This window comes from Pseudomonas sp. D3-27, from assembly GCF_051132165.1.
In the GTDB taxonomy this organism is placed as follows: domain Bacteria; phylum Pseudomonadota; class Gammaproteobacteria; order Pseudomonadales; family Pseudomonadaceae; genus Aquipseudomonas.
On the sequence record NZ_CP071667.1, the window covers coordinates 2,105,864 to 2,161,932 of the forward strand.

Below are 56,069 nucleotides of genomic sequence, written 5' to 3' on the forward strand. Positions count from 1 at the left end.
CCGATCATGATTATTGCCGTCGTGGTCTCGGTATTGGTGATGCTGCTGGCCGCCGAGCCGCTGGCGAAATTCATCAACGACAACCCCACCGTGGTCATGTTGGCCCTGGGCTTCTTGATCATGATCGGCATGACGCTGATCGCGGAAGGCTTCGGTGCCCACGTGCCCAAGGGCTATATCTACGCGGCCATGGCCTTCTCGGCGGCTATCGAGGTGTTGAACATGATGTCCCGTCGCGCCAAGCAGAAGGTCTTGGTCGACGAAGCCTGATCCAAGGCAGACAAAAGCCGCCCGGGTTAACGCCCGGGCGGCTTTTTTCATGGTGACGCTCTAGGCCCTATACGAAACGTATCCGCACTCGCCCAGACTGCGTTGAACGAGGTTCGGAATGCTCATGTACTTCAGGACACTGCGCTTCCTCGCCCCGTTTCGCGTTGTCTGGCCTTCGCGATCACATTTCTGCAGGCCCTAGTGCGCGGTGGCGTGGCGCCTGGAAGATTTAGTGGTCTGCTGCATTTCTCGTCTTGGTGCGGGATGGTGGCGACGGGCGATTCGCAACACCCCCCACAACATGGCTGCCGCTACGCTCAACCAGCCGAAAACCAGCATCAGAATAGTCGTCATCAGGCTCATCTGTGCCTCCTTCTGCCCAGACCGGGCAATGCACTCTTACAATGGACAGTCTAGTCGCTCAAGTGTTACGGGCAGTCGATATCTTGCATGCGCAAAGAATCGGTTGGTTCTATCACGGTGTCGAAACTGTCGCTTATGGCTATACCCGGGCCGGCACGCGTCTTATCATCGTCGGCCCAAGCCCGGCCTTGATACCGGGGCTGTCTGAATAAGAGAGTCATCATGTTGCCAGTAATTTCATCTTTTCGATCACTGGTATTCGCGACGGCGTGTCTCGCCGCCCTGGCGGGATGCGCGGGAAGTGTGTCGCCGCAAGTAAAGCGACTGCCTGAACGGGTAGAACTCAACAGCGTGCCGTTCTTTCGTGGCGAAATGTTCCAGGGCGCGCCGCAATCCCTGGCGGCCCTATTGACGTTGCAAGGCACAGTGACTACCCCAGGGTTGTTGGAGAAGCCGCTGCACCTGCCCGGCGGCGAGGCCCGTTTACAGCAGAACCTGCAAACCCTGGCACGTGAACATGGGCTGGTGGTGTATCCCCTGGAGGCTGAGCTTGGCGCGTTGCTCGAACAGGTGGCTGCCGGTTATCCGGTGTTGCTGCGCTATACCGACGGCTCGGCGTTCTGGGCTGAGCCGCGCTACGCAATCCTCGTGGGTTATAACCGGCACAAGCGCACCGTACTGCTGCGTTCAGGGATGAATCGCCGCTCCTCGATGAGTTTCGGTGCGTTCGAATCGGCTTTCAAAGGCGCTGGCGGTTGGGCAGTCTTGGTCCAGCAACCGGGGCAGTTGCCGGCCAATGTCGATTCGAAGCGCTGGTTGAAGGCCGCCGATGAGTTGGCCGGAGCAGGGCAGGAACAGGCAGCCGCGCGCGCCACCAAGGCTTTGGGCACCGCCCGCTGAGCGCTGCCCCGTTCGTCACCTGGCGGGCACGACCCGGCGTGCCTCGGGTTCTTACCGTCAAGGCCTGGAGTTTCCAGGCCATGATCCAAGGAGGCAGCAATGGCACAATCGAAAACACCTTCGGGACCGCATTCTTCCGAACATTCGTCCGGTGACGATGACTTGGGATTCGATCCCGACTCTCCGGACCTCGACGATCCCCAAGTCGATCCGATAGGGCCGGCCAAGGCACCCCAGGATGAGGACGACGAGGAACCGCCTTCTTCCCGGCCTTATGATCCGCTGGGTGACTTGAAGCCCTGAATGCAAATAGCCCCGACGAGTCGGGGCTATTCATGTGTGATGTATCGCGCCTTATTTAGACGCTTCCACCACACCGCTCTGGCGACTCTTGAGGTTCTTAGCGGCTTTGTATTGCAAGGCCACAGCCGGGACGCTGGCGCTTTTTCCGGTCTCGACCCAGCTACGGATGCGGCTTGCGTCGGCGAAGTGGGTGTATTTGCCAAACGCATCGAGGATGACCAGTGCCATCGGACGATTGCCCATCTTGGTCACCAATACGAGGCAGTGACCCGCCTGATTGGTGAAGCCGGTCTTGGTCAGTTGAATATCCCAATTGGCCTTGTGCACCAGGTGATCGGTGTTGCGAAAGCCCAAGCTGTAGACCGGTTTGCGGAACGTTACAGTCTTTTCCTTGGTGGTGCTCAGCTCACTCAGCAAGGGGTATTTGCGCGCGGCGATCAGCAGCTTCGTCAGGTCCCGGGCCGTCGACACGTTGTGGATTGACAGGCCGGTGGGTTCGACGTAATGGGTGCTGGTCATGCCCAGGGCCTTGGCTTTGGCGTTCATCGCCGCGATGAACGCCGCATAACCGCCTGGGTAATGATGGGCAAGGCTGGCGGCGGCTCGATTCTCCGACGACATCAATGCGATCAGCAACGTATCCCGGCGGGACAGTTCGCTGTTGAGCTTGACCCTGGAAAACACGCCTTTCATTTCCGGTGTGTTCGCGATGGTCATGGAAATGTATTCATCCAGGTTCTGCTTGGCGTCCAGCACGATCAGGCCGGTCATCAACTTGGTTACCGATGCAATCGGCACCACGACATCCGGACTGCTGGAATACACCACTTTGTCGGTCTGCAAGTCCAACAGGATGGCGCTGCCGGATGCGACTTGCAGTTTGGAAGTGTCCCGTGGAGCAGCGATGGTTTCCTGGGCACTGACGTTGTGCGCGATGAAAGTCCCTGTAAAAACGAAAAACAGACTGATGATCGAAAGACGGATTTTCACGCGAGTAGACTCGATTGAGTTAAGGGTGCCGTTGAGCGGGGCGTGTTGAAAAAGCGCCGCATTTTATGAGTATGGGCGATGACAGCGCCATATGCCGCTGCCACCGGGACGCTTGAATAAATAAAGTTTAATGGACGGGGATTCTGGCGAATCGAATCTGAAAAAAATGTAATTCGAGCGTCACGGGTTGGATCGGATGTTGGCAGCTGAAAACATTGTGGGAGCGAGCTTGCTCGCGATAGGTAGGTTTCAGTCAACGGATATGCTGGCTGGTCCACCGCTATCACGAGCGAGCTCGCTCCCACAGGTTGCGTCGAGGCCTTTATCAGCTATGAAGCGTCTCGGCCGCGTACAGCGTGTTTTCCAACAGGCAGGCACGGGTCATCGGGCCGACGCCACCGGGAACCGGTGTGATCCAACCGGCGCGGGGCAGGGCGGTCTCGTAGGTCACATCGCCTACCAGTTTGCCGTCGTCCTGGCGGTTGATGCCCACGTCGATCACGATGGCGCCTTCCTTGATCCATTCGCCTTTGACCAGGCCAGGCTTGCCGGCGGCAACCACCACCAGATCGGCACGGCCGACGTGGCCGGCCAGGTCCTTGGTGAAGCGGTGGGTCACGGTGACGGTGCAGCCAGCCAACAGTAATTCCATCGCCATTGGGCGACCGACGATGTTGGAGGCGCCCACGACCACGGCATCGAGCCCGTAAAGATCCACCCCGGTGCTTTCCAGCAAGGTCATGATGCCCTTGGGCGTGCAGGGGCGCAGCAATGGAATGCGTTGGGCGAGGCGGCCGACGTTATAAGGGTGGAAACCGTCGACGTCTTTGTCCGGACGGATACGTTCCAAAAGCTTGGAGGCGTCCAGGTGTTCAGGCAGCGGCAACTGGAGCAGAACACCGTCGATGTTCGGATCGTCGTTCAGGCGGTCGATCAGATCGGCCAGCGCTTGCTGAGTGGTTTCGGAAGGCAGGTCGTAGGCCTGGGAAAGGAAGCCGACCTCTTCACAGTCTTTACGCTTGTGCGAGACATAAACCTGAGAGGCAGGATCGCTGCCGACCAGGATCACCGCAAGGCCGGGCGTGCGCAGGCCTTGCTGGCGGCGCTCGGTGACTCGTTGGGCGATCTGCTGGCGCAGGCTGGCGGCGATCGATTTGCCGTCGATAAGTTGTGCAGTCATTGCGCGTGGTTAACCATCGAGAGGGGAAAAAAAGAGAGCGCATTCTCGCATGCCGAGGCGTGAGGGCAAAGGCGCTTGGTCTGTAAATTCCCCTAACCCCTTTAATTAAATGAATTTTTTTTAAAAAAGAGTTGACGACCTATCGGGCCGTCTATAACATTCGTCGCACTTGTCGGGCACAGCCTAGCACTGGTTAAGAAGGTGGAGCGGAGTTGGATGTTTCAACTCGGTAAAACTGAAAGCACTTAGTTTGTAATCGTCCAAGAATACAGATTAAAAAGGCGCCCGTAGCTCAGCTGGATAGAGCATCCGCCTTCTAAGCGGATGGTCGCAGGTTCGAGTCCTGCCGGGTGCGCCATTAGGCAGCTTTGGCACAAGTAAGGCAACAAGGCAATATGGTGGGCGTAGCTCAGTTGGTAGAGCACGGGATTGTGACTCCCGTTGTCGTGGGTTCGATCCCCATCGTCCACCCCATATTCTAGAAAGGCGCCAGATTTAACAGTCTGGCGCCTTTGCTTTAAAAGCTTGATACGCGGATGTGGTGGAATTGGTAGACACACTGGATTTAGGTTCCAGCGCCGCAAGGTGTGAGAGTTCGAGTCTCTCCGTCCGCACCATACAAGTCGCTATTTAATTAGCAGAGAACGGCGCAGAACCTGAAAAGGGCTGCGCCGTTTTTGTTTTATTCGCGGACTCATGTCCGGTTTTTTTCATGCGGGCACAGGGCGATTCGTCGCGATTGTGTTTCGTGATGATGCTTGGCATGTCCGTCGGTCTTTTCGTGGAGGCCTTACGCCAAGTGCTCGAGGGCGGCGCTTCTATATATAGAAGCGCCGTGCAGAGCCCTGGCGAGGATCGACTTTATTTGCAAACCGGGCGGGGCATGACTGATTGCTCCGCTTCTAAACCCGGCGCCTGTTTCCCGCGCGTTTTCAGTAGGGTGACTTCTTGAGTTTGACCTACTAGAATGCATGCCCTTGATTCTGGGGTCGGAAACGCCCGGCCAACGTCTGTGCAACGAGGAATATCCATGCAAGTTTCTGTTGAAAATACTTCTGCTCTTGAGCGCCGCATGAGCATCACCGTGCCAGCTGAGCGTATCGAGACTCAGGTCAACAAGCGTCTGCAGCAGACTGCCCAAAAGGCCAAAATCCCAGGTTTCCGCCCAGGCAAAGTGCCAATGAGCGTGATCCGTCAGCGTTACGAAGCTGATGCGCGCCAGGAAGCCGTGGGCGACGTGATCCAGTCTTCTTTCTACGAAGCAGTGGTCGAGCAGAAGCTGAACCCGGCTGGCGCTCCTTCCGTCGAGCCTAAAGTGCTGGAAAAAGGCAAGGACCTCGAGTTCGTCGCCACGTTCGAAGTGTTCCCTGAGTTCACCGTTGCCGGTTTCGAATCCATTGCCGTTGAGCGCCTGAGCGCCGACGTTTCGGACGCCGACCTGGACAAGATGCTGGATATCCTGCGCAAGCAGAACACCCGCTTCGAAGCGACCGACCGTGCCGCCCAGAACGAAGACCAGCTGAACATCGATTTCGTCGGCAAGGTCGACGGCGAAGTATTCGCTGGCGGTTCCGCCAAGGCTACCCAGCTGGTGCTGGGCTCGGGTCGCATGATCCCAGGCTTCGAAGACGGCCTGGTTGGCGCCAAGGCCGGTGAAGAGCGCGTCCTGAACGTGACCTTCCCCGAGGACTACCAGAACCTGGACCTGGCTGGCAAAGCCGCCGAGTTCACCGTGACCGTCAACAGTGTTTCCGAGCCGAAGCTGCCTGAGCTGAACGAAGAATTCTTCGCTCAGTTCGGCATCAAGGAAACCGGCCTGGAAGGTTTCCGCGCCGAAGTTCGCAAGAACATGGAGCGTGAGCTGCGCCAGGCCATCAAGTCCAAGGTCAAGAACCAGGTCATGGACGGTCTGCTGGCTTCCAACCCGATCGAAGTGCCAAAGGCCCTGCTGGACAACGAAGTGAACCGTCTGCGCGTACAGGCCGTTCAACAGTTCGGCGGCAACATCAAGCCAGACCAACTGCCGGCCGAGCTGTTCGAAGAGCAGGCCAAGCGCCGCGTGGTACTGGGCCTGATCGTCGCCGAAGTGGTCAAGCAATTCGAACTCAAGCCTGACGAAGCCCGCGTGCGCGAGCTGATCCAGGAAATGGCCTCGGCCTACCAAGAGCCTGAGCAAGTGGTGTCCTGGTACTACAAGAACGAGCAGCAGCTGAACGAAGTCCGTTCGGTTGTGCTGGAAGAACAAGTTGTGGATACTGTTCTGCAGAAAGCTAGCGTGACCGACAAAGCGGTCTCTTACGAAGAAGCGGTCAAGCCGGTGGAAGCTCCACAAGCCGATTGATGGTTCTGCGGTAAGAAATACACACCATAAGCCAGCCTTCGCGCTGGCTTATGCGTATTCAAGACATAACTATTTGGGAGTGACTGCGAGACATGTCCCGCAATTCTTTTTATCAGCAGAGCTCTGACATCCAGGCCGCAGGCGGCCTGGTCCCTATGGTTATCGAGCAGTCCGCCCGTGGCGAACGTGCCTATGACATCTATTCGCGCCTGCTCAAGGAGCGCGTCATCTTCCTGATCGGCCCCGTCGAAGACTACATGGCCAACCTGGTTGCGGCGCAGTTGCTGTTCCTTGAGGCGGAAAACCCGGACAAGGATATCCATCTGTACATCAACTCTCCCGGCGGTTCGGTGACTGCGGGCATGTCGATCTACGACACCATGCAGTTCATCAAGCCTGACGTGTCCACCATCTGCATCGGCCAAGCCTGCAGCATGGGTGCGTTCCTGCTCGCCGGCGGCGCAGCGGGCAAGCGCCATTGCCTGCCTAACTCGCGCATGATGATCCACCAGCCATTGGGCGGCTTCCAGGGCCAGGCGTCGGACATCGATATCCATGCCAAGGAAATTCTGCATATTCGCTCGCGCCTGAATTCGTTGCTGGCCCATCACACCGGCCAAAGCCTCGAAACCATTGAGCGTGACACCGAGCGTGACAACTTCATGAGCGCTGAGCGTGCGGCCGAATACGGTCTGATCGACTCTGTGATCAACAAGCGTCAAATGCCTGCCTAAGCCGCTCAAAATGCAGGTGGTTGGGATGACCGGCCGCCTGCGGGCTTGAAAAAGCCCGCAATTGCCTTCATCTTGTGTTGCAAGCCTATCGGATTTGGATCGATCGAATGACTGACACCCGCAACGGCGAGGACAACGGCAAACTGCTTTATTGCTCCTTCTGTGGCAAAAGCCAGCATGAAGTACGCAAATTGATTGCCGGTCCCTCGGTCTTCATTTGCGACGAGTGCGTCGACCTGTGCAATGACATCATCCGCGAGGAGGTGCAGGAAGCCCAGGCCGAAAGCAGCGCGCATAAGTTGCCTTCGCCTAAAGAAATCAGCGGCATCCTTGACCAGTATGTTATCGGTCAGGAGCGCGCGAAAAAGGTACTGGCCGTAGCGGTGTACAACCACTACAAGCGCCTGAACCAGCGTGACAAAAAGAATGACGAGGTCGAACTCGGCAAGAGCAACATCCTGCTGATCGGCCCTACGGGCTCGGGTAAGACCCTGCTTGCAGAAACTCTGGCCCGCTTGCTGAACGTTCCGTTCACCATCGCCGACGCAACCACCCTCACCGAGGCGGGTTATGTGGGTGAGGACGTCGAGAACATCATTCAGAAGTTGTTGCAGAAGTGCGACTACGACGTGGAAAAGGCCCAGATGGGCATTGTCTACATCGATGAAATCGACAAGATTTCCCGCAAGTCAGATAACCCGTCCATTACCCGGGATGTTTCCGGCGAGGGCGTGCAACAGGCCTTGCTCAAGTTGATCGAAGGCACGGTCGCTTCCGTACCGCCCCAGGGTGGTCGCAAGCATCCGCAGCAGGAGTTCCTGCAGGTCGACACCCGTAACATCCTGTTCATCTGCGGTGGTGCGTTCTCTGGCCTCGAAAAGGTCATCCAGAACCGTTCGACCCGTGGTGGCATCGGTTTCAACGCCGAAGTCCGCAGCAAGGAAGAGGGCAAGAAGGTCGGTGAATCCCTGCGTGAAGTCGAGCCTGACGATCTGGTCAAGTTCGGCCTGATCCCTGAATTCGTCGGTCGTCTGCCTGTCCTGGCGACCCTGGACGAGTTGGATGAAGCAGCATTGATGCAGATTCTGACCGAGCCGAAAAACGCCCTGACCAAGCAATACGCCAAGCTGTTCGAAATGGAAGGCGTAGACCTTGAGTTCCGTTCGGACGCGCTGAAGTCGGTTGCCAAACGAGCCCTGGAACGCAAGACCGGTGCCCGTGGGTTGCGCTCGATTCTTGAAGGTGTGCTGCTCGATACGATGTATGAAATCCCCTCGCAATCCGAGGTGAGCAAAGTCGTGATCGACGAAAGTGTCATCGAAGGCAAGTCCAAGCCACTGTATATCTACGAAAACAGTGAGCCGACTGCCAAGGCTGCGCCGGACGCGTGAGTGTCCCGCAGTTGAAATAAAAGAAGGGGCCTTCGGGCCCCTTTGCTATTAGCGCGCTTTAGACGTGTTAGCGCTTGTTTTTTTTGAAGGCTGCCCCCATCTTGGTTTCAAGCTTACTTCCATCTGTTTACGGCCTTATGGCCGCCGTAGAGGCGAAATCATGAAGACAACCATCGAATTGCCTCTCCTGCCATTGCGCGATGTCGTGGTATATCCGCACATGGTTATCCCGCTGTTCGTGGGGCGCGAGAAGTCCATCGAAGCCCTCGAGGCCGCGATGACGGGTGATAAGCAGATTCTTCTGATCGCTCAGAGAAATCCTGCCGACGATGATCCCGGCGAAGACGCACTTTATCGCGTAGGTACGATTGCAACGGTCCTGCAGTTGCTCAAGCTTCCCGATGGCACGGTAAAAGTGCTGGTTGAAGGCGAGCAGCGAGGGGCGGTCGAGCGTTTCAGCGAGGTGGATGGTCACTGCCGTGCCGAAGTCTCGCTCATCGATGAAGTCGATGCACCAGAGCGTGAGTCCGAAGTGTTTGTCCGCAGCCTGCTGTCGCAGTTCGAACAGTACGTTCAGCTGGGCAAGAAGGTGCCTGCCGAGGTGCTGTCGTCGCTTAACAGCATCGACGAGCCAGGACGCCTGGTCGACACGATGGCGGCTCACATGGCCCTCAAGATCGAGCAGAAGCAGGAAATCCTCGAGATCATCGATCTCTCAGCCCGTGTCGAGCATGTATTGGCATTGCTCGATGGCGAGATCGACCTGCTGCAGGTTGAGAAGCGCATTCGTGGTCGCGTCAAGAAACAGATGGAGCGCAGCCAGCGCGAGTACTACCTGAACGAGCAGATGAAGGCCATTCAGAAAGAGCTCGGCGATGGTGACGAAGGTCACAACGAAATCGAAGAGCTGAAGAAGCGCATCGATGCCGCCGGCCTGCCGAAGGATGCCCTTGCCAAGGCCCAGGCCGAACTGAACAAGCTCAAGCAGATGTCGCCGATGTCGGCGGAAGCCACCGTGGTGCGCTCCTACATTGATTGGCTGGTCCAGGTGCCATGGAAAGCCCAGAGCAAGGTACGTCTGGACCTGGCGCGTGCCGAGGATATCCTCGATGCCGACCACTACGGTCTGGAAGAGGTCAAGGAACGCATCCTCGAATACCTCGCTGTGCAAAAGCGTGTGAAGAAAATTCGTGGTCCGGTGTTGTGCCTGGTCGGTCCTCCAGGGGTGGGTAAAACCTCTCTGGCAGAGTCGATTGCCCACGCCACTAACCGTAAGTTCGTACGCATGGCCCTTGGCGGCGTGCGCGACGAGGCGGAAATCCGTGGTCATCGCCGTACCTACATCGGTTCGATGCCAGGAAGATTGATTCAAAAAATGACAAAGGTCGGCGTGCGCAACCCACTGTTCCTCTTGGACGAAATCGACAAGATGGGCAGCGACATGCGCGGCGATCCAGCTTCTGCGTTGCTGGAGGTCCTCGATCCCGAGCAGAATCACAACTTCAACGATCACTACCTTGAAGTCGACTACGACTTGTCGGATGTGATGTTCCTCTGCACCTCCAACTCCATGAACATCCCGCCAGCGTTGCTGGACCGGATGGAGGTGATCCGTCTGCCGGGCTACACCGAGGACGAGAAGATCAACATCGCCGTCAAATACCTTTCGCCCAAGCAGATCCAGGCCAACGGCCTGAAGAAGGGCGAGCTGGAATTCGACGAGGAAGCAATCCGCGACATCATCCGCTACTACACTCGCGAAGCGGGTGTGCGGGGCCTTGAGCGGCAGATTGCCAAGGTTTGCCGCAAGGCCGTGAAGGAACACGCCCTGGAAAAACGCTTCGCGGTCAAGGTCACTTCGGACCTGCTGGAGCACTTCCTGGGCGTGCGTAAATTCCGCTACGGCCTTGCCGAACAGCAGGACCAGATTGGCCAGGTGACCGGCCTTGCGTGGACGCAGGTGGGTGGCGAATTGCTGACGATCGAAGCCGCCGTGGTGCCCGGAAAAGGCCAGTTGATCAAGACCGGTTCCCTGGGCGATGTGATGGTGGAATCGATCACGGCTGCGCTGACGGTTGTCCGCAGCCGTGCGCGGAGCCTGGGTATCCCGCTGGATTTCCATGAGAAACGCGACACCCACATCCACATGCCGGAGGGGGCAACGCCCAAGGACGGACCGAGTGCCGGCGTGGGTATGTGCACCGCCTTGGTTTCCGCGCTGACCGGCATTCCGGTGCGTGCCGATGTTGCGATGACGGGTGAAATCACCCTGCGCGGTCAGGTCCTGGCAATTGGCGGCTTGAAGGAAAAACTGCTGGCGGCTCACCGGGGTGGGATCAAGATTGTGATCATTCCCGAAGAGAACGTGCGCGATCTGAAGGAAATTCCTGACAACATTAAGCAGGATCTTCAGATCAAACCGGTTAAATGGATTGACGAAGTCCTGCAAATTGCGCTGCAATACGCGCCGGAGCCCTTGCCGGATGTGGCTCCGGAGATTGTCGCGAAGGAAGAAAAGCGAGAGTCTGACTCTAAGGAAAGAATTAGCACGCATTAATACGCATTTGCCTGGGGGGCTTCCTTGACAGTTTTTTAGAGCCCTTGTTATAAAGCGGCTCTTAAGTGTCTGCAGGCCATTCAGCACTCGTTTTTGCTTTCACCAAAAAAACTTAGAATCATCTCAAATAGATATAAGGGGACTTAGAGTGAACAAGTCGGAACTGATTGATGCTATCGCTGCATCCGCTGATATCCCGAAAGCTGCTGCTGGCCGTGCGCTGGACGCTGTAATCGAATCCGTCACTGGCGCTCTCAAGGCCGGCGACTCCGTTGTTCTGGTTGGTTTCGGTACCTTCTCCGTGACTGATCGTCCAGCTCGCACCGGTCGCAACCCGCAGACCGGCAAGACCCTGGAGATCCCGGCTGCCAAAAAGCCTGGCTTCAAGGCTGGTAAAGCGCTGAAAGAAGCCGTTAACTAAGGTTTCACTGAGTTTATCCGGGTCGGGGTCATGCCTGGCTTGGCAGCGGAGCGGTAATGCGTCCGGTAACATCCGGGCTGTCACGCCGAGGCTCGCGGGTTCGAGCCCGGTCCGCTCCGCCAGTTACGAGAAGGCGCATCCTCGGATGCGCCTTTCTTCTATCCGGATTCTACCCACGCTCCACGGTTGCCTAAATTTGAAGTTCAACCGTTTCTGGGGGACGCATGCTGCAGAATATCAGGGACAATTCACAAGGCTGGATTGCCAAGACCATCATCGGGATCATCGTCGCATTGATGGCGTTGACCGGTTTCGAAGCCATTTTTCAGGCCACCTCGAACACTAATGAAGCGGCCAAGGTCAACGGCGAGGAGATCAGCCAGAACGAGCTGAGCCAAGCGGTCGACATGCAACGCCGTCAGCTGATGCAACAGTTGGGCAAGGATTTCGATGCTTCCTTGCTGGACGAAAAGATGTTGCGCGACTCGGCTCTCAAGGGCCTGATCGATCGCAAGTTGTTGCTACAAGGCGCCCATGATGCGGATTTCGCTTTTTCCGAAGCCGCGCTGGATCAAGTGATCCTGCAAACGCCTGAGTTCCAGGTCGATGGCAAGTTCAGCCCTGAGCGCTTCGACCAGGTCATACGCCAGTTGGGTTACGGTCGCCTGCAGTTCCGCCAGATGCTGGTGCAGGAAATGCTGATCGGCCAGCTGCGCGCAGGCCTGGCTGGCAGCGGATTTGTCACCGATGCCCAGGTGCTGGCGTTTGCCCGTCTGGAAAAGCAGACCCGTGACTTCGCTACCCTTACCATCAAGGCAGATCCATCGACCGTGAAGCTGACCGATGACGAGGTCAAGGCCTACTATGATCAGCACGCCAAGGAATTCATGACACCCGACCAGGTGGTCATTGACTACGTTGAGCTGAAGAAAGCCTCTTTCTTCGACCAGGTCAGCGTCAAGGATGAGGACCTGCAAGCGGCGTATCAGAAAGAAATCGCCAACTTGTCCGAACAGCGTCGCGCGGCGCACATCCTTATTGAAATCAACGATAAGGTCACCGAAGCCCAGGCCAAGGCGAAGATCGAGGAAGTCCAGGCGCGCCTGGCCAAAGGCGAGTCGTTTGAAGCCTTGGCGAAGGAATATTCCCAGGATCCAGGCTCGGCGAACAATGGCGGCGATCTGGGCTTTGCGGGGCCAGGGGTCTACGATCCGGAGTTCGAAAAGGTGCTGTACGCCCTGAACAAGGACCAGGTTTCGGCACCGGTGCGAACCGACTTTGGCCTGCATCTGATCAAGCTGCTGGGTGTTGAAGCCCCTGAGGTGCCGACCTTTGCGAGCCTGAAGGACAAGCTGACTCGCGAACTGAAGGCTCAGCAGGTCGAGCAGCGTTTCGTCGAGGCGACCAAGCAATTGGAAGACGCTTCGTTCGAAGCCTCGGACTTGGCGCAGCCTGCCCAGGACCTCAAGCTGACCGTGCACACCTCGGCACCGTTTGGTCGCGAAGGCGGTGAAGGAATTGCGGCCAACCGCGCCGTGATCACTGCTGCGTTCAGCCCGGAAGTGCTGGAAGAGGGTGCCAACAGCACGGCCATCGAGCTGGACCCGGAAACGGTCGTGGTGCTGCGTGCCAAGGAACACCGCAAGCCTGCGCAAATGCCGCTGGAAAGCGTGGCCGGTCCGATACGCGCTCAATTGTCCAAGGAACATGCCAGCGCAGGTGCCAAGACCCAGGCCGATGAGCTGATCGCCAGCCTGCGCGATGGCAAGGTTGCCCTGGACAAGCCGGTCAATGGCCAGGCGTGGAAAGCTGTAGAAGCGGCGACTCGCAGCCAGGAAGGCATCGATCCTGCCGTGCTGCAGGCGCTGTTCCGCATGTCCAAGCCGCAGACGAAGGACAAGCCGACGTTCGCCAGCGTGACCCTGCCTGACGGCAGCGTGACGGTCTTGCGCCTGAACGGCGTCAACGAAGGTGCGGCACCGATCGAGGAAGAAAAGGCCGAGTACCGTCGCTACCTGGCGTCCCGTGTCGGCCAGCAGGATTTTGCGGCTTACCGCAAACAGTTGGAAAGCGAGGCGGACATCAAGCGCTTCTGAGTGCATTGATGCGTTAGCCATGGACCCCGGCCGAAAAGCCGGGGTCTTTTTGTATCTGTGTATTGCTGTTGACGGGGATGTTCGTCGATTCGTCGAACTTGGTCTTTTTCCTGTCCGCAAGCCCCCGTAGACTTGTACCCCCTTTGAGACACGATTACCCAAGCTGCCTGGTCGCGTTCTGTTGCACAATACGCGCCGGATTGTTTTACCCAGGATGCTCAATGTTCAAATCATTTCACATGCGCACCGTTGGGCTGGCATTGCTGCTGGCTGTCGCGGCCGGCTGCTCCTCCAAGAAGGCCGCCATCTACGAGCACGAGAACTTTGATGATTCGGGTACGTTCTCGCGTACCTATCCGGTGACTGATGTGGCGACCTGCGAAGCAGGGCGCCGGGCGTTGCTCAGCCAGGGCTACATCATCACCAGCAGCGATCCGAAGCTGATCAGCGGCCACAAGAGTTTCCAGCAGACTGGCGATACCCACATGGAGATCAGCTTCAACCTGGTCTGCGCCGAGGATGGCGGTCCCGGCCATCGCGCCACCATGTTCGCCAACGCCTTGCAGGACCGCTACGCCCTGAAGAAAATCAACAACTCCGCCAGCCTGGGCGTGGGCGTGTTGGGATCGGTCTCGATGCCGATCGGTTCTTCGGATGATTCGATGGTCAAGGTCGCCAGTGAAACCGTATCGGCGGCCAAGTTCTATGAGCGCTTCTTCGCGCTGGTGGAGGTGTTCCTGCCACCGGAAGCCAAGAAAGCCGTGGAGAATGCTGATAAGCCAAAAGCGGAGCTTGGCGTTCCGGAACCCAAGGCCGAACCGGCAGCCTTGGCTCCCGCGTCGGCTCCCGCATCCGCCCCTGGGGCCTTGCAAGCGCCTGCAGCGGAACCAGCGCCGGCCCCGGCACCCATCATGCCGGTCGAGTCGGCCCCCGCCGCATCGGAGCCGGTCGCGCCGCCAGTCGAGCCCGCGCCGATCGCACCCAGCGAGCCGGAGTCCTACGCGCCTTCTTCGTCGGACACCATCACACCGCCGCCGGCCAGCTCCTTGCCTGCACCGACCGAGCCAATCCAACCCCTGCCGGCCTCCTGAGCAGCTGTAGCAAGGGCTGTCATTCCTTGCTACATGTCTTGGCTTTAAATCCCCAATGCTGTGCTACGTTTAATTCATGAGGCTGTGGCTTCATGTTTTATTCACAAAGCAGCTTTATGCTGATTCCAAGCCATCAGGCTTCGGTTCAACGATTGGGAAGGACGCGCAATGGATGATTATCAGGAAGAGCTGCTGGAATATCAGGCCTATGAGCTGGACCCGCTGGAACCAGCCGAGGATGCGACTGAGCTTTAGGGGCATGTCTGCTGGCAGCTAGAGGCCAGTTAGAGGCGACGAGACACGACGGAGCCTGGGCGCTGGGTATCGGGTTCATGTCCCCTTGCGGCTGCGACGAAAGTCTCCGGGCGTTTGGTTGTTCCAGCGCTTGAAGGCACGTTGAAAGGCTTCCGCCGAGGCGAACCCCAGCAAGTAGGCGATCTCGCCGAACGCCAACTCCGTGTCGCGAATGTACGTCATGGCCAGGTCTCGACGGGTCTCGTTGAGGATCGCCCTGAACTGCGTGCCTTCCTCCGCCAGTTTGCGGCGCAACGTCCAGGTCGGCAGTTTCAGGCGCATCGCCACTTCTTCAAGATCCGGCTCCCGCCCACCACTGAGCAGCGGACCCAGCAGTTGGATGATACGTTCACGCAAGGTTCGCGTGCGTGTCAGTTGCTCCAGTTCCCGTTCGCATAATTGGACCAGGTGCCGCCAGGTACTGGGACAGTGTTGAGGATTGCGCTGTGCGAGGCTATCCAGGCCCAATCGCAGCTGGTTCTGCTCGGCGCCGAACTGCACCGGGCAGTCGCCAAGTATCTGATAGGCCTGCCCATACTCCGGCTCCTCGAATTCGATGTCGATGCGTTCGGCTTGCAGCCCGATTTCGCTCACACTGGACAACTGCTTGAGCCAGCCGGCAATGATCGAATCCACGACGAAGCGGTTATAGGCGTTATAGGGGCTGATGGAATAGAACCGCAGCCAGGCGCCTCGGGCGTCCTCGTGGAAGCTTGATTGTCCGCGATAATTGGAACCGTACAGCGGCTCGAAGCGGATCATGCAGCGGGCAGCTTCCCGTACGGTGGGCGCCTGGGCGGCAGTCACGCCGGCGAGCCCGGCCTGGCTCAAGCGGCTGAGCTGACCCATGCGCAAGCCCAGTGCCGGATCCTCTGTCAATTGGATCGCGGCGTGGCCCAGGCGCATGTAGCGCGGAATCGACAGCCGCGCCCTGGGTTCGGCCAGGCGTGCAGGATCAAGGCCGTATTGTTCGAGCAACGGCAGCGGATCCCTCCCGTGGCTGGCAATCGCGTCGGCAAGGCTATGGACGAAACCCACGGACAAGTCGCCCAGGCGCATCGGCTGTGGCTTCATGCTCACAACCAGAGGTTCAACAGGCGAGCGCCACGGGCTTCGCCATCGGGGAACTGCTGGCCGCCATGGCTGATGAAACTCTGGCCGGCACTGCCGTTGTCCCAGAACTGGCCGCGCAGAAACACGCTGACGCCCCCCCGGGCCTGGCTGACCGGCAACTGGCTGGTCAATGTCAGGCGACGCCATGCCTGGCCTTCGGTTATCTCGCCGGGCTTGAGGCTCACTTCGCTTGGCGTGGACAGGCCTTTGTAGCCTGCCCAGGGTTTATTCCACGAATCGCGGCCAACCACAAAGGCGGGTACGGCAATCAATTGCACGTCCTGCTCGTCGAGTTGCCGATAATGGAGCGGATACCAACTGTCACTGCCGATCAGTACGCCGAGGCGACCGGCCGGCGTGTCGATGACCGGGGTAGCCTGGCTTTCTTCTGCCCCGAGCACGTCTTGTTGGTCGAATATCGGATGACGTTGACGCAGGGGTTGGCCGATCGGACGACCATCGGGGCCGAAAACCAGGCTGGTGTTGTACAGCGCGCCGCCACTGATCTTCAGCTCGCCTTCGCTGACATTGGGTTCGGGCAGCACGATGGAGCCGGCCACCAGGGTCACGCCGAATTCCTTGGCCAGGCCCCCAAACAACGTCTGGTAATCCCGGGCCATGGTGTCCGCTTTCATCCGCAGGTAGGCATCGTCCAGGCGGCTGCTGCCCTTGGCGCTTGCCAGGGCGCGAATAAAAGCCAGCGGATTGCTGGCGGCGAGCCAATGCATGGCTTGCTTCAATGTACTGGCTTGATACACCTCGTCCTTTTCGCCGCTGACCATCAGCCAAGTGCCGATGTGCTCGGGCAGGACCACGATGGTTTTGTCGTTGAGAAACCCTTGGTCGCGCGCCGCTTGCAGATAGGCGGCCAGCTTGCGACGCAGGCGCTGGGGGCTCTGGTAGTCGGTGGGGAAAAGCTCGGGCTGGATGCCGAGCAAGTTGCCGCGATCAGAGGGCGTGCCCTGGTCGACCGCCAGGTTGATGCGCAGGTCTGAAAGGTAATGGCCGACTGGACGGTCCGCTGTCCACAGTGCGTAAGTGATAACGGCGGCCATCAAGGCCAGTGAGAACAGCAGGTACAGAAATTTGCGCATGGGGACAGTCAATGGTCGCTTACAGGTTCGTGATTTTCACCAGGACACCTGGCAGGGTACGGTAAAACAAAGGATTAGCGAAAGGGCGCACAGCGGTGTGAGGAGGATGTGGGAAGTCTAGGCGAACCGATTGTCCTGTGCATTTGGATCATCAACTTGTCAGTTTCGGTCATTGAGCGTCCCCATCCCGACTCTTAGGCTGTTATCCATGACTGACGGAGGCCATAGAGCTTCCGCATTTTCCGTGATCGCCCGTAGTGGAGTAACCGATGACCGCCCCTCATTACCCGCATTTGCTGGCCCCGCTGGACCTTGGCTTTACCACGCTGCGCAACCGTACCCTGATGGGGTCGATGCACACCGGTCTTGAAGAAAAGCCCGGTGGCTTCGAGCGCATGGCGGCCTATTTTGCCGAGCGCGCCCGTGGCGGCGTGGGCCTGATGGTCACCGGGGGAATCGGTCCTAACGATGAGGGTGGCGTTTACTCCGGTGCGGCCAAGCTGACCACCGAGGAGGAAGCCCTCAAGCACCAGATCGTCACCCGGGCGGTGCATGAAGCCGGTGGCAAGATCTGCATGCAGATCCTCCATGCCGGACGCTATGCCTATAGCCCCAAGCAGGTGGCACCGAGCGCGATCCAAGCGCCAATCAACCCATTCAAGCCCAAGGAACTGGACGAAGAGGGCATCGAGAAACAGATCAGCGATTTTGTGACTTGTTCGTTGCTGGCCCAGAAGGCCGAGTACGACGGTGTCGAGATCATGGGCTCGGAAGGCTATTTCATTAACCAGTTCCTGGCGGCCCACACCAACCACCGTACCGACCGTTGGGGGGGCAGTTACGAAAACCGCATGCGCCTCCCGGTGGACATCGTGCGTCGGGTGCGCGAGGCGGTCGGCCCGAATTTCATCATCATCTTCCGTCTGTCGATGCTCGACCTGGTGGAAGGGGGCAGCACCTGGGAAGAGATCGTCCAACTGGCCAAGGCCATCGAGCAGGCCGGTGCAACGATCATCAACACGGGTATCGGTTGGCATGAAGCGCGTATTCCCACCATCGCCACCAAGGTTCCAAGGGCAGCGTTCAGTAAAGTCACCGCCAAGCTGCGCGGTTCGGTGAGCATTCCGTTGATCACCACCAACCGCATCAATACGCCTGAGGTCGCTGAGCAGATCCTGGCCGAGGGCGACGCCGACATGGTGTCCATGGCTCGGCCTTTCCTCGCTGACCCGGAGTTCGTCAACAAGGCAGCCGCTGGCCGGGCGGATGAAATCAATACCTGTATCGGCTGCAACCAGGCCTGCCTGGACCATACGTTCGGTGGCAAGCTCACCAGTTGCCTGGTGAATCCGCGAGCGTGCCATGAGACCGAGCTCAACTACCTGCCAGTGACCCAGGTGAAAAAAATCGCCGTGGTGGGCGCCGGTCCTGCCGGGTTGTCCGCCGCCACCGTGGCGGCCGAGCGCGGCCATCAGGTGACGCTGTTCGATTCGGCCAGTGAAATCGGCGGGCAGTTCAACATCGCCAAGCGTGTGCCCGGCAAGGAAGAGTTTTTCGAAACATTGCGTTATTTCAAGCGCAAGTTGCAGACGAGCCACGTCGAGCTGTGCCTCGATACCCGGGTGGACGTCGCGCAGTTGGTGGCCGGCGGTTTCGATGAAATTATCCTGGCGACCGGCATCGCACCGCGAGTGCCAGCCATCCCGGGCGTGGATCATCCCAAGGTGCTGAGTTACCTGGACGTGATCCTCGAGCGTAAGCCGGTAGGGCGTAGCGTCGCGGTGATCGGTGCAGGTGGGATCGGCTTTGACGTGTCGGAATTCCTCGTACACCAGGGGGTTGCCACCAGCCAGGACCGCGAAGCGTTCTGGAAGGAGTGGGGGATCGATACCCACCTCGAGGCGCGCGGCGGCGTGGCCGGGGTCAAGGCGCAACCTCATGCGCCGGCGCGGCAGGTGTTCCTGTTGCAGCGTAAGAAGTCCAAGGTCGGCGACGGTCTGGGCAAGACCACCGGCTGGATTCATCGCACAGGTCTGAAAAACAAGCAGGTGCAGATGCTCAACAGCGTCGAGTACCTGAAGATTGACGATCAGGGCCTGCACATTCGCATCGGCGAAACGGGCGAGCCGCAAGTGTTGGCGGTGGACAACGTGGTTATCTGCGCCGGCCAGGATCCGCTGCGCGAGTTGCAGGAGGGCTTGGAAGCGGCCGGCCAGACCGTCCACCTTATCGGCGGCGCCGACGTGGCGGCGGAGTTGGATGCCAAGCGCGCGATCAACCAAGGCTCGCGACTGGCGGCGCAGTTGTAAGGCGCAAGTCCTCTGTGGGAGCGAGCCTGCTCGCGATGGCGGTCAGTCAGTTTCAGAAATGTTTGGCTGACCCACCGTTATCGCGAGCAAGCTCGCCCCACCGTTTTTCTGATGTCAGGACGTTTGCAACCAGCTGTTAATATGCCGGCCTGTTTTCCACCCGACTCGCCGCCATGCTACTTCCCGCTCTCGACTGGCACCCTCAACCTCGCCTCGAACCCCTTCATCTGGACTGGCTCGCCCGGTCCGGCGTCGAGGTGGCAGTGCTGCGCCTGGACCGGATCGATCCGCTGATCAGCGGGAACAAATGGTTCAAGTTGCTTCACCACCTGCGCGCAGCTCATCGGGCCGGTGCTGCAGGTGTGATGAGCCTGGGCGGCGCTCATTCCAACCATCTGCACGCACTGGCCGCAGCGGGCCGGCGCTTTGGGTTCGCGACGGTCGGACTGCTGCGCGGTCATCCCCTGGATACGCCCACGGTGCTCGACTTGAAAGCGTTCGGCATGACGCTGCACTGGTTGGGTTACGAGGGATACCGCAGGCGTCATGACGAGGGTTTCTGGACACCCTGGCGGTCGCAATACCCTGAACTCTGGGCGGTGCCGGAAGGGGGGGCAGGCCTGCCCGGCGCGCAAGGTTGCATGAGCTGGGTCGCCTGTGCCCGTGATCAACTGGCGGCGTTGGGCTGGGCGGACTATCACGGCTGGTGGCTGGCCTGCGGCACCGGAACGTCGCTGGCGGGCCTGGTGCTGGCTGAAGCCGGCCAGCGCAAGGTGCATGGCGTCCTGGCGGTGCCCCAAGGCCATGGCGGCAGCCAGAACGTGGAAAACATCGTGAGGGCGGCAGGGCTTGCCGACCCGCTCTACGAGCTGCTCGACGGCAGCCGTGGTGGTTTCGGCCAGGTTGATGCTGATCTCTCCACGTTCATAGAAACCACCCAGGCCATCGAGCTGGAACCGCTCTACACCGGCAAGGCGTTGATGTTGCTAAAGGCTCAGGTCGAGGCCGGCGCCTTTGAGCCGGGTACTCGGTTGATCTTCGTTCATACGGGTGGCTTGCAGGGGCGTCGGGGGTTTCAGTGAGCCATCAATAAGATCATGTATAGCAATCAATCCTCGCTCTTTCCTACGATCTCCAACATTGTTGTTCAGCTCTGGTTGAAGTTTGCAGGTCTGCTGTTGTGCGGTCGAGATTCTGAAATACTTGCCCGTCATATTTATATGATCTTTTTCGTTTGTACGGTCTTTTCAAGTTCTCTATCGTTGCCTCAATGTTTTTGGATTTATAAATAAGCGAGCCTGGATCGGCCGGGCCGTATTTATAAAACGAGGGGTAGAACATGGATACGTTCAATGGCAACAACGCACAACACGCTGTCATTAACCGGCAGATGGCGAAACCGCCGCGCCCGAGGCCGACGGCGAAGCCTGGCCTTGTTTCAAAACCGGCGGCCAAGCCTGGCCCGGCGCTCAAACCCGCACCCAAGCCAATACCAAAGCCCACCCCAATGCCGGCACCCAAACCAGCGCCCAAGCCAACACCTAAACCAACGCCAAAACCCAATCCGGCACCAGCGACGACGCCCGGTCCGTCCACTAAACCCGCCCCGGCGTGGGCATCCATTCCGTGGCCCACCTTGAACGTGGGTATCGATCCCCTGGCGTTCGTAAACCTGGCAAAATCACCCGGGAGTACCCCGAATAACGATGGGACAGTCTCGCTGGCCGATGGCAGTGTGGTGGATGTCGAAGGTGAATCGGTCACGCGTCCCGATGGAACTATTCAATATGGCGACGGCACGTTGGTATACCTTGATGGGCGTGTAGTATTTGCCGATGGACAGATTCAATTTCCGGATGGGAGTGTGCTATTTCCCGATGGCGAATGGTTTGACATGGACGGGAACAAAAAGAACTGAAGATTTGTATTGTTCAGTTGTTAATGTATGAAACGTTCGATTGGAAATGCCGTGAACTATTGCCGCAATCTCCATGGGGTTGCGGCATTTTTTATCGGAAAGAAAACTTTGAATGAAAAGTGCGCATCGACGAGCCGCAATTGGGTTAGGAAAGGATCATGGTGAGATGTCCGGCGGGTTCAAGAGCCAGTTGAACAGCAGCCCGACATCTTTGTCGCCTGGCTCAGGCGGGGGGGCAGACGGAGGGCCATCGCTGTCCACGGCCGGGCCCACCAATCCTGCACACAATACTGGACGGTCTGGGTCGCCCTCGATGAAGCTGACCAGCACTTCGCTGCCGGCAATCAATGGGGGACGGTCATCGGGCATCGGCCAAGACAGGGGCAACGCGATCGGTTCTTCCTCCGGGCTCCAGAGGCTGACCTCGACTTTACCCTGCTCGTTAGGCCTGGCTTGCTGGCCGGGCGGGCCGAACACGTAGGCGACGTGGTAACCGGCGATACATGGCTTGGGATGCTTGAGCGCCGGGCGGAACACCGTGGACCAAGGGATGGCGCAAAACCGGTTGCGATAATGCCGCGGTTGCGGCGTGGCCGGCGGGTTCGCTTCTAGAATGGAAAATTGCCTTCCTCGGTGCTGGACCTCGGTGATCAGCCATTGATCATTGAAGGACGACACCGGGTGATTGCAGATCTGCGCGATGTGACCGCTGCGCAGGGCTGGTTCTGTGGCGTGGCCATGGATTTCCCGATGCCGATAGCGCAACCGTTCAAGGCTGCGGCGACCCGCCTGGTAGCGGTAAGCCTGTGCCGGATCTTCACGCATTTTTTCTGGGGCCGCGCTCCAGGCGGGAGTGTCGCCCCTCGGTCGTTGTGGCCGACGGGCGGTCTGGCGATGATCGAATGATGGCGCTGGTATAGCCGCCTGATAGTCGGGTGCCTGTCCGCATCCTGGCGCATGACCAGTTCGACCGGCTGTGCCGGGAAGCTCTTTGGGTCTTCCGCGAATACGGCGACGTGGCCCTGGGGCGCGTGTTCGAAGTGATAGTGAATGCCTTCCTCTTCGCATAACCGCTGCAGCATATCCAGGTCGCTTTCTTCATATTGAATGCAGAACGGGCGAGTCGGATACTGCCCGTGCGGCAGCTCGAAACGATAGCTGTCGGGAGGCACGGCGTTACCTTCCAGCAGGCACTGCAGGATCTGGACAACGTTGAGCCGATGAAAAACCCGCCGTCGTGGCCCTTGTTCCAATTGCTGCAGATGAGGGACCAGCGTCAAGCGATAGCCCACGCGGCGCATGGTGTCGGCGGTCAGGCTGACATAATGCACAACCCCATGTACGCCCGACTCGCCATCAAGGCGTAGGAAAGCTGCCTGCCCCAGCAGACTGTCGGGGCTGACCGGCGGCGCCAGGCCGATCAGGTCAAGGTCGAAGCGGTAAGGCTGGTTCAGGGCCTCACGGCCATTGAGCCGCAGCACTTGCAGGCGCAGGTCGCTTTGAAGGATCGTCAGGCTGAAAGGGTGTTCCGAATCGTTGCGCATTGCGGCCCATGCTGGCTGAAGGATAAGAGTGCAAGGGTACGAAACCCCGGCGCGCAGCGCTGTGCCCGAATCGCTATTTCGGAAACCCCCTACAACACGTTGTGAAAATGTCGATTGGAGGCAGCGATTTTTTGGTCGATCAGCCGGTTTAGGCCGTATAAACTTGCGCCACAGCGCCGGCCAGGTGTCTCGGCGCGTCAGACAAGAGAGTGAGTAATGGGCGCACAGTGGAAGGTTAAACACAAAGAAGCGGCTGCCAACGCCAAGGGCAAGATCTTCGGCAAATTGGTGAAGGAAATCACCATTGCCGCGCGCAACGGTGCTGATGTCGCCACCAACGCGCACCTGCGGCTGGTGGTCGAGCAGGCAAAAAAAGCTTCGATGCCCCGCGAGACCCTGGAGCGCGCGATCAAGAAGGGCTCCGGCCAGCTCGGCGAAACCGTGCAATACCATCGTGTCACCTACGAAGGGTTCGCACCCCATCAGGTGCCGCTGATCGTTGAGTGCGTGACCGACAACATCAACCGTACCGTCGCGGAGATTCGCGTTGCGTTCCGCAAGGGCCAACTGGGTGCCTCGGGTTCGGTGGCCTGGGATTTCAACCACGTGGGCATGATCGAAGCCGCCCCGGACAGCCCCGACGCTGATCCGGAAATGGCCGCCATCGAGGCCGGGGCCCAGGATTTCGAACCGGGCGAGGACGGTGCGACGCTGTTCATCACCGAGCCTGGCGACCTGGACGCCGTGCAAAAGGCGTTGCCGGAGCAAGGCTTCACGGTGTTGTCCGCCAAATTGGGCTATCAGCCGAAAAACCCGGTCAGCGGCCTGACCGATGAGCAGATGGCGGAAGTCGAGGCGTTCCTCGAAGGCCTCGACAACCACGACGACGTGCAGGATATGTTTGTCGGTCTGGCGGGCTAAGCCAAAGTCACTGTGGTGAGGGAGCGAGCTCCTTCACCACTCGCAGCAATTCTTCAATCTCGTCAAACCCCGGCCGCGCCAGTACATCCGGCTGGCAGCACCGCGCCTCGAGGTCTTTCAGTCGTGAAAGATCCTCGTTATCGAGCGCCGGTTCGATCCGCGCCAGCAATTCCCCCAACAGAATCCCGAAGGCCCGCACCTCGATGCGCTGCAACGCCCGTGTTTGCCTGTCTTCTTCGACCGTGGCGTGGAAAGACGCCGCGCCAAAATCCCCCAGCAGGCAATCGCCTTGGTCATTGAAGAGGATGTTGTGGCCGTACAGGTCTCCATGGGTAAGGCCTTGTCGGTGCAAGTGGCACGCCACGCCGGCAATACCCCGGGCGATGCGCAAGGCCACATCGGCGCTCAGGCGCAGTTCATCGGCATACACGTCGCGGGTACAGGATTCCAGGCTCGGCAGCCCGGCCAGGTTGCGGTAATCGGGCCCGACCAGGGCCATCACCAGCCCGGCCTGTTGCTCTGGGTGGCCGTTGACCTGACCCAGCACCTCGATCAGGTTCGGATGCTTGCCGGCGGTGACGCACGCGTGCATTTCATGCAATGGCGAGCCATCGCTGGTCATCTGGCCTTTGTAGAGCTTGACCGCGACGTCGCGCCTGGCCTTGCCGGGCGGTTGCCAAAGTGCATGGTGGATCACGCCCGAAGCCCCTTCGCCCAATGAACGCTGCAAGCTCAACTGCGACCAAGCGATCGGCGTGGCGGCATGCAGCGCCTGGGTATCGCCTTGCGCTTGCAATGGATTGCCGGCGTAGGCCAGCCAACTGAGGCTCGGCATTTCCAGCAGCCAGGAGGGCAGTTCGGTCAGTTGATTGGCGCAAACACGCAGCAATTCGAGGCGATGACACCGGGCCAGGCTCGGCGGCAATTGCCGCAGGCGATTACCGGCCAGCATCAATTTCTGCAGATGGGGACGCCGGCCCAGCTCATCCGGCAGCTGGCTGACGCAATTGTCGGTCAAGATCAACCAGCGCAGCAGCGGCGGCAAGGCTGCGCCCGTGACGCGCTCGATGCGGTTGGCCTTGAAGCCGACCATGGTCAATGCGCTGCAACGGCCCAGGCATTCAGGCAGTTCGGTGAAGCGGTTGTCCGAACAGAACAGTATCCGCAAGCGAGTAAGCCGATGGAGATCCGCTGGCAGCGTTTCGAGTTGATTGCCGCTCAGGTCGAGGATTTCGAGCGAGTCCGCCAGGTCGTAAATTTCCTGAGGAAACTCCGTCAGGCCGCACGACAGCTTCAGTCGGGCAATGCCCGATAGCTGGCCGGTTTGGAGTTGGGTGAGGGTCTGCATTGGGGAAGTCGCTGCTATCAAGGGGCCGAGCGCAATGGTGAAACCCGCGCAGGCCCGCATGATAAACAAAAAGGTTGCGCCAGTGCTTCTAGCGCTCGATGCTGCGGTTCCACCGCGCATTCCACGCCGGACGTTGTTCATTGACCTGATCCCAATCCACCGCGATCGCGGTTTCCAGGTACTGCTTCATCGCGTCCACTTGGCCTCGCGTCTTGTCGGTGGTCGGCGTGTTGGGGTTGGACGGGATCTGGTCGCCTTCTTCAAGGGCGATGGCCTGGGCTTCGGGCGTCAGCAGGAAGGCAGCGAGTTTTTGCGCGAGTTCGGGTTCGCTGTTCTGGGCGACGGCACATTCGGCGACGTTCAGCACCACCGCGCCTTCCTTCGGTTGTGCATACTCGACCGGCATGCCCTTGAGTTTCAACGCGGTGACCTGGGTCGGCGTCAACGGGAACAGCGCCGCTTCGTCTGTCTGCAACATTTCGGAGATTTTCGCCGAGCTGGGGATGTACTCCAGCACGTTGCGCCCGACGGTGTTCGGCCACGCCTTGAAGCCTGGCTCGACGTCAGTTTCGCTGCCGCCCTGGATCCGGTTGAACATCAGAAAACCGTGCAGGCCGAAGGTTGAGGAGGCCATCGATTGAAACACCACCTTGTCCTTGAATCGAGGGTCCGCCAGATCCATCCAGGACGTCGGCGTGTTCCAGCCTTTTTCCTTGAACAGCCGCGTGTTGTAGGCCAGTCCGGTGACGCCGAGGCTGACGGCGACGGCCTGGTCCTTGATGCGGCCCTTGGCCGGAATCTGTGCCAGGGGGGCGCTGTCCTGCAGCTTGTCGCACAGCCCCATGGCGATGGCGCGGTACATGATGCCATCGTCCAGGAACATCACGTGCATCTGCGGGTTGCCCTTGCTGGCCTGGACCTTGGCCAGGATGTCGGCCGAAGTGCCCGGCACGATCACCACCTTGACATTGTTGGCCTTCTCGAAGGCCGGCAAGACCTTGTCGGCATAAAGCCGCTCCATGGTGCCGCCGTTCATGCCCAGGTAAAGCGTCGGCTCGGCCAACGCCTGGGTGACGGGGAGCAGGGCGCCCAGGCAAGCGGAACCCAGCGAGCAGAAGCCGAACAGTGCACTGCGTTTGACGTTATTCATTAGCGCGACCTTCCTCTATCAAGCAACGGAGATGGAGTGGAACCGGGTGATGGAAAACGCATCCAGCGGCGTGGACGAAGCCCCGCTGCAGATGATTTCGGTGAGCGCCTGGCCCACCGCCGGGCCGATCTGGAAGCCCGCGCCGGCGAAGCCGAACGCATGCAAGAGACCGGGTTGGGTGCTGCTGGGGCCGATTACCGGTTGGCGATCGGGCAGGTAGCCTTCGGTGCCGCTCCAGGTGCGGATCGCCTGGGCGCCCTCCAGAAAAGGGTAGAGTTCGACGGCCTGGCGCAGGATCTCGATGACCGCGTGCTGGCCGGGCCTGGCGCGGGCGTCGTCCAGTGCGAAGCCCTGGCCCCCTCCCAGCACGCAATTGCCCCGGGCGACCTGGCGCGCATAGATGCCGCCGCCTTCGACGCCCGTGCTGGCGTCCATCACCACGGGCAGCGGCTCGGTCACCAGCATCGCTGGGTGCCCGGCGTGCATCGGCACTGCTTCGCCGAACTGCGCGGCGAAGCGGCTCGCCCAGGCGCCAGCGCAATTCAGTAGCCACGGCGCGCGACATTCGAGGCCGGTTTCGGTGTGCACGGCAAAGCGTTGGCCGTCGTGAGTGACGTGGCTGACCGGGCATTGCTCGTGAACCTGTGCGCCATGCCTGCGGGCCGCCTGGGCAAATGCCGGCGAGACCAACCGCGGGTTGGCGTGACCATCGTCCGGGCACAGCGAGGCGCCGACCGCGACGGTGCCGACCCAGGGAAACCGTCTGCGTAATTCGTCGCGATCCAGCAGTTGCAAATCGAGGCCAAAGCCCTGACTGCTGGCGGCGTAGTTCTGCAATGAACGCAGGTCATCGAGGCTGCGTGCCAACTTCAGATGGCCGCTGCGCTGATACTCGCCGTCGATGCCAATCAACTGCGGCAATTGACCCCAGATTTCATGGGCACGTTGCGACAGCGGCAACTGAGACAAGGGCCGGCCCTGGCGCCGCACGCCGCCGTAGTTCACGCCGCTGGAATGCGAGCCGCAGAAGTCTCGTTCCAACAGCGCCACGCGGCGTCCGGCCTTGCTCAAAAACAGTGCGGCCGAGGCGCCGACGATGCCGCCACCAATGATTACTGCATCGACCTCGATCATGGCTCGACCTCCAGGCCAAACGGCACGGGCTTGACTGGTGCCTGTGCCCGCAGGCGCCCGATGTCCCGGATGTCGCGGCCACTTGCGCAAGCGATGATTTCCGCGGCGGCGGCACCGCACATCCGCCCCTGGCAACGGCCCATGCCGACCCGGCAGTGGGCCTTGACCCGGTTGATTTCCCAGTGACCTTCGCCCACGACCTGGCGGATTTCACCGACGCTGACTTCTTCGCAGCGGCAAATCATCAAGTCGTCTTGAGCGAGGCTCGCCCACTCATCAGGGAAGGCAAAGGCCTGCTCCAGGCCTTGGCGGAAATTACCGATGCGTTCGAGAGACTGTTCCAACTGGGCGCAACGTTGCGGGTCGACTCGGTAGCCGAGGTCTTCGAGCAGTGCCAGGGCGGCGCGCTCGCCGGCCATTTCGGCGGCGTCGGCGCCCATGATCCCAGCGCCGTCACCGGCCAGGTAGACCCCGGCCGAACTGCTGCGACCGGCGCTGTCGCGTTGCGGTAGCCAGGCGCGATTGAGCGGGTTCCAGGCAAACTCGCAGCCCAGCAGATCGGCCAGTTGGGTTTCACTGCGCAAGCCGTGGGCGAAGGCGACCGCATCACAATCGAGCGTGTGCTCGCCCTTTTTGTTTCGCCACTTCAACGACTGTACCCGGCGTTTCCCGTCGATGTGCGCAAGGGTGGCGCCTTGATGCACCGGGATACCATGTGTCGTCAGCCAGGCGCGGTAATAGAGGCCCTTGGCGAGCGTGGCCGGTTGTGCGAGCAGGCCGGGCAGAGCGCGGGTCTGCGCGCTCAAGGGCGAACTGTCGAGTACCGCGGCGACGTTCGCGCCGGCCTTGGCGTATTGGTACGCCACCAGATAAAGCAATGGCCCGCTGCCCGCGAATACCACCCGTTCACCAATGGCGCAGCCTTGGAATTTAAGGGCGATCTGCGCCGCGCCCAGGCTGTAGACGCCCGGCAGGGTCCAGCCGGGGACCGGCAGAATCCTGTCGGTGGCCCCCGTTGCGACGATCACGTTGGCGTAATCCAGGCGATCGGCGCGGCCCTCATGCAAGGTATCCAACTGACCGGCTTCAGCGTTCCAGACCAGCGTGTCGGGGCGGTAGTCGAGCTGCTCGCGCAACGCATCGAGGGTCTGGTGGATGGCGTTGGCCTTTGTTGCCTCGAAGCCATAAAGCTTGCCCGCAGACCGACTGAAATTGACGGGTTGGCGTCGGTAGATCTGCCCGCCACCGCGGGCGGCTTCGTCCAGCAGGATCGGGTAGATGCCATGGGCGACCAAGGTTTGCGCGGCGCGGATACCGGCGGGGCCGGCGCCGATGATGACGATGGGTTTCATGGCAACCCCACCGGCAGCGGATTTTCGGTGCTGTCGAGGCCGCCTTCGCGAGCAAGCTCGCTCCCACATGGGATCTGTCGTGGATGCGGATTGTGCGTACGCCGCAGGTCACCTGTGGGAGCGAGCTTGCTCGCGATGAGGCCATCCCGGTCAACGCCATTCATACCTGGCGCCCCGGCTCGCGGCTGACCTGCTGCCCAGCTTCGAGCATCGTCGAACAGGCGCGCACGCGGCGGCCGTCGCCCAGTCGGACCCAGCAATCCTGGCAGGCGCCCATCAGACAGAAGCCGGCACGGGGCTCGGCGCTGAAATCGCTGCCGCGCAGGTGTTCGCCGCAGGTCAGTACCGCGGTGAGCACGGTATCGCCGAGCAAGCCGCTGGCGGGTTCGCCGTCGAGCAGGAAATCCAGGGCCGGGCGGTCGTTTTCGGCCAGTCGTTTCAGCAGAGCCATGGTGCCCTCATTGTTTGCCTACCAGGACTCGATCCAGGCCATACACCCGGTCGAGCAGAATCATGGTCAGCGCCGTCAGCGCGATCACCAGTGCCGACACCGCCGCCATCATCGGATCGATGGATTCAGTGGCGTAGACGTACATGCGCACCGGCAAGGTTTGCGTGGCCGGCGAGGTGACGAAAATCGACAGCGTGACTTCATCGAAACTGTTGATGAACGCCAGCAACCAGCCTCCGGCGACGCCGGGCAAAATCATCGGCAAGGTGATCTGGCGGAACAGGGTGAAACGACCGGCGCCCAATGACTGCGCGGCTTGCTCGGCGCTGCGATCCAGGCCGATGGCCGAGGCCAATACCAGGCGCAGCACATATGGCGTGATCACCAGCACATGGGCGAAGATCAGCCAGCTGAAATTGCCGTTCACGCCCATCAGTGCAAACAGCCGCAGCAACGCGACGCCCAGCACCAAGTGCGGAATGATGATCGGCGACAGGAACAGGCCGTTGAAAAAATCCCTGCCAGGAAACTCCAACCGGGTGATCGCCAAGGCCGCCGGCACCGCGATCAGTGTCGCCAGCGAGGCCGCGCTGAACGCCAGGATGAGGCTGTTGTAGAACGCATCGACAAAATCCGCGCGCTCGAACACGGCACGAAACCAGCGCAGGGAAAATTCCGTGGTGGGCAAGCTCAGGGTGTTTTCCGGCGTGAAGGCGACCAGGCAGACCACCACCAGCGGCGCCAGCATGAACACCACTACCAAGGCATGAAACAACAGGGCGAAAGGACCGTTCCTGGACATGAAGAATTACCCCAGTGACTTCTTGTAGCGGCCTTCGATCATGCGGTTCCACGACAGCATGATCAGAAGATTGAGCAGCAACAGCGCGACGGCAATGGCCGCGCCCATCGGCCAGTTCAGTTCCGACAGGTATTGGTCGTAGATCAGCGTGGCGACCATTTTCAGGCGGCGCCCGCCGAGCAGGCCGGGGATGGCGAACGAACTGGCGGCGAGGCCGAACACGATCAGCGTGCCGGACAACACGCCCGGCATGATCTGCGGCAGCACCACCTTGCGGATCACCGTCAATTGGCTCGCGCCCAGGGATAGGGCGGCCTGTTCGGCGGCGGGATCAAGTTTTTGCAGCGAGGTCCACACCGGAATGATCATGAACGGCAGCATCACGTGCACCAGGGCGATGACCACCGCGAACGGTGTGTAGAGCAGCTTCATGGGTGAGCCGCCGAGGGCTTGCAGCGTCTGGTTGATCAGGCCATCGGCGCCGAGCAGCAGGCTCCAGCCGAACGCTCGCACCACCACCGAAATCAGTAGCGGCGTAAGGATCAGGATCAGAAAGATCGAACGCCACGGCGCGCCCATGCGGCTGAGGATGTACGCCTCGGGTACGCCGATCACCACGCACAGCAACGTGGTCAGGGCGCTGATCCAGAACGTGCGCAGGAAGATTTCGTAGAAGTACGGGTCGCCCAGAAGGCTGGTGTAGTGCTCGAAGGTGTAGGCGTCGCTGTCGATACCCGAGCCGTAGTCGAAAACATTGAACGACAGCACGAGCGTCAGACCAAGGGGAATCACCAGCAGGCCCAGGTACAAGGCCAGGGCCGGGGCTGACATCCAATAGCCTTGGCGGCCGCGCTTCATGGCATCGATCAGCTTCATGCCAACACCTCATCCACGCTCAACACACGCAGCAGCGCCGGATCCCAGTCCAGACCCACCGCGGTGCCTTCGGCCAGGGGCGCCGAGCCGTCGTTGCGCCGTACCACGCTGAGTTCGCCCAGAGGGGTGCAGACGCCATACAGCCATTGGCTACCGAGGAAAAAACGCTGGGTGACGGTGCCTTGCAGTCGTCCCGAGCCGGGGGCGCACAGGTCGATCTTTTCGGGACGCAGGCTCAGGGTCAGCTCACCTTTACCGGTGCTGCTGGCTTGCACGACGCCGGCGCTATCACGTTCGCCGGGCAGCAGATTGGCCTTGCCGACGAAGCCGGAAATGAACTCGGTGCGCGGGTGCTCGTAAAGGGTGTAGGGCGCGTCGATCTGGGTGATGCGGCCGGCCTGCATGACCACCACTCGATCGCTTATCGAAAGCGCCTCGGATTGGTCATGCGTGACCATCAATGTGGTGATGCCGACTTCGCGCTGGATGCGGCGGATTTCGAACTGCATTTCCTCACGCAGGTTGGCGTCGAGGTTGGACAAGGGTTCGTCGAGCAGCAGCACCGGCGGTTCGATCACCAGCGCCCGGGCCAATGCCACGCGCTGACGCTGGCCGCCCGAGAGTTCTCGCGGGTAACGCTCGGCATGCCGGTCCAGGCGCACCAGCTTGAGCACTCGATCGACCCGGGACTGCAATTCTGCGCTGGGCACCTTGCGCATGCGCAAGCCGAAGGCGACGTTGTCTTTGACGGTCATGTGGGGAAACAGCGCGTAACTCTGGAACACCACGCCCAGGCCGCGGCTGGCGGGCTTGGCATGAGTGATGTCGCGCCCGTCCAGCAGGATGCGGCCGCTGCTGGCCTCAACGAAGCCGGCGATCATTTGCAGGGTGGTGGTCTTGCCGCAACCGGACGGCCCTAGCAGAGAGACGAATTCGCCTTTCTCCACACAGAGGTTGGTGGCGACCACGGCGTCCAGGTCGCCATACCGTTTGCTCAAGTCTTGAAGTTGCACGAAAGCCATGACTGCGCTCCACCTGAGATTGTTATGCGTCGCCGCGAGGCGCGCTTTTTTGTATGGGCAGATACGAAAGGATGTCGCGGGGTGCGTTGGCGCTCGACTTACGTCGGCTGCCGCTGTTGTTCGAATCGCCCCTGTATGGACGCAGAGTAGGACGAAGAATAGGATGGGCTCAATGGACTATTTCACTGAAGCGATGACTATTTTCCGTTTCTTTCGGTGAATAAATAACTGAGTAAAAAATCCGATGTCTGATTCCATTGAGCGGAATACCAAAAAGATTGAAGTAGGGGTTGGCTCGGTTTCTCGGTTGTTTGCCGTTTTGCGCAGCCTGGGCGAGACCGCAGAGGGCGGCGAGCGAGTCACGCAACTGGCCCAGCGCATTGGCCTGTCCCAGCCCACAACGCACCGCTTGCTGCGCAACCTGATGGATGAAGGCATGGTCGAGCAGGATGCGCGCAGCAAACGCTACCGCTTGAGCCTGGACTTTTTTGCCCTGGCGGCCCGCGCAGGTAACACCGGCAACCTGCGGGAACTGGCCAGGCCCGCGATGTTGCGGTTGTCGGCGTCGTTGGGGGATTCGCTATTTCTGCTGGCACGCTGTGGCTTCGATGCGATCTGCCTGGACCGCAGCGAAGGGCCGTTTCCGATCCGCACATTCACCGGCGACATCGGTGGCCGCGTGGCCTTGGGCGTGGGACAGGGCAGCCTGGCGATCCTGGCGTTCCTCCCGGAGGAAGAGCGCGACACGGTGATCCATTACAACCTGCCACGGCTCAAGGATTTTCATTTGTACGATGAGGTTTTCCTGCGCACGGAAGTGGAGAACGTCCGCACGCTGGGTTATGCCGGGCGCAACACCGGGGTCTTGCAGGGCATGGCCGGCGTGGCGGTGCCGATTCTCGATCGTGAGGGACGGGCCGTGGCGGCCTTGAGCGTGGCAACCATCAGCGACCGGCTCGGGCCGGATAGGCTGCCAACGGTGGTGGAAATGCTCAAGCGCGAAGCCGCGATGATCGGCCCGCGAATCAACCCGTTCGATCCGCTGCTGCGCAGGCCTTCGCAGGTGTTCAGGCCGGGGTGAATACCGATTTTTGGCCTGTCACAAGACCTCTGTGGGAGCGAGCCTGCTCGCGAAGGCGGTATCTCAGTCGACATCATTTCTAACTGTGCGACCGATTTCGCGAGCAGGCTCGCTCCCACAGGGGAAGGTGGTGGTCAGAAATTCAAGGTCTGCTTGAGCTTCTGCGCCGTCGGCGTATCGCTCGGGATGACCATCGCATAGTTGTACCCAGGCCCGGACCAATACTCGGCCTGCAGTTCCCCATCGCGCCGGCTGCCACGGGGCAGCAGGAAATTTTTCGGACCTGGTGGGCGGATATAGAAGCTGATCTTCAGGCCGCTCGAATCCTGGTAAACCACCATCGCCGCCGCGCCTTGGTCAGTGCTGAGCAATCGCCCGCTTACCGGCGTGAAGCCCGCCGCCGAGAGATCCGGTAAGCGGTCGGCTTGGCTGAAGTAACGGTCGAGCCAGCCTTGCATGCTGTGCTCGTCGCCAGTCTGGTAATCGGCCGGGAGCACGCCCTGCTGGGCAATCAACCGGTACGCCTGCAATGCGTCAGCCATGGGCGCTGCTGCGCTGAGCAGGGTTATCTGTCGGGCCTGCCAGCCGCCCACCCCACCGATACCGACGGCCAGCGTCAAGACCGCTGCGCTGGCGAGAAGGCGGCGCGTACGGTGTTTCATGCGTTGACGGATGACAGTCGGGTCGAGGCTGGGATTGGGTGGGAGTTGCAAGGTTGCGCTCAGGGTTGCGCGCAGATGCTGCGCGTCCTGTTGCCAGGCCCGTACGCGTTTGGCAACGGCGGGGTGGCTGGCCAGGTAGGTTTCAACCTGTCGTCGGTCGGCTTCGCTCAGTTGATGATCGACGTAGGCGTGCAGGTCTTTGTCGCTGGGGGGCAGGGTGATCATTTGAGTATTCGCAGGGCAGGGCGGGCGATTTCGCCGTCGCTGAGTTGGCGCAAGGCCTGGCGGGCCCGTGACAGGCGCGACATCACGGTGCCGGTCGGCACGCCCAGGATGTCGGCGACTTGCTGGTAGCTCAAGCCTTCTACTGACACCCACAACAATAACGCGCGCTGTTCGGTGGGCAACTGGTCAAAAGCCTGGAGCGACGATTGGGCGATGACGCTGCGCTCGGCGGACGGGTGTGCATCGTCGCGCCCGGTGAAGAATTCCAGCATGCGTGCGTACCGTCGGGAACGACGATGGGCATCGAGGAACTGCCGGTAAAGGATGGAGAACAGCCAGGCCCGCAAATCACCGTCCGGGCGCTTGTCGTTCCATTTCGACAGGGCCCTTTCCAGGCACGCCTGGACCAGGTCGTCGGCGTTGCTGGGGTTGCGTGTCAGCGACACGGCAAAACGTCTCAGCCGTGGAATGAGCAGGCGCAACTGGTCGTCGAGTTCGTTCATGAGGATGCGTGGCTTCGTGGGCAATCACTGCGTTGGAAGGAAAGACGATCCAGGCACAAGATTATTCCAGTGAACGAAAAATAAATATGAAGCGTGGGAATAAACACGTTGGGCTTTCGTCTGACGGGTCCTTTCCACTAACGGCCTTGTGCCTTGGAGTCTCCAAATGGTTGACCCTTCTTCTGAACGTCGGGCGCCGTTGAGCGCCGCCAGCCTGACATTGCGCCTGACGGCCATTGCCGTGGTCGTTGCTGCGCTGGCCGGGGCGTTTGCCTACGTCAATGGCACACTCGACCCACAACGCCTGACGCCCAAGGCCTTGGTCAATGTGCTGGAAACGAACAACGGGGTCCATGCGGGTTTCCGGCGCAATCACTCCAAGGGTGTCTGCGTTGCCGGTTATTTTGAAAGCAGTGGCGAAGCCCGCGCCTACTCCAGCGCCCAGGTATTCAATGAGCCACGCACGCCCGTGGTCGGTCGTTTTGCGCTGCCCAGCGGCAACCCCTACGCACCGGATGGCAGTGTGCCGATCCGAAGCCTGGCGCTGCGTTTTACCCAGGCCGACGGCCAGCAATGGCGCACCGGTATGAACAGTATGCCGGTGTTCCCGGTGGGTACACCGCAGGCTTTCTTTGAACTGCAACAGGCCCAGTCGCCGGACCCGGCCACGGGCAAACCAAACCCTGGCGCCGTGCCGGCGTTTTTTGCAGCGCATCCCGAGGCAGTGCCGTTCTTGCAATGGATCAAGACGGCCAAGCCATCGGCCAGCTATGCCACTGAAACCTACAACGGCATCAATGCGTTCTACCTGGTGGGCCCTGCCGGACAACGCCAGGCCGTGCGTTGGGGGGTGGTGCCGATAAGCAAGGACGCGGTGGATGCGAGCCCACCCCAAGGCGCCGACTTCCTGGAACAGGACCTGACCAAACGCCTGGCTGGCGGACCACTGCGCTGGCAGTTGAACATCACCTTGGCCAACCCGGGCGATCCGGTCAACGACGCCAGCAAGGCCTGGCCCGCCGATCGCAAGGTGCTCAACGCCGGCACCCTGGTGCTGGAGCGCGCCCAGGCGCAGGACAACGGAGATTGCCGCGATATCAACTATGACCCGCTGATCCTGCCCAGTGGGATCGAAGGTTCTGATGATCCGCTGTTGGCCGCTCGTTCGGCGGCTTATGCCAGTTCGTACCTGCGCCGTACCAGCGAAGTCAGCCAGTTGCCCGCCACCCAGGAGTCTCGTCCATGAACGCCCCCCGACATTTCGCGCCGCTGGCTCGGCTGCTGCACTGGATGATGGCCTTGATGGTCATCGCCATGTTGTTTATCGGCGCGGGCATGGTCGCCTCCGTGTCCGAGCGCCATGAGTGGCTGCTTCAACTGCACAAACCCCTGGGCATCGCTATTTTATTGTTGGTGATTGTCCGCCTGGTGGTGCGCTTCACCACGCAGATACCGCCGTTGCCGGCCGACCTGCCGAGCTGGCAGGCCTTGTCGGCCAAGGCTTCGCATGTCTTGTTGTATGCTTTGATGCTGGCGTTGCCACTGTTGGGCTGGGGGATGATATCGGCGGCGGGGGACCCGGTGATGCTCAGCGAGTCGCTTCGGTTGCCTTCCATCCTACCCGCGGATGCCCAGACCTTCGCATGGCTGCGCAAGGCTCATGGTTACCTGGCCTATTTGTTATTCCTGACGGTGCTGGTGCATCTGGCGGCGGCGTTGTTTCACGGGTGGGTGCGCCGGGACGAGGTGTTGCACAGCATGTTGCGCGGCCGGGACTGACCGGGAGGCTCGTGGCGAGGGGCTTGCTCCCTCGCCACAGGGGAACGGCGCTAAAGGGACCTCAGCGCAGCTCGTCGACCATGGACTCGAGGGTGCTTAGCACGTCCTTGCCCAGTTGCATGGAGCGTTTGCCGGACCAGCCGGTGTGCGGGTTCGGATGGTCGTCGTGGTCCTTGAAAGGCATCTCCAGGGTCAGCGACAGGCAGTCGTATTTCTGGCCGACCGCGTTGCAAGCCAGCGTCATGTTGGCCTGGCCGGGTTCGTCGCGGGTGTAACCGTGGGCGGTTTGGAAATCCTTGGTCTGGCGTTTGAGATGGCTGCGGAAACGTTCTTCGAGCCCGGCGATGCGCGGTGTGTAGCCGGGGTTACCTTCGCAGCCAGCGGTGAAGACGTGAGGGATTTCTTCGTCGCCATGGGCGTCCAGAAACAGATCAACGCCATACTTTTCCATTTGCTGTTGTACGAAAAATACCTCGGGGCTGATTTCCGGGCTGGCGTTCTGCCAAGCCCGATTCAAGTCCTGGCCCATCGCGTTGGTGCGCAGATGGCCATGAAACGCGCCATCGGGGTTCATGTTGGGCACCAGGTACAGGTCGGCCTTGGCAAGCAGCCGGTTCAGTTGGGCATCGTCATGGTGCTGGAGGCGTTCGATGATGCCTTCCATGAACCACTCGGCCATGTGCTCACCGGGATGTTGCTGCGCAATGATCCAGATTTTGCGCCGTCCTTCGGCACCGCTGCCCTTGCGCAGCAATTGAATATCGCGACCCTCGACGCTCTTGCCGGTCGCCAGCAGTTCGGTGCCAGCCTTGTGCTGCGCTTGTTCGATCAGCCAATCGTGGCGGCCGCGGCTGTAAGGTTCGAAATAGGCGAACCAGGCGTGAGGTTGCTCGGCCTCCAGGTGGAAGCGCAGCGCATCGCCTTCAAATTGCGTAGGAATACGGAACCAGTTGACGTGGTCATAGGAAGCAACGGCTTGATAACCGGTCCACGCTTTGTTGTAGGAGGATTGGCTGGCATTGAGCAGGCGGAAGGAATATTCCTGGCCGACGTGCAACCCGCTGGCCTTGAAGTGAAACCACTGGAAATGGCCGCTACGGGTATCAGGTCTGATTTTCAGCAATGATTGCAACGGGTTGCCGATGTCCACCACTTCGATGTTGCCGCTGTCGAAATTGGCGTTGATATCAAAGGACGATTTAGCCACGGTCACGATTCCTGCCCAGGATTTTCATGGCCGTTACTTTACACGCAAAGAAGGAGAAAACCGGGACGAATTGTTGTTGGGGAAGGGGGCGTCCTCCCTGGACGCATTTGCAGATTAGAGAGTCCCTGATCGATTCTCAAGTGCTGCCTGTCGATCATTCGAACCGGTGCAACGCAGGGGCTTTTGTAAACGAATGTGCATTTGCTATCATCCCCAGCACCGAATTAGCGACACCCAAAGACTTCATTAGCCTGAAGCCATAAGCCGAAAATCGGCAAAAAAAGACCCGGCAAAAAGCCGGGTCAAAAACCGTGATTAGCCTGATGAGGAGATAATCCAGAAGTCCGACCTAAGGTCTTCTGGCCTATCGACTGATCTCGCGACCAGCTGATGCAATAATAATCATTATCATTTGCAAGTCAAATGTTTTTATTGGGCCCATTGGAAATTATTTCCCATGTGGTTCTGCAGCCGCCTTTTCCAGCGTTACGCCTAGCGAGTAGGGTAACCGTCCAGCGACCGGTCGATCATGACCTTGACCAAGTCGATCATATGCACCACCGAAAATGCCAGGTCGCGGCTCGGGCCGCTGAGTCGAGTGGCAGACTCCTGGGCGGTAGCGGCCGCGCAGCGCAGCAGTTCGCAGGCGTGAACCAGGGCTTCCTCACCGCTGATGTTGCGGTTCACGTCGAAGAAGCGATGTTCTGCTTGGGCGTGCGCAATACCTGGTTTCAAGTAATAGTCCAAGGCGCGCTTCGCCGCAGGGCAATCCTGAAGCGAGGGAAATGGGCTTTCTGAAGGGGTTGTGGGCTCGTCTTTGTTGGGCTTGTCCATGGTGTCGAGTTTCTCCGTGTTGGTGTGAAATCCTGGATCCAGCTTAGTACGCTTCGTAATTGTGACGACGATTTAAATACTACAATTTGTGTTTTGATGGGCGTGGTCATCCACGTATCGTGCCGTTCATGGATAAATGGATAGAGTTGGTCAAGGCCAAGATGAAGGAGCTGCACATCACGCAAGTGGTGCTCGCAGAGCGTTTGGGGATGTCCCAGGGTGGTGTCGGCCATTGGCTGACCAAGCGCCGGCAGCCCAGTCTTGAAGACATGAATCGGGTGCTTCAGGAGCTCGGACTCGAGTTCCTGGAAGTGGCAATGGTGATCCGCGAACCGGACACCTCCACTGACGAGGGCATGGCGCTGGCGCAGAAGTACAACCCGTACTTCCGCTACCCGGTCAATGACTGGCACGACATCGGCGCGGTTCACGAGGGTGATCTGGTCGGGTACGGGCAGCCGCGCTACGAGCTGACGGACTACCATGCCCAGGGAGACGCTTTCTGGCTGGTGGTGGTAGGCGACGCGATGACTGCGCCAAGCGGGCTGAGCATCCCTGAGGGCATGTCGATCCTGGTTGATCCGGCGATCGAGGCCGTGCCCGGCAAACTGGTGGTGGCGAAACTGCCCGGCAGCAGCGATGCGACCTTCCGCAAACTGATCGAAGAGAGCGGCCAGCGTTACCTGGTCCCGCTCAATCCCACTTACCCGAAAAATCTATACACAGAGCATTGCCGCATCATCGGCGTGGTCGTACAGGCAACCATCAGGTTCTGAACTGGATCGGCCCGGCAAACGGGCCGATACCTATTCTTCCAATGCCACCAGCGCGCTGCCCTCGCTGACCATCTCACCTTCCTGGCAATACAACGCCTTGATCACGCCCGCCTTGGGTGCACGGATGCTGTGCTCCATCTTCATGGCTTCCAGCACCACCAACTGCGCGCCGGCTTCCACTGGTTGCCCGACACTCACCAGCACCCGCACGATGCTGCCATTCATAGGTGCGACCAAGCCGCCCTGATGGCCGTGGCTGGCCTCGGCGGCGGCTAACGGGTCGTAGACATCGACGCGATGCAAATCGCCCGCCCATTGCAGATAAAGGCTGTCGCCCTGGCGAACAGCCCGATGGCTGCGACGCAGGCCGTTACGCTCGATGACCAGGTGCTCCCCCTTGAGCTCGGCGCTGCGGGCGGTAACGTCCACCGTTATCGCCCGATCCTGGCCACCACAGACCAGATGCAGGGTGGTTTCCCCTGGCAGCCCCAGGCGCAACCCAGTGCTCTCGGCCCAGGGGGAATTGAGGTCATCCACGCGGACGCGAGGCGTCATGCCCAAGGCAAAGGCAAGGGCCGCCGCGTACCAGAACTCGTCGTCCAATTCGCCAGGTTCGGGCAGTAGTTGCGCTTGGTAGCGTGGGATAAATCCGGTATCGAGTTGCGCCGCTGCAAAGGCCGGGTGGCCGACGATGCGCCGCAGAAAACCGATGTTGGTTCTCAGGCCACCGATGGCGAACTCATCCAGCATCGCGAGCAACCGTAGACGGGCCTGCTCACGGTTTTCGCCCCAGGCGATCAGCTTGCCGAGCATCGGGTCGTAGAACGAAGAAATCTCGTCACCTTCTTCTACGCCGCTGTCGACCCGTCGACCTTCGCCCCCCGCGGATTCACGGTATAACGCCAGGCGTCCGGTGGCGGGGAGGAAATCATTGGCCGGGTCTTCGGCATAAAGCCGTACTTCGATGGCATGGCCCCGCAACGGAACTTGTTCCTGGGTAATCGGCAGCGGTTCGCCTTGGGCCACGCGGATCTGCCAGGCCACCAGATCGAGGCCGGTAATCGCTTCGGTGACCGGATGCTCGACCTGCAGCCGGGTGTTCATCTCCATGAAGAAGAACTCGCCCCGCGAATCCAGCAGGAACTCCACCGTGCCCGCGCCGACATAACCGATGGCCTGGGCGGCGCGCACCGCGGCCTCGCCCATTGCCCGGCGCAGCTCCGGGCTCAGACCCGGAGCGGGAGCCTCTTCGACAACTTTTTGGTGCCGGCGCTGGATCGAGCAATCGCGCTCGTTGAGGTACAGGCAGTGACCGTGTTGGTCGGCGAATACCTGAATTTCCACGTGGCGCGGCTTGAGCAGGTATTTTTCCACCAGCATGCGCGCGTCGCCGAACGATGATTGCGCCTCGCGCTGCGCCGATGCCAGTGCTTCGGCCAGTTGGCTGACGTCTTCCACGACCTTCATGCCCTTACCGCCGCCACCCGCCGTTGCTTTGAGCAGAACCGGGTAGCCGATTCGCTCGGCGGCGGCGCGGAAGGTTTCCAGATCCTGGGCTTCACCGTGATAGCCAGGCACCAGCGGCACGCCGGCGGTTTCCATCAAGGCCTTGGCGGCGGACTTGCTGCCCATGGCGTCGATGGCCGAGGCGGGTGGGCCCAGGAAGATCAGCCCGGCTTTTTCAATGGCCCTGGCGAAGCCGGCATTCTCAGAAAGAAAACCGTAGCCGGGATGGATGGCCTGGGCGCCGCTGGCAAGGGCTGCGGCGATCAGTTTGTCGATTTGCAGGTAGCTGTCGGCGGCCTTGCTACCGCCCAGGTCGACGCGGATATCGGCTTCACGGCAATGGCGCGCGTCACGGTCGGTGGCGCTGTGCACCGCGACGGTAGCCAGGCCCATGGCCTTGGCTGTGCGCATGACCCGGCAGGCGATTTCACCTCGATTGGCGACCAGTAGCGTATTGAGGATAGGGGCGCTCATTGACGCGGCTCCTTGTTGTTCGACTCGGCTTGCCAACTGGGCGGGCGTTTTTGCAGGAAAGCTCGCAAGCCCTCCTGACCTTCAGGGCTGACACGTATCCGGGCGATGGCGTTTTCGGTGTAGCGGCGCAGCGCCGGCGTGAGCGCACCGTTGCCGACTTCACGCAGCAGTTCCTTGCTGGCGCGCATGGCCGCTGGACTGTTGAGCAACAGGTTGTTGATCCATTGCCCGAGCTGATCGTCCAACGTCTCGGCGGGGTAACTTTCCGACAGCAAGCCGATCTCTTTCGCACGTTGTCCGCCGAAGCGTTCGGCGGTCAGGGCGTAACGCCGCGCCGCCCGTTCGCCGATGGCTTGCACCACGAATGGACTGATCACTGCCGGTGCCAGGCCGATGCGCACCTCTGACAGACAAAATTGCGCTTCGTCGGCGCCGATGGCCATGTCGCAGGCGCTGATCAGCCCCAGCGCGCCGCCAAACGCGGCTCCCTGAACCACCGCCAACGTTGGAATCTTCAACTTGGCGAGGTTGTACATCAGCTCCGCCAGTTCCCGGGCGTCGTCCAGGTTGGTGTGGTAATCGAGTTCGGCGGACTGTTGCATCCAGGCCAAGTCGGCGCCGGCGCTGAAGTGTTTGCCCCGGCCACGGAGCAACAGGAAGCGCAGGTTCGGGTCGCTGCCGACCTGGTCCAGAGCGAGAATCAGCTCTCGGATCATCTCGGCGTTGAACGCGTTGTTTTTTGATTCGCGGCTGAGCCACAGGATGGCGAAGCCGCGCGGGTCGGTTTGCAATTCGAGCGTGCTGTACTGAGTCATGGGCGTTTTCCCGGTTACATCCTGAACACGCCGAAGCGGCTCGGTTCGATGGGCGCGTTCAGCGACGCGGACAGGGCCAGCCCCAGCACATCGCGGGTCTGCGCCGGGTCGATGACGCCGTCGTCCCACAGCCGCGCGCTGGAATAATAGGGGTGCCCCTGTTCTTCGTATTGATCGAGAATCGGTTGCTTGATCTCGGCTTCCTGGCTGGCGCTGAAGGGCTGGCCGCTGCGTTCGGCCTGTTCGCGCTTGACTTGCACGAGCACGCCGGCGGCTTGCTCGGCACCCATCACGCCGATCCGGGCATTGGGCCACATCCACAGGAACCGCGGGTCATAGGCGCGGCCGCACATGCCATAGTTCCCCGCGCCGAAACTGCCACCGATGATTACGGTGAACTTCGGTACCCGGGCGCAGGCCACGGCGGTCACCAGTTTCGCGCCGTGCTTGGCGATGCCGCCGGCTTCGTATTTCTGGCCGACCATAAAGCCCGTGATGTTTTGCAGGAACAACAGGGGAATCCCGCGCTGGCAGGCCAGTTCGATGAAATGCGCGCCTTTCTGCGCGGCCTCGGCGAACAGAATGCCGTTATTGGCGAGGATGGCGATTGGATAACCGTGCAAATGCGCGAAGCCGCACACCAGGGTCGTTCCGAACAGCGCCTTGAATTCGTCGAACACCGAACCATCGACAAGCCGCGCAATGACCTCCCGCACATCGAACGGCTGCTTGGCATCGGCCGAGACCACACCATAAAGCTCGTCACTCGAATACAGCGGGGCGATGGGTGCGCGTTGCTGCACATCGCCAAGCTTGCGCCAATTGAGGTTGGCCACGCTGCGACGTGCCAATGCGAGGGCGTGCTCGTCGCTGTCGGCGTAATGGTCGGCCACCCCGGAAATCTTGCAGTGCACATCGGCACCACCCAGGTCTTCGGCGCTGACCACTTCGCCGGTAGCGGCTTTTACCAGGGGCGGGCCGGCGAGGAAGATCGTCGCCTGCTGGCGGACCATGATCGCCTCGTCCGCCATCGCCGGCACATAGGCGCCGCCGGCGGTGCAGGAGCCCATGACCACGGCAATCTGCGGGATGCCCTGGGCACTCATGTTGGCCTGGTTGAAGAAAATGCGGCCGAAATGCTCGCGGTCGGGGAACACTTCATCCTGGCGTGGCAGGTTCGCACCGCCGGAATCCACCAGGTAAATGCAGGGCAGGCGGTTCTGTTGGGCGATGGTCTGGGCCCGCAGGTGTTTTTTCACCGTCAGCGGATAATACGAACCGCCTTTGACCGTCGCGTCGTTAGCGACAATCATGCACTCGACGCCTTCCACGCGACCGATGCCGGCGATCACGCCGGCCGCCGGCACGTCTTCCCCGTAGACTTCGTAAGCCGCCAGCGGGCTGATTTCCAAAAAGGGCGAGCCTGGATCCAGCAAGCGATTGATGCGTTCGCGCGGGAGCAATTTGCCCCGGGACGTGTGCCGCTCCTGGGCCTTGGGCCCGCCGCCTTGCTGGATGTGTGTGAGCAAGGTGCGCAAAGCCTCGACCTGTCCAAGCATCGCGTCGCGGTTGGCGATGAACTCGGGCGAGCGGGTGTGGAGCTGGGTGTGCAGCGTGGCCATGGTCAGCTCCGTTAGCGGGTTTCGTTGAACAGTTCGCGGCCAATCAACATCCGACGAATCTCACTGGTGCCCGCGCCGATTTCGTACAGCTTGGCGTCACGCAGAAGACGACCAGCCGGGAATTCATTGATGTAGCCGTTGCCGCCCAATATCTGGATGGCATCGAGGGCCATCTGCGTGGCGCGCTCGGCGCTGTAGAGGATCACCCCGGCGGCGTCCTTGCGGGTGGTTTCGCCGCGCTCGCACGCCTGGGCCACTGCGTACAGATAGGCGCGGCTGGCGTTGAGCTGGGTGTACATGTCGGCGACCTTGCCTTGGATCAACTGAAATTCGCCGATGCTCTGGCCGAACTGCTTGCGGTCGTGGATGTACGGAACGATCAGGTCCATGCACGCCTGCATGATGCCGGTCGGGCCACCGGACAAGACCACGCGCTCATAGTCGAGGCCGCTCATCAAAACTTTCACGCCACCATTGAGCACGCCGAGGATATTTTCCTCGGGCACTTCGACGTCATCGAAAAACAACTCGCATGTGTTGGAGCCGCGCATGCCGAGTTTGTCGAATTTGTTGCTGCGGCTGAAGCCTTTCCAATCGCGTTCGACGATGAGCGCAGTGATGCCATGAGGGCCTTTTTCCAGGTCAGTCTTGGCGTAAATGACGTAGGTGTTGGCATCGGGCCCGTTGGTGATCCAGGTCTTGCTGCCGTTGAGCACAAAGCGGTCGCCACGTTTTTCGGCGCGCAGTTTCATGGAAACCACGTCGGAGCCGGCATTCGGTTCGCTCATGGCGAGGGCGCCGACATGTTCGCCACTGATGAGCTTGGGCAGGTACTTGCTCTTTTGCTCATGGGTGCCGTTGCGGTTGATTTGATTGACGCACAGGTTGGAGTGGGCGCCGTAGGAAAGGGCGACCGAGGCCGAGCCGCGGCTGATTTCCTCCATGGCGACCACGTGGGCCAGATAGCCCAGGCCGGCACCGCCGTATTCTTCCGGCACAGTGATGCCCAGCAGGCCCATGTCGCCGAATTTGCGCCACATGTCGGCAGGGAACAGATTGTCGATGTCGATCTGGGCTGCCCTAGGCGCCAGCTCGGCCTTGACGAAGGACTGGACCTGGTCGCGCAACATATCGATGGTTTCGCCAAGGGCAAAATTCAGGGATGGGTAGCTCATGGGACACCTTTTGTTTTTTTGTCGGGTGCGGAAAGTAGCAGGACTGCTCTCACCTTTACGTTAACGTAAGCTTGTGACGGATGGCTGTCAATCGCTCTTTACGTTAACGTCAACTTGGGCGAGAGTAAGGCCGCTTTCCTACGGAAATTGCCGATACACCCACCGAATAAAGACAAGAGGGGTCGTCATGGATCAACCCGGTTCGCAAGCGCAATCGAGCTACACCCGAGGGAGCCAAGCCAAGTCCTTGTTGGAGCAGACCATTGGCCAAGCATTCGACCAGACCGTGGCTCGATGCCCTGATGGCGAAGCACTGGTGGTTCGTCACCAGTCGCTGCGCTACAAGTGGCACGAACTGGCCGAAGTGGTCGACTTACACGCACGGGCTTTTTTGGCGTTGGGGTTGAAGACAGGCGATCGCCTGGGCATATGGGCGCCCAACTGTGCGCAGTGGTGCGTGAGTCAGTTCGCCAGTGCGAAGATCGGCGTGATTCTCGTCAATATCAACCCGGCGTATCGTGCCTCCGAACTGGAGTACGTACTCAAGCAGTCCGGCTGCCAGTGGCTGGTGTGCGCGGGGTCATTCAAGACCTCGGATTACCATGCCATGTTGCAAGCATTGGCGCCGGAACTGGCAGAGCAACCTATCGGGCATTTGCACAGCGAGCGCCTTGCGGATCTGCGCGGTGTGATCAGCCTCGATCCGCAGCCACCCTCAGGCTTCCTGCCTTGGTCGCAGTTGACGGCCCTGGGTGCCTCGGTGTCGCCAGGGCAACTGGCCGAGCGCCAGGCCAGCCTGCGTTTCGATCAGCCCGTGAATATCCAGTACACCTCCGGGACCACCGGGTTTCCCAAGGGGGCGACCCTTAGTCATCACAATATTCTCAACAACGGCTACATGGTGGGTGAAAGCCTCGGCCTGAGCGCTGGCGATCGCTTGGTGATCCCAGTGCCGTTGTATCACTGTTTCGGCATGGTCATGGGCAACCTGGGTTGCGTGACGCACGCCAGCACCATGATCTACCCCAACGACGCGTTCGATCCGTTGCTGACCCTGCGCACCGTGGCCGAGGAAAAAGCCACCGCGTTGTATGGTGTGCCCACCATGTTCATTGCCATGCTGGACCAGCCGCAACGGGGGGATTTCGACCTGTCCAGCCTGCGTACCGGGATCATGGCCGGCGCTACGTGCCCCATCGAGGTGATGCGGCGAGTCATCAACGAAATGCACATGGCTGAGGTGCAAATTGCCTACGGCATGACGGAAACCAGTCCGGTGTCGTTGCAGACTGGTCCTACAGATGAATTGGAATTACGCGTCACTACCGTCGGCCGCACTCAGCCGCAACTGGAAAGCAAGATCATCGACCAGGCGGGGGAAATCGTCCCTCGCGGCACCATCGGCGAGTTGTGTACGCGAGGCTACAGCGTGATGCTCGGCTACTGGAATAATCCCAAGGGCAGTGCCGAAGCCATCGACTCGCAAGGCTGGATGCACACCGGCGACCTGGCGATCATGGACGGGCAGGGTTACGTGCGTATCGTCGGGCGCAACAAGGACATGATCATCCGTGGTGGAGAGAATGTTTATCCTCGGGAGTTGGAAGAATTCTTTTTCACTCATCCCGCAGTGGCCGACGTACAAGTGATTGGCATACCTTGCTCGCGTTATGGCGAAGAGATCGTAGCCTGGATCAAGTTCCACCCCGGGCACAGCGCCTCCGAGCAAGAGCTGCAAGCGTGGTGCAAGGAGCGAATTGCTCACTTCAAGACGCCGCGGCATTTCAAGTTCGTCGAAGAATTCCCCATGACGGTCACGGGCAAGATCCAGAAATTTCGCATGCGGGAAATCAGCATCGAAGAACTGAGCGACAGCAATGGCTGAGTAACTTCCCTGTGGGGCGAGCTTGCTCGCTCCCGCAGGAAAACCCAAACGCCAGACAGCACAAAGGGGAGCCGAAGCTCCCCTTTAATTTTGTCGTCGCGTGCTCTTTTTTTATTATTGAGGGGCGGCCTGTTGTTGTTTTTGGCAGCCGTGACCCTTTACCGCTGTTTTTGGCGATCCCCATCCGGGATCAAGAGCAAACGTATTTTTTTGAGCGCTGATCTGCTTTTTCGCCTGGCGATCCAACCGATTCGGGCGCTACCTGAAGGTAGTTTTATTGTTCTCTGCCCGGTTGCGGGTTGCTCCTGAAAGCACCCTGAAAAGCACATCTTCTCCAAAAAAATCTGTTAGCTGCGTCTCTGCCGTGTTGTTTTTGTTATGCCAGAGTCGTTTCGTCTTGTTTTTATTGGGTTTGTCGCTTTTTTTTATTCTTGTTGTGCAGGAGATATAGCAGGTGGCGTGCCAACTTTTAAAAATCTATATAGAACAATGACTTGTGATTTTCTCGAAAAAATCAGGACGGCCAATCCCAGACAAATTGTTTCCGTGTTACTCGTTTCACCCCCGTTACAGACGAGGGCGGTAACACCTCACTGCGCCAGCCGCGCCTTTGCAACACGCGAACCGGTGGGGCGGCCCAGCACGTCACAAATCTGCTGGCCCGCGGCAATCAGTGCGTCCAGGTCGATACCGGTTTCGATACCCAGCCCCTTGAGCAGGTAAAGCACGTCCTCGGTGGCGACGTTACCGCTGGCGCCCTTGGCATAGGGACAGCCGCCCAAGCCGGAAATGGAACTGTCGAACACGGCGATACCTTCCAGAAGGCTGGCGTAGACGTTGGCCATTGCCTGGCCATAGGTGTCATGGAAGTGTCCCGCGAGTTTTTCCCGGGGAACGTCACCCGAAACCACTTCAAACATCCTGCGTGTGGCGCCGGCGGTGCCCGTCCCGATGGTGTCGCCGAGGGAAACCTCGTAGCAGCCCATGTCGTACAGCTCCCGGGCGACCCAGGCCACTTGCTCGGGTTCGACCGCGCCTTCATAAGGACAGCCCAGCACACACGACACGTACCCGCGTACGTTGACACCGTTGCGCTGTGCTGCCTCCATGATCGGGGCGAAACGTTCCAGGCTTTCCTTGATGGAGCAATTGATGTTGCGTTGGGAAAATGCTTCGGATGCCGCCGCGAACACCGCAACCTCCTTGACGCCTGCCGCCAGCGCGTCCTCGAACCCCCGCAGGTTCGGCGCCAACGCGCCGTAGGTCACACCGGGCTTGCGCTGAATCTGCGCGAACACCTCGGCCGAGCCGGCCATTTGCGGCACCCATTTGGGCGAGACAAAACTGCCAACCTCGATGTAACCGAGGCCCGCGGCGCTCAAGGCATCCACCAGGCGCACCTTGTCGGTGACGCTGATGGGTTGCGATTCATTCTGCAGCCCGTCGCGGGGGCCGACTTCGATCAGGCGTACAAAAGAGGGCAGGGACATGGGGATTGACCTGTGGTGAATGGGCTCGGTGTGGAAGCGAGCTTGCTCGCTCCCACTGGATAACTGCTGTGTTACTGGACGGTTTCCTCGCCCTTGAGCGTCTGTTCCAGCGCCTGGATGCAACGTTCCTCGGCGGTGTCGAGTTCCAGTTTCATCTGTTCGATGTCCAACAGCTGCTGTTCGAGTTGCTCACGACGCTCGGCAATTTTCGCCAGCATGCTGTGTAACTGTTTCTGATTGCCGCTGGTGGGGTCGTACAGCTCGATCAGCTCACGGCATTCAGCGAGGGAAAACCCAATGCGTTTGCCCCGCAGGATCAGTTTCAGGCTGACTTTGTCCCGTGGCGAGTAAACACGTTCCTGGCCTCGGCGCTCCGGACGCAAAAGACCCTGTTCTTCATAGAAGCGGATGGCTCGAGTGGTGATATCCAACTCGCGGGCGAGATCGGAGATGCTGTAGGTCAGGCTGCTCATGGAAGCGCTCGAAATGATAGGAGTTGGCGCTAAGCTAATTCCAGGTTGACGTTCACGTCAAGCAATGAGCTGTCGACGAAACCTGTGGGAGCGAGCCTGCTCGCGAAAGCGGTAGTCCAGCCAATATGAATAGTGACTGATCCGACGCTATCGCGAGCAGGCTCGCTCCCACATTGGACAGGCTAAACCTTATCGAGCTTCTTCTCATGGGCCGTCACCTGTTGGCACAGTTCGATGATCTGCTCGCGCATCCAACGATTGGCCGGGTCCTGGTCGGTGCTTTCGTGCCAGTAGAGATGGGTTTCCACTGGCGGCACATCGTTGACGGGCACGTGGACCGCATGCAGGTCATGGCGGCGTGTGAAGCGCTCCGGAACAGTCATGACCATATCGGTCTGCTGGAGCACCTGGGACGCCATCAGATAATGCTGCGAACGCAGGGCAATCTTGCGCTGTATGCCCATTTTGCCGAGGGCCAGGTCCACGTAACCCAGGCCGTTGCGGCGACTGGAAATATGCACGTGGGTCTGGGCCAGGTAATCGTCGAGGCTGAGTTTTTCCTTGTTCGCCAGCGGATGGCCCTTGCGCATGGCGCAGACGTAACGGTCCTCCATCAGCTTGACGTGGCGTACTTGTGGGTCGGTGTTGAGCGGGGCGTCCACCGCGAAGTCCAGGCGTCCGGCGGCCAGCTCCTTGGTGGTTTCCCGGCGCTTGGACAGGAAACTCTCGATAGCCACGGTCGGCGCCAGGCGACGCAGGCGCTGGAACAGTGGCGGCAGGATCACGCCCTCGGTGAGGTCGGTCATGCTGATGCGGTAGGTCTTGACGGCTTGCAGTGGGTTGAAGATCCGACTTTCCTGTACCGATACCCGCAGCAGCGACAGGGCGTTGCGCACCGGCCCGATAATATTCTGGGCCATCGGTGTAGGCACCATGCCCTGGGCGGTGCGCACGAACAGCGGATCATTGAAGGTCTCGCGCAAACGCGCCAGGGCATTGGACACGGCCGGCTGAGTGATGCCGACGATCTGCCCGGCACGGGTCAGGTTGGCTTCGGTGTAGATCGCATCGAAGACAATGAAAAGGTTGAGGTCGACCTTGCTCAGATTCATGGCGCTGCACTCTTATTCTTGGGCTTGTATGAGGTGCCGGGTGGCAATGCAAATCAGTGAACCATATATCGGTGATGAATGTTAATACACGCCGAGAATAGGTTAGGTAAATTTTCGTAGCTCAACTAGCATCGATTCCATGACCTAAAAACAACCTCTGCCAAGAAGGTGCTGCCCATGGATTTTGCCTATTCCCCCAAGGTTCAGGAGCTGCGTGAACGCGTTACGGCGTTCATGGATGCGCATGTCTACCCGGCCGAAGCGGTATTCGAACGACAAGTAGCCGAAGGTGACCGTTGGCAACCCACCGCGATCATGGAGGAGCTGAAGGCCAAGGCCCGGGCCGAAGGGCTGTGGAATCTGTTCCTGCCGGAATCCGAACTGGGCGCAGGCTTGACCAACCTTGAATATGCGCCGCTGGCGGAGATCATGGGGCGCTCGCTGCTGGGGCCGGAGCCGTTCAACTGCTCGGCGCCGGACACCGGCAACATGGAAGTGCTGGTGCGTTACGCCAATGAAGAACAAAAGCAGCGCTGGCTGGAACCGTTGCTGCGGGGAGAGATTCGCTCGGCCTTCGCCATGACTGAACCGGACGTCGCTTCGTCGGATGCCACCAACATGGCCGCCCGTGCCGAGCGCGATGGCGACCAGTGGGTCATCAACGGTAAAAAGTGGTGGACCTCAGGCGCCTGCGACCCGCGCTGCAAGATCCTGATCTTCATGGGCCTGAGCAATCCCGATGCACCTCGTCACGCCCAGCATTCGATGATCCTGGTGCCGGTGGACACGCCCGGGGTCAAGATCGTCCGGCCACTACCGGTGTTCGGTTACGACGACGCGCCCCATGGCCACGCCGAAGTGCTGTTCGACAACGTGCGGGTGCCGTACGAAAACGTCCTGCTAGGCGAGGGCCGCGGTTTCGAAATTGCCCAGGGCCGCCTCGGCCCGGGCCGGATTCATCACTGCATGCGCTCCATCGGCATGGCGGAGCGCGCATTGGAATTGATGTGTCAGCGGGCCATCAGTCGCACCGCCTTCGGCAAGCCACTGGCGCGCCTGGGTGGCAACATCGACAAGATCGCCGATTCGCGGATGGAGATCGACATGGCTCGCCTGCTGACGTTGAAGGCGGCCTATATGATGGACACGGTCGGCAACAAAGTGGCCAAGAGCGAAATCGCCCAGATCAAGGTCGTTGCGCCGAACGTGGCGCTGAAGGTCATCGACCGGGCGATCCAGATTCATGGCGGGGCTGGGGTTTCCAACGACTTTCCGCTGGCCTACATGTATGCCATGCAGCGAACGTTGCGCCTGGCCGACGGCCCGGATGAAGTCCACCGCGCCGCCATCGGCAAGTTCGAGATCGGCAAGTATGTGCCCAAGGAGATGTTGCGCAGCGGGCATTGAAGCTTCTTCACACTGACACGTAATCGCGAACAGGCTCGCTCCCACTGAGTTTGTTGGATGAACGCAGCATTGGCGTTCACCGCAAGCACCTTGGGAGCGAGCTTGCTCGCGATGGCCGTCTCCTGGACGGTGAATGAGCTTATTCCTTGACGCTCATGTATTCCTCGGCCCAACGGATGTACTCCTCGGGCTGGGTGTAGGTGTGGGTCAGTTCGGTGGCGCTCAGGTCCGACGCCTGGGTAAAAATCTGGCGCTGTTCCCGCAGGCTGTCATAAGTGGCCTTGATCGCGGCGAAATAGGCGCCGTGGCCATCGATGGTGATCCGTACACCCAGCTCGGCCAGGCGTTTGTCGTCACGCAGCAGCGGGTTGCCGTAAGTGACCAGCATCAGCGGCACGTTCAGGTTCTCGCTGATCTTTTCCAGATGCTCGAAGTCCTGTACCCCGACCATGCAGATCCCATCGGCGCCGGCACGTTCGTATTGTTGGGTGCGGCTGATGATTTCCTGAACCGGCAGTATTCCCGCGTTGGTCCGGGCGATGATGGCCATCTCCGAATCGACGCGGGCCTCCAGGGCGGCGCGGATCTTGCCGACGCCTTCGGCCACGCTGATGAGGTCCGTGGACTTGCGGCCGAACTGGGCGGGCAGCAGGGTGTCTTCGATCGTCAGCGCGGCAATGCCGGCGCGTTCGAGCTCGATGATCGTGCGCATCACGTTCAGCGCGTTGCCGTAGCCGTGGTCAGCGTCGGCGATCACCGGCAGCTGGGCCACGCGACCGATGCGGGTAGCCTGTTCGGCAAATTCACTGAGGGTGATCAAGGCAAAATCCGGCGCGGCCAACACTTGCAATGAAGCGACCGAGCCGCCGAGGATCCCCACTTCGAATCCCAGGTCTGCGGCTATGCGCGCTGACATCGGGTCGAACACGGACGCAGTGTGGTAGCACGTGTCGGAAGCCAGCAATTGGCGGAAGTTGCGACGCAAATCTTGATGGGAAAGCCTGGACATATAAGTTCCACCAATGGAATGGAAGGGCTTGAGCAAAAGTGTCAACGCCGAAAAACCAAAGGCTATCATGCGGCAGGCACAAAGATGATGACGAATGTGCATGGGCCATGCTTTGCAGTGCACCAAAAAAGGCCACAGACCGGAAGGCTTGTAGCCTGGCGAGTGCCTACAGCTTAAACGATGTCAGGACAGGGTCGTTTCCCCCCACATCTTCTTGATCTCGTGAATGTTTCCAACGTTGAAGCGGGTCGAGAAGGGAATAGTGCAGAAGACTTCGTTCTCGTTCGTCAATTGGACAGCGGTATCCACCGCATCCGTACCGGCTCGCAGCAAAGGCGCTTGGTCCCAGTTGTTCATCAGGTTATCCATGTTTTTTCCTCTTTTGGTTATAGGGCAGCCAATGACTGCCCGGGGTTGAGCAACGACAGCGTGTCTTTGAATAAAGCTGTCTCTTGCGCAGCTACGCCGGGGTAAAACGGCTTATAGTTTTCATCGAAACACCAGGCTTCGTCCGGTCTGATCGAGTGTTCAGGATGAATGAGCAGACTCAACGATGCAGACATTGACCGAGGCGCGATCTGTCTGTGGATCTCTCGAAATGCAGGCATGTATAAAACTTCGCCTGGCGCCAGTTTTACGCTTCGTTCCTTACCTAATCTGGGCACCTTGCCCATTTGTAAGGGAAGTTCATCAAGTATTTCGCGGACAACCGTTGTATAACCATCTCCGCTATAGCCCACCGCATACATGTCGAAGTCATGATTGTGGTTCAGGTTGTAGATGAAAGTCTTGCTCTCGTCATGTGTTTCCACGGGTGCCCAGAATCCCAGGCGCAGGGTAAACTCATCGTTGCTGTGCAGTACAAAGGCATAGGCATTGTAGATATTGTTGCGGATGGCGAAACCATCTCTCTGTATTACGTCATGCAGATGGTGACTCAATAAAGAACGATTCGTCGCCAGCTGGCGCATGTCTTCAATGACATCGGCTTTGTCACGCTGCAGATCGTAAGTGTTTATGCGCTCCAGGAAAGTGTCGAGTTTCATGCGGCCTTCTCCAGTGGACGAAGCAAGCTGTCCAGGCGCGCACTTTTGTGTTTTTTCAGCAATGGAGCGTATGCCAGCGCCTTGGGCCGGTCCGCTCGGTAGAGTATCTGGAAGGCTTTCCACACCACAGCGGGATGATAGTGGTAGACCAATTCCTCCGCGACCTTGACGCCATCGAGGTCTTGGATTGTGTCGAGCAGCTCCAGGCTGACCAGATAACGAGAGGCACTTTCATCGTGGGGCAACCACGCTATCTTTTTCAATGTGACACGATCGAATACGCTGATATCGGCCGCTCTGTTTGGCAGATTGATTCGCCCTGTAAGTCTGGCTGGCTTGGGGTCGGTTTGGATGTAGTCGAATAATGTATGACGGCCGTCGATGATCAGCGGGTTTCTTTCGTCAACAATAACGCTGTCGGCCTTTTCGATACACTGTTCCATCAAAGTGTATCGCTGGACCTGGAAGGGGCGGTCAAGCGCGAACAGAATGCTGTGGCCGGGCACTGAGTACAGTGGCGATGAAGTTGAGTCGAATGTAGGTGATTTAACACTTATATTGCCTATATTCGTCTGGTGCAGTATCACGGTTCCCGTATGCGGGTTGGTGGCGTTCATGATTGTTGCCCGCCGGAATTGCTCCCTGGCAAAGTCGGGTGCGGCGGTAAGTTGAGAAACCAGTTGTCTTGTTTCTGAGGTCATGTCCAATGATTTAATTGTTTCCGCAATGTCCGTTGGCGAAACTATCTCGGTAATTAGATTTTTGATCATGATCGTTTTCGTTGCAGTGGGTCGGTGTTGGAAAGTATGGAGTTGGACAGGGTGGGAGGCAACTTGTTAATTGTCGACAAGTATTGCCGGGGAAATATCGAGTTGCTTTCTGGTTAAAGAGGGTTGTTATTGTTTAGTGTTACATCCTCACGTTGCGCGAGGAGTAAATGGAAAGTGCCGGGACAGGGCGGCGGATTTATGCCGCCTCGGCCTGTTCCCGCGGCCTGAGCAACGTCACGGCGCGTACCGTGTCGCCCGGTTGCACTTGCAGACGTTGGGCTGTGGCGCGGTCAACGAGCAGGCTTTGACCATGCAGGTGGGCCCGGGCGCTGGTGACGCGGCAGCTTTCCAGGCGCCGGTTGTGGATCAGCCACACCGGCGCCTGCCCGTCCGGCGTGCCGATCGTCAAGGTCAGTGGCTGGCTGTCGCGTACGCTGCGGATCTTCGAGACAGGTGCCTCGATGACCGGCCCGCCGTCAAAGATGTCCACGTATCCCTTGTGGGCGAAGCCTTCGGCACCGAGGATCTTCAAGGCGGGTTCGGTGTCCGGATGCGCTTTGCCTATCGCTGCCTGGGCCTGCTCGGTGAGTAGGCAGGTGTACAACGGTTGGCGTGGCATCAGCTCGGCGATGAAGGCCTTGTTGCCCATGCCAGCCAACTGGTCGGCGTAGCTGAAGTCCTTGTTGAAGAAGTGTCGTCCCAGGCTATCCCAGAAAGGCGAGCAGCCCTGGTCGTCCGCGCGACCGCGCAATTCTGCAATCAGCTTTTCGCCAAACAGCTGGGAAAACTCGGCCACGAACAGCAGGCGCGCCAGGGACAGCAAGCGCCCGTTATGGCCACGGCGCTGATGGGGATGAAGGAACAGCGAGCAGATTTCCGATTGACCGGTCATTTCGTTGTTGAGGAACAGCGTCGGGATCTGTCGCTGGATGCCCAATTCAGGCGCCGAGCTGACGGTCACACCCACGCGGTAGTTGTACCAGGGCTCGCGCACCCCCACCGCACCGGTCAGCGCGCTGATACCCACCACGTGCCGGTCGTCGTCCTCCAGCACGAACAGGTAGTCGGCATCGGCACGTTCCACCTGCCCGGCGAAGGTCCGTTGGGCCCAGCGCACTCGGTGCGCCAGGCGTTCTTCATTGGCCGGCAGGCTGGTAAACCCCGGGCCGGCGCAGCGCGCCAGGTCCATCAACGCAGGCAGGTCGGTCAGGGCGACCGGGCGGACAATCATGGTGTCGCTCCTTGATCATGCCGGGCGCGATGCTGCCATAGACGGGCTCGAAGGCGTCTCATAGGCGGACCACCCGGATCCGGTCACCCTCTGCAATGCCCAACGCATGCAACATATCGGGCTGCAATGGGACAGGGCTTTCGCCGTTGACTTCCAGGTCGGCGACAATGGCTCGGTAATGGCCCAGGCGATCGTTGCTGACCAGGTAGCGACCCGTGGCGTCGATGTGTCGGCTCTGGCGCGCGATAGCCAAGTGACTCTGGGTGATCGAGCGGATGTTCGCGACCCGGGCGTGCAGCGTGGGGCCACCGTCGAAGATATCCACGTAGTTGTTGGTTTCGAAACCCTCGCGCTCGAGGATGTCGAAGGCTTCCTGGCCGTCCGGGTGGACCCGGCCAATGCAGGCCTGGGCCGCCGGGGGCAACATCGGGACATAGATCGGGTATTGAGGCATCAGCTCTGCGAGGAAGGTTCGGCTGCGCAAGCCGCACAGACGTTCGGCCTCGGTGTAGGGCAGGTCGAAAAAATGCTGTCCGACGGCGTCCCAGAAGGGCGACTGGCCATCCTCGCTGCTGAAACCGACGATCTCAGTGATCACCGAGTCGGCAAAGCGCCGCGGGTGGGCGCCGATGAACATCAGCCGCGCCCGGGAAAGCAACTCCGATTCCGGCGTGCGTACCCGTGCAGCGTCGATGTGGAAACCGCGCAGCAGCGTCTGACCGTTGAGGTCCTGGCAGAGCGACAGCGCGGGTACGCCGTGCTGGATGTTCAGCTCGCGGGATTCGCTGGAAAACGGCCGGTTGCGCAGGCTGTAGAATGGTTCGCCGCAACCCGTGGTGGCGACAATTTCCGAACAGCCCACGAGGCGACCTGATTCCAGCTCCTGCAAAACAAAAAAATAATTCTCCCCGCCCGGGGTGTGCACTTCGGCCTCGAATGAGGCGCACGAGGCGAGAATTTTTTCCCGCAGGTGATCGACGTCGTCGGGAAGCGAAGTGACGCCTACCAGGCTATCGCGGGCC

At 60.0% G+C, this 56,069-nt stretch carries 53 protein-coding genes and 3 tRNA genes (2 of these 56 running past the window's edge); 23 read left to right on the forward strand and 33 right to left on the reverse strand.

Features of this window, described 5'->3' with window-relative positions; genetic code table 11:
- Positions 1-270, forward strand: the final stretch of a protein-coding gene (locus tag J3P92_RS09760) for a TerC family protein (RefSeq protein WP_434650558.1). It extends 480 nt beyond the left edge of the window; 270 of the gene's 750 nt are visible here — the last part of the coding sequence; its start codon lies beyond the left edge, outside the window; its stop codon occupies positions 268-270.
- A 198-nt stretch (positions 271-468) separates the two neighbouring features.
- Here J3P92_RS09760 and J3P92_RS09765 read toward each other — a convergent pair whose 3' ends face one another.
- Positions 469-633, reverse strand: coding sequence for a hypothetical protein (locus J3P92_RS09765; protein WP_420764636.1), 165 nt, complete (start codon positions 631-633; stop codon positions 469-471).
- A 222-nt stretch (positions 634-855) separates the two neighbouring features.
- Here J3P92_RS09765 and J3P92_RS09770 point away from each other — a divergent pair, with 222 nt between their 5' ends.
- A complete protein-coding gene (locus J3P92_RS09770) occupies positions 856-1,533 on the forward strand; it encodes a peptidase C39 family protein (RefSeq protein WP_434610642.1) in 678 nt (225 codons plus the stop codon).
- A gap of 99 nt (positions 1,534-1,632) precedes the next feature.
- The gene (locus J3P92_RS09775; RefSeq protein ID WP_420764633.1) at positions 1,633-1,836 is read left to right on the forward strand and encodes a DUF6021 family protein; all 204 of its coding nucleotides are present in this window, start codon (positions 1,633-1,635) and stop codon (positions 1,834-1,836) included.
- 51 nt (positions 1,837-1,887) lie between these two features.
- On the opposite strand, the gene pbpG is transcribed toward J3P92_RS09775, so the two are convergent.
- The gene (gene pbpG, locus J3P92_RS09780; RefSeq protein ID WP_434610644.1) at positions 1,888-2,826 is read right to left on the reverse strand and encodes a D-alanyl-D-alanine endopeptidase; all 939 of its coding nucleotides are present in this window, start codon (positions 2,824-2,826) and stop codon (positions 1,888-1,890) included.
- Between the two features lie 325 nt (positions 2,827-3,151).
- The gene (folD, locus tag J3P92_RS09785) at positions 3,152-4,006 is read right to left on the reverse strand and encodes a bifunctional methylenetetrahydrofolate dehydrogenase/methenyltetrahydrofolate cyclohydrolase FolD (RefSeq protein WP_420764631.1); all 855 of its coding nucleotides are present in this window, start codon (positions 4,004-4,006) and stop codon (positions 3,152-3,154) included.
- A gap of 281 nt (positions 4,007-4,287) precedes the next feature.
- On the opposite strand from folD, the gene J3P92_RS09790 reads away from it, so the two are divergent.
- The 10 genes from J3P92_RS09790 to J3P92_RS09835 all read left to right on the forward strand — a co-directional run bounded on the left by J3P92_RS09790 (position 4,288) and on the right by J3P92_RS09835 (position 14,637).
- Positions 4,288-4,364, forward strand: a tRNA-Arg gene (locus J3P92_RS09790).
- 40 nt (positions 4,365-4,404) lie between these two features.
- Positions 4,405-4,480, forward strand: a tRNA-His gene (locus J3P92_RS09795).
- Positions 4,481-4,538: 58 nt separating this feature from the next.
- Positions 4,539-4,623, forward strand: a tRNA-Leu gene (locus J3P92_RS09800).
- Between the two features lie 413 nt (positions 4,624-5,036).
- A complete protein-coding gene (gene tig / locus J3P92_RS09805; protein WP_420764630.1) occupies positions 5,037-6,347 on the forward strand; it encodes a trigger factor in 1,311 nt (436 codons plus the stop codon).
- A 92-nt stretch (positions 6,348-6,439) separates the two neighbouring features.
- Entirely contained in the window at positions 6,440-7,081 is a 642-nt protein-coding gene (gene clpP, locus J3P92_RS09810; RefSeq protein ID WP_003183177.1) for an ATP-dependent Clp endopeptidase proteolytic subunit ClpP, read from the forward strand.
- Positions 7,082-7,188: 107 nt separating this feature from the next.
- Positions 7,189-8,472 (forward strand): ATP-dependent Clp protease ATP-binding subunit ClpX, encoded by a 1,284-nt coding sequence (clpX, locus tag J3P92_RS09815; RefSeq protein WP_109751640.1) that lies wholly within the window; start codon positions 7,189-7,191, stop codon positions 8,470-8,472.
- Positions 8,473-8,632: 160 nt separating this feature from the next.
- Positions 8,633-11,029 carry an endopeptidase La gene (lon, locus tag J3P92_RS09820; RefSeq protein WP_039589135.1) on the forward strand — a complete coding sequence of 799 codons (2,397 nt, stop codon included), beginning with the start codon at positions 8,633-8,635 and terminating at the stop codon, positions 11,027-11,029.
- A gap of 148 nt (positions 11,030-11,177) precedes the next feature.
- Positions 11,178-11,450, forward strand: coding sequence for an HU family DNA-binding protein (locus tag J3P92_RS09825; RefSeq protein WP_003183171.1), 273 nt, complete (start codon positions 11,178-11,180; stop codon positions 11,448-11,450).
- 224 nt (positions 11,451-11,674) lie between these two features.
- Positions 11,675-13,546 (forward strand): SurA N-terminal domain-containing protein, encoded by a 1,872-nt coding sequence (locus J3P92_RS09830; protein ID WP_434650560.1) that lies wholly within the window; start codon positions 11,675-11,677, stop codon positions 13,544-13,546.
- 221 nt (positions 13,547-13,767) lie between these two features.
- Positions 13,768-14,637: a DUF2242 domain-containing protein gene (locus J3P92_RS09835; protein WP_434610650.1), complete on the forward strand. Its 870-nt coding sequence runs from the start codon at positions 13,768-13,770 to the stop codon at positions 14,635-14,637.
- A gap of 330 nt (positions 14,638-14,967) precedes the next feature.
- Here the strand turns inward: J3P92_RS09835 and J3P92_RS09840 are convergent, their stop codons facing one another.
- Both J3P92_RS09840 and J3P92_RS09845 read right to left on the reverse strand, forming a co-directional pair.
- Positions 14,968-16,005 carry an AraC family transcriptional regulator gene (locus tag J3P92_RS09840; protein WP_434650562.1) on the reverse strand — a complete coding sequence of 346 codons (1,038 nt, stop codon included), beginning with the start codon at positions 16,003-16,005 and terminating at the stop codon, positions 14,968-14,970.
- A gap of 2 nt (positions 16,006-16,007) precedes the next feature.
- Positions 16,008-17,138: a carbon-nitrogen hydrolase family protein gene (locus tag J3P92_RS09845; RefSeq protein ID WP_434650564.1), complete on the reverse strand. Its 1,131-nt coding sequence runs from the start codon at positions 17,136-17,138 to the stop codon at positions 16,008-16,010.
- 269 nt (positions 17,139-17,407) lie between these two features.
- Between J3P92_RS09845 and J3P92_RS09850 the strand changes: the two genes are divergently transcribed.
- Positions 17,408-19,447, forward strand: a complete 2,040-nt coding sequence (locus tag J3P92_RS09850) for an FAD-dependent oxidoreductase (RefSeq protein ID WP_420764625.1) — start codon at positions 17,408-17,410, stop codon at positions 19,445-19,447.
- A gap of 173 nt (positions 19,448-19,620) precedes the next feature.
- Entirely contained in the window at positions 19,621-20,529 is a 909-nt protein-coding gene (locus J3P92_RS09855) for a 1-aminocyclopropane-1-carboxylate deaminase/D-cysteine desulfhydrase (RefSeq protein ID WP_434650566.1), read from the forward strand.
- Positions 20,530-20,572: 43 nt separating this feature from the next.
- On the opposite strand, the gene J3P92_RS09860 is transcribed toward J3P92_RS09855, so the two are convergent.
- The gene (locus J3P92_RS09860) at positions 20,573-21,070 is read right to left on the reverse strand and encodes a hypothetical protein (RefSeq protein WP_434650568.1); all 498 of its coding nucleotides are present in this window, start codon (positions 21,068-21,070) and stop codon (positions 20,573-20,575) included.
- A 13-nt stretch (positions 21,071-21,083) separates the two neighbouring features.
- On the opposite strand from J3P92_RS09860, the gene J3P92_RS09865 reads away from it, so the two are divergent.
- Positions 21,084-21,365 carry a hypothetical protein gene (locus tag J3P92_RS09865; RefSeq protein ID WP_434563347.1) on the forward strand — a complete coding sequence of 94 codons (282 nt, stop codon included), beginning with the start codon at positions 21,084-21,086 and terminating at the stop codon, positions 21,363-21,365.
- A 156-nt stretch (positions 21,366-21,521) separates the two neighbouring features.
- Here the strand turns inward: J3P92_RS09865 and J3P92_RS09870 are convergent, their stop codons facing one another.
- Both J3P92_RS09870 and J3P92_RS09875 read right to left on the reverse strand, forming a co-directional pair.
- A complete protein-coding gene (locus J3P92_RS09870; protein WP_434650570.1) occupies positions 21,522-22,130 on the reverse strand; it encodes a hypothetical protein in 609 nt (202 codons plus the stop codon).
- Positions 22,016-22,909 carry a contractile injection system protein, VgrG/Pvc8 family gene (locus J3P92_RS09875; RefSeq protein ID WP_434650572.1) on the reverse strand — a complete coding sequence of 298 codons (894 nt, stop codon included), beginning with the start codon at positions 22,907-22,909 and terminating at the stop codon, positions 22,016-22,018. Before J3P92_RS09875 ends, J3P92_RS09870 begins: the two co-directional genes overlap by 115 nt.
- Positions 22,910-23,125: 216 nt before the next feature.
- On the opposite strand from J3P92_RS09875, the gene J3P92_RS09880 reads away from it, so the two are divergent.
- Positions 23,126-23,830, forward strand: a complete 705-nt coding sequence (locus J3P92_RS09880) for a YebC/PmpR family DNA-binding transcriptional regulator (protein ID WP_420764620.1) — start codon at positions 23,126-23,128, stop codon at positions 23,828-23,830.
- Positions 23,831-23,837: 7 nt separating this feature from the next.
- Here the strand turns inward: J3P92_RS09880 and J3P92_RS09885 are convergent, their stop codons facing one another.
- From J3P92_RS09885 to J3P92_RS09920, 8 genes are all read right to left on the reverse strand, one after another.
- A complete protein-coding gene (locus tag J3P92_RS09885; RefSeq protein WP_434650574.1) occupies positions 23,838-25,178 on the reverse strand; it encodes a leucine-rich repeat-containing protein kinase family protein in 1,341 nt (446 codons plus the stop codon).
- An 88-nt stretch (positions 25,179-25,266) separates the two neighbouring features.
- Complete coding sequence (locus J3P92_RS09890; protein WP_434610664.1) at positions 25,267-26,328, reverse strand: ABC transporter substrate-binding protein; 1,062 nt, start codon at positions 26,326-26,328, stop codon at positions 25,267-25,269.
- Positions 26,329-26,346: 18 nt separating this feature from the next.
- Complete coding sequence (locus tag J3P92_RS09895; protein ID WP_434650576.1) at positions 26,347-27,462, reverse strand: NAD(P)/FAD-dependent oxidoreductase; 1,116 nt, start codon at positions 27,460-27,462, stop codon at positions 26,347-26,349.
- Positions 27,459-28,814 carry an FAD-dependent oxidoreductase gene (locus J3P92_RS09900; RefSeq protein WP_434650578.1) on the reverse strand — a complete coding sequence of 452 codons (1,356 nt, stop codon included), beginning with the start codon at positions 28,812-28,814 and terminating at the stop codon, positions 27,459-27,461. Before J3P92_RS09900 ends, J3P92_RS09895 begins: the two co-directional genes overlap by 4 nt.
- Before the next feature lie 160 nt (positions 28,815-28,974).
- Positions 28,975-29,265 carry a (2Fe-2S)-binding protein gene (locus tag J3P92_RS09905; RefSeq protein ID WP_420764615.1) on the reverse strand — a complete coding sequence of 97 codons (291 nt, stop codon included), beginning with the start codon at positions 29,263-29,265 and terminating at the stop codon, positions 28,975-28,977.
- Positions 29,266-29,272: 7 nt separating this feature from the next.
- A complete protein-coding gene (locus J3P92_RS09910) occupies positions 29,273-30,067 on the reverse strand; it encodes an ABC transporter permease (protein WP_030140057.1) in 795 nt (264 codons plus the stop codon).
- Between the two features lie 6 nt (positions 30,068-30,073).
- Positions 30,074-30,943 (reverse strand): ABC transporter permease, encoded by an 870-nt coding sequence (locus J3P92_RS09915; RefSeq protein ID WP_434650580.1) that lies wholly within the window; start codon positions 30,941-30,943, stop codon positions 30,074-30,076.
- Entirely contained in the window at positions 30,940-31,965 is a 1,026-nt protein-coding gene (locus J3P92_RS09920) for an ABC transporter ATP-binding protein (RefSeq protein WP_434610675.1), read from the reverse strand. Before J3P92_RS09920 ends, J3P92_RS09915 begins: the two co-directional genes overlap by 4 nt.
- 244 nt (positions 31,966-32,209) lie before the next feature.
- On the opposite strand from J3P92_RS09920, the gene J3P92_RS09925 reads away from it, so the two are divergent.
- The gene (locus J3P92_RS09925; RefSeq protein ID WP_434650582.1) at positions 32,210-33,046 is read left to right on the forward strand and encodes an IclR family transcriptional regulator; all 837 of its coding nucleotides are present in this window, start codon (positions 32,210-32,212) and stop codon (positions 33,044-33,046) included.
- Between the two features lie 134 nt (positions 33,047-33,180).
- Here the strand turns inward: J3P92_RS09925 and J3P92_RS09930 are convergent, their stop codons facing one another.
- Complete coding sequence (locus tag J3P92_RS09930; RefSeq protein ID WP_420764611.1) at positions 33,181-33,933, reverse strand: anti-sigma factor family protein; 753 nt, start codon at positions 33,931-33,933, stop codon at positions 33,181-33,183.
- A complete protein-coding gene (locus J3P92_RS09935) occupies positions 33,930-34,436 on the reverse strand; it encodes a sigma-70 family RNA polymerase sigma factor (protein ID WP_420764610.1) in 507 nt (168 codons plus the stop codon). The genes J3P92_RS09930 and J3P92_RS09935 overlap by 4 nt, the downstream gene beginning before the upstream one ends.
- A 166-nt stretch (positions 34,437-34,602) precedes the next feature.
- On the opposite strand from J3P92_RS09935, the gene J3P92_RS09940 reads away from it, so the two are divergent.
- Complete coding sequence (locus J3P92_RS09940; protein WP_434650584.1) at positions 34,603-35,682, forward strand: catalase family peroxidase; 1,080 nt, start codon at positions 34,603-34,605, stop codon at positions 35,680-35,682.
- A complete protein-coding gene (locus tag J3P92_RS09945; protein WP_434650586.1) occupies positions 35,679-36,215 on the forward strand; it encodes a cytochrome b in 537 nt (178 codons plus the stop codon). The genes J3P92_RS09940 and J3P92_RS09945 overlap by 4 nt, the downstream gene beginning before the upstream one ends.
- Before the next feature lie 61 nt (positions 36,216-36,276).
- On the opposite strand, the gene J3P92_RS09950 is transcribed toward J3P92_RS09945, so the two are convergent.
- Positions 36,277-37,428, reverse strand: a complete 1,152-nt coding sequence (locus J3P92_RS09950) for a M14 family metallopeptidase (RefSeq protein ID WP_420764607.1) — start codon at positions 37,426-37,428, stop codon at positions 36,277-36,279.
- A 486-nt stretch (positions 37,429-37,914) separates the two neighbouring features.
- Entirely contained in the window at positions 37,915-38,256 is a 342-nt protein-coding gene (locus tag J3P92_RS09955; RefSeq protein ID WP_434650588.1) for a DUF6124 family protein, read from the reverse strand.
- A gap of 128 nt (positions 38,257-38,384) precedes the next feature.
- Here J3P92_RS09955 and J3P92_RS09960 point away from each other — a divergent pair, with 128 nt between their 5' ends.
- Positions 38,385-39,032 carry a LexA family protein gene (locus J3P92_RS09960; protein WP_434563369.1) on the forward strand — a complete coding sequence of 216 codons (648 nt, stop codon included), beginning with the start codon at positions 38,385-38,387 and terminating at the stop codon, positions 39,030-39,032.
- A 30-nt stretch (positions 39,033-39,062) separates the two neighbouring features.
- Here the strand turns inward: J3P92_RS09960 and J3P92_RS09965 are convergent, their stop codons facing one another.
- The 4 genes from J3P92_RS09965 to J3P92_RS09980 are packed head-to-tail and all read right to left on the reverse strand — an operon-like array spanning position 39,063 to position 44,624.
- The gene (locus tag J3P92_RS09965) at positions 39,063-41,012 is read right to left on the reverse strand and encodes an acetyl/propionyl/methylcrotonyl-CoA carboxylase subunit alpha (protein ID WP_434650590.1); all 1,950 of its coding nucleotides are present in this window, start codon (positions 41,010-41,012) and stop codon (positions 39,063-39,065) included.
- On the reverse strand, positions 41,009-41,827 hold the full coding sequence (locus J3P92_RS09970) for a gamma-carboxygeranoyl-CoA hydratase (protein ID WP_434610692.1): 819 nt from the start codon (positions 41,825-41,827) through the stop codon (positions 41,009-41,011). Before J3P92_RS09970 ends, J3P92_RS09965 begins: the two co-directional genes overlap by 4 nt.
- Positions 41,828-41,841: 14 nt before the next feature.
- On the reverse strand, positions 41,842-43,449 hold the full coding sequence (locus J3P92_RS09975; RefSeq protein ID WP_434610695.1) for a carboxyl transferase domain-containing protein: 1,608 nt from the start codon (positions 43,447-43,449) through the stop codon (positions 41,842-41,844).
- An 11-nt stretch (positions 43,450-43,460) separates the two neighbouring features.
- The gene (locus J3P92_RS09980; RefSeq protein ID WP_434650592.1) at positions 43,461-44,624 is read right to left on the reverse strand and encodes an isovaleryl-CoA dehydrogenase; all 1,164 of its coding nucleotides are present in this window, start codon (positions 44,622-44,624) and stop codon (positions 43,461-43,463) included.
- Positions 44,625-44,811: 187 nt separating this feature from the next.
- Between J3P92_RS09980 and J3P92_RS09985 the strand changes: the two genes are divergently transcribed.
- Positions 44,812-46,509, forward strand: coding sequence for an AMP-binding protein (locus tag J3P92_RS09985; protein WP_434563377.1), 1,698 nt, complete (start codon positions 44,812-44,814; stop codon positions 46,507-46,509).
- A gap of 590 nt (positions 46,510-47,099) precedes the next feature.
- Here J3P92_RS09985 and J3P92_RS09990 read toward each other — a convergent pair.
- The 3 genes from J3P92_RS09990 to J3P92_RS10000 form a co-directional block, all read right to left on the reverse strand.
- The gene (locus tag J3P92_RS09990) at positions 47,100-47,999 is read right to left on the reverse strand and encodes a hydroxymethylglutaryl-CoA lyase (RefSeq protein ID WP_434563379.1); all 900 of its coding nucleotides are present in this window, start codon (positions 47,997-47,999) and stop codon (positions 47,100-47,102) included.
- A 71-nt stretch (positions 48,000-48,070) separates the two neighbouring features.
- Positions 48,071-48,472, reverse strand: coding sequence for a MerR family transcriptional regulator (locus tag J3P92_RS09995; RefSeq protein ID WP_420764598.1), 402 nt, complete (start codon positions 48,470-48,472; stop codon positions 48,071-48,073).
- Between the two features lie 182 nt (positions 48,473-48,654).
- Positions 48,655-49,584 (reverse strand): LysR family transcriptional regulator, encoded by a 930-nt coding sequence (locus J3P92_RS10000; protein WP_420764597.1) that lies wholly within the window; start codon positions 49,582-49,584, stop codon positions 48,655-48,657.
- A gap of 177 nt (positions 49,585-49,761) precedes the next feature.
- Here J3P92_RS10000 and J3P92_RS10005 point away from each other — a divergent pair, with 177 nt between their 5' ends.
- A complete protein-coding gene (locus tag J3P92_RS10005) occupies positions 49,762-50,991 on the forward strand; it encodes an acyl-CoA dehydrogenase (RefSeq protein ID WP_420764596.1) in 1,230 nt (409 codons plus the stop codon).
- A 139-nt stretch (positions 50,992-51,130) separates the two neighbouring features.
- Here the strand turns inward: J3P92_RS10005 and J3P92_RS10010 are convergent, their stop codons facing one another.
- The 6 genes from J3P92_RS10010 to J3P92_RS10035 all read right to left on the reverse strand — a co-directional run.
- Positions 51,131-52,000, reverse strand: a complete 870-nt coding sequence (locus J3P92_RS10010; protein ID WP_420764595.1) for an isocitrate lyase/PEP mutase family protein — start codon at positions 51,998-52,000, stop codon at positions 51,131-51,133.
- 183 nt (positions 52,001-52,183) lie between these two features.
- On the reverse strand, positions 52,184-52,369 hold the full coding sequence (locus J3P92_RS10015) for a hypothetical protein (protein ID WP_420764594.1): 186 nt from the start codon (positions 52,367-52,369) through the stop codon (positions 52,184-52,186).
- 17 nt (positions 52,370-52,386) lie between these two features.
- The gene (locus J3P92_RS10020) at positions 52,387-53,046 is read right to left on the reverse strand and encodes a transposase (RefSeq protein ID WP_434650594.1); all 660 of its coding nucleotides are present in this window, start codon (positions 53,044-53,046) and stop codon (positions 52,387-52,389) included.
- Positions 53,043-53,816, reverse strand: coding sequence for a hypothetical protein (locus J3P92_RS10025; protein ID WP_434650596.1), 774 nt, complete (start codon positions 53,814-53,816; stop codon positions 53,043-53,045). The genes J3P92_RS10020 and J3P92_RS10025 overlap by 4 nt, the downstream gene beginning before the upstream one ends.
- A 196-nt stretch (positions 53,817-54,012) precedes the next feature.
- Positions 54,013-55,047, reverse strand: a complete 1,035-nt coding sequence (astA, locus tag J3P92_RS10030; RefSeq protein ID WP_434563385.1) for an arginine N-succinyltransferase — start codon at positions 55,045-55,047, stop codon at positions 54,013-54,015.
- A 58-nt stretch (positions 55,048-55,105) separates the two neighbouring features.
- Positions 55,106-56,069 carry the 3' portion of an arginine N-succinyltransferase gene (locus J3P92_RS10035; RefSeq protein WP_434650598.1) on the reverse strand. Its footprint extends 53 nt past the window's final position, so 964 of the gene's 1,017 nt are visible here — the last part of the coding sequence; the start codon falls outside the window, past its right edge — the gene reads right to left on this strand; the stop codon is at positions 55,106-55,108.

Coding starts and splice junctions, on each gene's coding strand:
- J3P92_RS09765 (WP_420764636.1), bottom strand. CDS start 633: ATGAGCCTGATGACGACTATTCTGATGCTGGTTTTCGGCTGGTTGAGC.
- J3P92_RS09770 (WP_434610642.1), top strand. CDS start 856: ATGTTGCCAGTAATTTCATCTTTTCGATCACTGGTATTCGCGACGGCG.
- J3P92_RS09775 (WP_420764633.1), top strand. CDS start 1,633: ATGGCACAATCGAAAACACCTTCGGGACCGCATTCTTCCGAACATTCG.
- folD (WP_420764631.1), bottom strand. CDS start 4,006: ATGACTGCACAACTTATCGACGGCAAATCGATCGCCGCCAGCCTGCGC.
- tig (WP_420764630.1), top strand. CDS start 5,037: ATGCAAGTTTCTGTTGAAAATACTTCTGCTCTTGAGCGCCGCATGAGC.
- clpP (WP_003183177.1), top strand. CDS start 6,440: ATGTCCCGCAATTCTTTTTATCAGCAGAGCTCTGACATCCAGGCCGCA.
- clpX (WP_109751640.1), top strand. CDS start 7,189: ATGACTGACACCCGCAACGGCGAGGACAACGGCAAACTGCTTTATTGC.
- lon (WP_039589135.1), top strand. CDS start 8,633: ATGAAGACAACCATCGAATTGCCTCTCCTGCCATTGCGCGATGTCGTG.
- J3P92_RS09830 (WP_434650560.1), top strand. CDS start 11,675: ATGCTGCAGAATATCAGGGACAATTCACAAGGCTGGATTGCCAAGACC.
- J3P92_RS09835 (WP_434610650.1), top strand. CDS start 13,768: ATGTTCAAATCATTTCACATGCGCACCGTTGGGCTGGCATTGCTGCTG.
- J3P92_RS09840 (WP_434650562.1), bottom strand. CDS start 16,005: ATGAAGCCACAGCCGATGCGCCTGGGCGACTTGTCCGTGGGTTTCGTC.
- J3P92_RS09845 (WP_434650564.1), bottom strand. CDS start 17,138: ATGCGCAAATTTCTGTACCTGCTGTTCTCACTGGCCTTGATGGCCGCC.
- J3P92_RS09850 (WP_420764625.1), top strand. CDS start 17,408: ATGACCGCCCCTCATTACCCGCATTTGCTGGCCCCGCTGGACCTTGGC.
- J3P92_RS09855 (WP_434650566.1), top strand. CDS start 19,621: ATGCTACTTCCCGCTCTCGACTGGCACCCTCAACCTCGCCTCGAACCC.
- J3P92_RS09860 (WP_434650568.1), bottom strand. CDS start 21,070: ATGGATGCCCACGCCGGGGCGGGTTTAGTGGACGGACCGGGCGTCGTC.
- J3P92_RS09875 (WP_434650572.1), bottom strand. CDS start 22,909: ATGCGCAACGATTCGGAACACCCTTTCAGCCTGACGATCCTTCAAAGC.
- J3P92_RS09880 (WP_420764620.1), top strand. CDS start 23,126: ATGGGCGCACAGTGGAAGGTTAAACACAAAGAAGCGGCTGCCAACGCC.
- J3P92_RS09885 (WP_434650574.1), bottom strand. CDS start 25,178: ATGCAGACCCTCACCCAACTCCAAACCGGCCAGCTATCGGGCATTGCC.
- J3P92_RS09890 (WP_434610664.1), bottom strand. CDS start 26,328: ATGAATAACGTCAAACGCAGTGCACTGTTCGGCTTCTGCTCGCTGGGT.
- J3P92_RS09895 (WP_434650576.1), bottom strand. CDS start 27,462: ATGATCGAGGTCGATGCAGTAATCATTGGTGGCGGCATCGTCGGCGCC.
- J3P92_RS09900 (WP_434650578.1), bottom strand. CDS start 28,814: ATGAAACCCATCGTCATCATCGGCGCCGGCCCCGCCGGTATCCGCGCC.
- J3P92_RS09905 (WP_420764615.1), bottom strand. CDS start 29,265: ATGGCTCTGCTGAAACGACTGGCCGAAAACGACCGCCCGGCCCTGGAT.
- J3P92_RS09910 (WP_030140057.1), bottom strand. CDS start 30,067: ATGTCCAGGAACGGTCCTTTCGCCCTGTTGTTTCATGCCTTGGTAGTG.
- J3P92_RS09915 (WP_434650580.1), bottom strand. CDS start 30,943: ATGAAGCTGATCGATGCCATGAAGCGCGGCCGCCAAGGCTATTGGATG.
- J3P92_RS09920 (WP_434610675.1), bottom strand. CDS start 31,965: ATGGCTTTCGTGCAACTTCAAGACTTGAGCAAACGGTATGGCGACCTG.
- J3P92_RS09925 (WP_434650582.1), top strand. CDS start 32,210: ATGTCTGATTCCATTGAGCGGAATACCAAAAAGATTGAAGTAGGGGTT.
- J3P92_RS09930 (WP_420764611.1), bottom strand. CDS start 33,933: ATGATCACCCTGCCCCCCAGCGACAAAGACCTGCACGCCTACGTCGAT.
- J3P92_RS09935 (WP_420764610.1), bottom strand. CDS start 34,436: ATGAACGAACTCGACGACCAGTTGCGCCTGCTCATTCCACGGCTGAGA.
- J3P92_RS09940 (WP_434650584.1), top strand. CDS start 34,603: ATGGTTGACCCTTCTTCTGAACGTCGGGCGCCGTTGAGCGCCGCCAGC.
- J3P92_RS09945 (WP_434650586.1), top strand. CDS start 35,679: ATGAACGCCCCCCGACATTTCGCGCCGCTGGCTCGGCTGCTGCACTGG.
- J3P92_RS09955 (WP_434650588.1), bottom strand. CDS start 38,256: ATGGACAAGCCCAACAAAGACGAGCCCACAACCCCTTCAGAAAGCCCA.
- J3P92_RS09960 (WP_434563369.1), top strand. CDS start 38,385: ATGGATAAATGGATAGAGTTGGTCAAGGCCAAGATGAAGGAGCTGCAC.
- J3P92_RS09965 (WP_434650590.1), bottom strand. CDS start 41,012: ATGAGCGCCCCTATCCTCAATACGCTACTGGTCGCCAATCGAGGTGAA.
- J3P92_RS09970 (WP_434610692.1), bottom strand. CDS start 41,827: ATGACTCAGTACAGCACGCTCGAATTGCAAACCGACCCGCGCGGCTTC.
- J3P92_RS09975 (WP_434610695.1), bottom strand. CDS start 43,449: ATGGCCACGCTGCACACCCAGCTCCACACCCGCTCGCCCGAGTTCATC.
- J3P92_RS09980 (WP_434650592.1), bottom strand. CDS start 44,624: ATGAGCTACCCATCCCTGAATTTTGCCCTTGGCGAAACCATCGATATG.
- J3P92_RS09985 (WP_434563377.1), top strand. CDS start 44,812: ATGGATCAACCCGGTTCGCAAGCGCAATCGAGCTACACCCGAGGGAGC.
- J3P92_RS09990 (WP_434563379.1), bottom strand. CDS start 47,999: ATGTCCCTGCCCTCTTTTGTACGCCTGATCGAAGTCGGCCCCCGCGAC.
- J3P92_RS09995 (WP_420764598.1), bottom strand. CDS start 48,472: ATGAGCAGCCTGACCTACAGCATCTCCGATCTCGCCCGCGAGTTGGAT.
- J3P92_RS10000 (WP_420764597.1), bottom strand. CDS start 49,584: ATGAATCTGAGCAAGGTCGACCTCAACCTTTTCATTGTCTTCGATGCG.
- J3P92_RS10005 (WP_420764596.1), top strand. CDS start 49,762: ATGGATTTTGCCTATTCCCCCAAGGTTCAGGAGCTGCGTGAACGCGTT.
- J3P92_RS10010 (WP_420764595.1), bottom strand. CDS start 52,000: ATGTCCAGGCTTTCCCATCAAGATTTGCGTCGCAACTTCCGCCAATTG.
- J3P92_RS10015 (WP_420764594.1), bottom strand. CDS start 52,369: ATGGATAACCTGATGAACAACTGGGACCAAGCGCCTTTGCTGCGAGCC.
- J3P92_RS10020 (WP_434650594.1), bottom strand. CDS start 53,046: ATGAAACTCGACACTTTCCTGGAGCGCATAAACACTTACGATCTGCAG.
- J3P92_RS10025 (WP_434650596.1), bottom strand. CDS start 53,816: ATGATCAAAAATCTAATTACCGAGATAGTTTCGCCAACGGACATTGCG.
- astA (WP_434563385.1), bottom strand. CDS start 55,047: ATGATTGTCCGCCCGGTCGCCCTGACCGACCTGCCTGCGTTGATGGAC.